General features: G+C 65.5%; 52 protein-coding genes, 1 tRNA gene and 1 pseudogene (1 of these 54 cut by a window edge). 19 read left to right on the top strand and 35 right to left on the bottom strand.

The features are described from left to right. The 14 genes from tatC to H9639_RS02330 form a co-directional block, all read right to left on the bottom strand. Positions 1 to 621, bottom strand: partial view of a twin-arginine translocase subunit TatC gene (gene tatC / locus H9639_RS02395; protein ID WP_191806523.1) — the 5' portion only. Its footprint begins 165 nt before the window's first position; only the first 621 of its 786 coding nucleotides appear in the window; it begins with the start codon at positions 619 to 621; the stop codon falls past the left edge of the window. A gap of 47 nt (positions 622 to 668) precedes the next feature. Beyond that, a complete protein-coding gene (gene tatA, locus H9639_RS02390; RefSeq protein ID WP_191806522.1) occupies positions 669 to 965 on the bottom strand; it encodes a Sec-independent protein translocase subunit TatA in 297 nt (98 codons plus the stop codon). A 32-nt stretch (positions 966 to 997) separates the two neighbouring features. After that, positions 998 to 1,336: a hypothetical protein gene (locus H9639_RS02385; RefSeq protein WP_191806521.1), complete on the bottom strand. Its 339-nt coding sequence runs from the start codon at positions 1,334 to 1,336 to the stop codon at positions 998 to 1,000. Between the two features lie 72 nt (positions 1,337 to 1,408). Continuing rightward, the gene (locus H9639_RS02380) at positions 1,409 to 3,406 is read right to left on the bottom strand and encodes a helix-turn-helix transcriptional regulator (protein ID WP_191806520.1); all 1,998 of its coding nucleotides are present in this window, start codon (positions 3,404 to 3,406) and stop codon (positions 1,409 to 1,411) included. 98 nt (positions 3,407 to 3,504) lie between these two features. Then, a complete protein-coding gene (locus tag H9639_RS02375; RefSeq protein WP_191806519.1) occupies positions 3,505 to 3,900 on the bottom strand; it encodes an FKBP-type peptidyl-prolyl cis-trans isomerase in 396 nt (131 codons plus the stop codon). Positions 3,901 to 3,965: 65 nt separating this feature from the next. Next, the gene (locus tag H9639_RS17135; RefSeq protein ID WP_191806518.1) at positions 3,966 to 4,847 is read right to left on the bottom strand and encodes an FKBP-type peptidyl-prolyl cis-trans isomerase; all 882 of its coding nucleotides are present in this window, start codon (positions 4,845 to 4,847) and stop codon (positions 3,966 to 3,968) included. Positions 4,848 to 4,984: 137 nt separating this feature from the next. Continuing rightward, entirely contained in the window at positions 4,985 to 6,346 is a 1,362-nt protein-coding gene (gene pafA, locus H9639_RS02365; protein WP_191806517.1) for a Pup--protein ligase, read from the bottom strand. After that, positions 6,346 to 7,101, bottom strand: a complete 756-nt coding sequence (gene prcA / locus H9639_RS02360; protein ID WP_191806516.1) for a proteasome subunit alpha — start codon at positions 7,099 to 7,101, stop codon at positions 6,346 to 6,348. Before prcA ends, pafA begins: the two co-directional genes overlap by 1 nt. A 3-nt stretch (positions 7,102 to 7,104) precedes the next feature. Beyond that, entirely contained in the window at positions 7,105 to 7,929 is an 825-nt protein-coding gene (gene prcB / locus H9639_RS02355) for a proteasome subunit beta (RefSeq protein ID WP_191806515.1), read from the bottom strand. Between the two features lie 3 nt (positions 7,930 to 7,932). Continuing rightward, on the bottom strand, positions 7,933 to 8,142 hold the full coding sequence (locus H9639_RS02350) for a ubiquitin-like protein Pup (RefSeq protein WP_066297801.1): 210 nt from the start codon (positions 8,140 to 8,142) through the stop codon (positions 7,933 to 7,935). A gap of 39 nt (positions 8,143 to 8,181) precedes the next feature. After that, positions 8,182 to 9,774, bottom strand: coding sequence for a depupylase/deamidase Dop (gene dop, locus H9639_RS02345; protein WP_191806870.1), 1,593 nt, complete (start codon positions 9,772 to 9,774; stop codon positions 8,182 to 8,184). A 14-nt stretch (positions 9,775 to 9,788) separates the two neighbouring features. Further along, positions 9,789 to 11,552 (bottom strand): proteasome ATPase, encoded by a 1,764-nt coding sequence (arc, locus tag H9639_RS02340; RefSeq protein ID WP_191806514.1) that lies wholly within the window; start codon positions 11,550 to 11,552, stop codon positions 9,789 to 9,791. 113 nt (positions 11,553 to 11,665) lie between these two features. After that, positions 11,666 to 12,715, bottom strand: coding sequence for a tRNA (adenine-N1)-methyltransferase (locus H9639_RS02335; protein ID WP_191806513.1), 1,050 nt, complete (start codon positions 12,713 to 12,715; stop codon positions 11,666 to 11,668). Positions 12,716 to 12,803: 88 nt separating this feature from the next. Continuing rightward, positions 12,804 to 13,907 (bottom strand): site-2 protease family protein, encoded by a 1,104-nt coding sequence (locus H9639_RS02330; protein WP_404799718.1) that lies wholly within the window; start codon positions 13,905 to 13,907, stop codon positions 12,804 to 12,806. Positions 13,908 to 14,117: 210 nt separating this feature from the next. Between H9639_RS02330 and H9639_RS02325 the strand changes: the two genes are divergently transcribed. Further along, positions 14,118 to 14,999, top strand: a complete 882-nt coding sequence (locus H9639_RS02325) for a PAC2 family protein (RefSeq protein WP_318241953.1) — start codon at positions 14,118 to 14,120, stop codon at positions 14,997 to 14,999. A 77-nt stretch (positions 15,000 to 15,076) separates the two neighbouring features. On the opposite strand, the gene mshC is transcribed toward H9639_RS02325, so the two are convergent. The 3 genes and pseudogenes from mshC to H9639_RS02310 all read right to left on the bottom strand — a co-directional run. Beyond that, a complete protein-coding gene (gene mshC, locus H9639_RS02320; RefSeq protein WP_191806511.1) occupies positions 15,077 to 16,372 on the bottom strand; it encodes a cysteine--1-D-myo-inosityl 2-amino-2-deoxy-alpha-D-glucopyranoside ligase in 1,296 nt (431 codons plus the stop codon). Positions 16,373 to 16,431: 59 nt separating this feature from the next. After that, complete coding sequence (locus tag H9639_RS02315) at positions 16,432 to 17,256, bottom strand: undecaprenyl-diphosphate phosphatase (protein ID WP_191806510.1); 825 nt, start codon at positions 17,254 to 17,256, stop codon at positions 16,432 to 16,434. A gap of 170 nt (positions 17,257 to 17,426) precedes the next feature. Beyond that, positions 17,427 to 17,666 (bottom strand): annotated as a pseudogene (locus H9639_RS02310) (hypothetical protein); the annotation flags it as partial. Positions 17,667 to 17,707: 41 nt separating this feature from the next. Between H9639_RS02310 and H9639_RS02305 the strand changes: the two are divergent. Continuing rightward, positions 17,708 to 17,941, top strand: a complete 234-nt coding sequence (locus tag H9639_RS02305; protein WP_191806509.1) for a DUF5703 family protein — start codon at positions 17,708 to 17,710, stop codon at positions 17,939 to 17,941. Positions 17,942 to 17,990: 49 nt separating this feature from the next. Here H9639_RS02305 and H9639_RS02300 read toward each other — a convergent pair whose 3' ends face one another. After that, complete coding sequence (locus tag H9639_RS02300; protein WP_191806508.1) at positions 17,991 to 19,139, bottom strand: acyl-CoA dehydrogenase family protein; 1,149 nt, start codon at positions 19,137 to 19,139, stop codon at positions 17,991 to 17,993. Between the two features lie 54 nt (positions 19,140 to 19,193). Beyond that, on the bottom strand, positions 19,194 to 20,495 hold the full coding sequence (locus H9639_RS02295) for a M20/M25/M40 family metallo-hydrolase (protein WP_191806507.1): 1,302 nt from the start codon (positions 20,493 to 20,495) through the stop codon (positions 19,194 to 19,196). 193 nt (positions 20,496 to 20,688) lie between these two features. Here H9639_RS02295 and H9639_RS02290 point away from each other — a divergent pair. The 4 genes from H9639_RS02290 to H9639_RS02275 all read left to right on the top strand — a co-directional run bounded on the left by H9639_RS02290 (position 20,689) and on the right by H9639_RS02275 (position 24,209). After that, positions 20,689 to 20,772, top strand: a tRNA-Leu gene (locus H9639_RS02290). Between the two features lie 159 nt (positions 20,773 to 20,931). Beyond that, entirely contained in the window at positions 20,932 to 22,254 is a 1,323-nt protein-coding gene (locus tag H9639_RS02285) for a hemolysin family protein (protein WP_191806506.1), read from the top strand. Between the two features lie 76 nt (positions 22,255 to 22,330). Then, complete coding sequence (locus tag H9639_RS02280) at positions 22,331 to 23,806, top strand: APC family permease (protein ID WP_404799702.1); 1,476 nt, start codon at positions 22,331 to 22,333, stop codon at positions 23,804 to 23,806. Next, on the top strand, positions 23,799 to 24,209 hold the full coding sequence (locus H9639_RS02275) for a universal stress protein (protein WP_191806505.1): 411 nt from the start codon (positions 23,799 to 23,801) through the stop codon (positions 24,207 to 24,209). Before H9639_RS02280 ends, H9639_RS02275 begins: the two co-directional genes overlap by 8 nt. Before the next feature lie 10 nt (positions 24,210 to 24,219). Here the strand turns inward: H9639_RS02275 and H9639_RS02270 are convergent, their stop codons facing one another. The 4 genes from H9639_RS02270 to H9639_RS02255 are packed head-to-tail and all read right to left on the bottom strand — an operon-like array spanning position 24,220 to position 29,062. Further along, positions 24,220 to 25,452, bottom strand: coding sequence for a kynureninase (locus tag H9639_RS02270; protein WP_191806504.1), 1,233 nt, complete (start codon positions 25,450 to 25,452; stop codon positions 24,220 to 24,222). Between the two features lie 18 nt (positions 25,453 to 25,470). After that, on the bottom strand, positions 25,471 to 26,391 hold the full coding sequence (locus H9639_RS02265; RefSeq protein ID WP_191806503.1) for a MaoC family dehydratase: 921 nt from the start codon (positions 26,389 to 26,391) through the stop codon (positions 25,471 to 25,473). Beyond that, on the bottom strand, positions 26,388 to 27,728 hold the full coding sequence (locus H9639_RS02260) for a 3-oxoacyl-ACP reductase (RefSeq protein WP_191806502.1): 1,341 nt from the start codon (positions 27,726 to 27,728) through the stop codon (positions 26,388 to 26,390). Before H9639_RS02260 ends, H9639_RS02265 begins: the two co-directional genes overlap by 4 nt. A 2-nt stretch (positions 27,729 to 27,730) precedes the next feature. Beyond that, the gene (locus tag H9639_RS02255; protein ID WP_191806501.1) at positions 27,731 to 29,062 is read right to left on the bottom strand and encodes an acetyl-CoA C-acetyltransferase; all 1,332 of its coding nucleotides are present in this window, start codon (positions 29,060 to 29,062) and stop codon (positions 27,731 to 27,733) included. 72 nt (positions 29,063 to 29,134) lie between these two features. Here H9639_RS02255 and H9639_RS02250 point away from each other — a divergent pair, with 72 nt between their 5' ends. Together H9639_RS02250 and H9639_RS02245 are read left to right on the top strand one after the other, a co-directional pair. Continuing rightward, positions 29,135 to 29,896 carry a TetR/AcrR family transcriptional regulator gene (locus tag H9639_RS02250; RefSeq protein ID WP_318241951.1) on the top strand — a complete coding sequence of 254 codons (762 nt, stop codon included), beginning with the start codon at positions 29,135 to 29,137 and terminating at the stop codon, positions 29,894 to 29,896. Positions 29,897 to 29,905: 9 nt separating this feature from the next. Next, on the top strand, positions 29,906 to 32,023 hold the full coding sequence (locus tag H9639_RS02245; RefSeq protein ID WP_191806500.1) for an acyl-CoA dehydrogenase family protein: 2,118 nt from the start codon (positions 29,906 to 29,908) through the stop codon (positions 32,021 to 32,023). A 69-nt stretch (positions 32,024 to 32,092) separates the two neighbouring features. Here the strand turns inward: H9639_RS02245 and glgA are convergent, their stop codons facing one another. Then, a complete protein-coding gene (gene glgA / locus H9639_RS02240; protein WP_191806499.1) occupies positions 32,093 to 33,289 on the bottom strand; it encodes a glycogen synthase in 1,197 nt (398 codons plus the stop codon). Positions 33,290 to 33,401: 112 nt separating this feature from the next. Between glgA and glgC the strand changes: the two genes are divergently transcribed. Both glgC and H9639_RS02230 read left to right on the top strand, forming a co-directional pair. Further along, positions 33,402 to 34,646, top strand: a complete 1,245-nt coding sequence (glgC, locus tag H9639_RS02235; protein WP_191806498.1) for a glucose-1-phosphate adenylyltransferase — start codon at positions 33,402 to 33,404, stop codon at positions 34,644 to 34,646. A gap of 118 nt (positions 34,647 to 34,764) precedes the next feature. Next, positions 34,765 to 36,204: an SDR family oxidoreductase gene (locus H9639_RS02230; RefSeq protein ID WP_191806497.1), complete on the top strand. Its 1,440-nt coding sequence runs from the start codon at positions 34,765 to 34,767 to the stop codon at positions 36,202 to 36,204. Here H9639_RS02230 and H9639_RS02225 read toward each other — a convergent pair. Next, positions 36,176 to 38,983: a cation-translocating P-type ATPase gene (locus H9639_RS02225; protein WP_191806496.1), complete on the bottom strand. Its 2,808-nt coding sequence runs from the start codon at positions 38,981 to 38,983 to the stop codon at positions 36,176 to 36,178. The two genes, H9639_RS02230 and H9639_RS02225, sit on opposite strands and share 29 nt — an antisense overlap. A 117-nt stretch (positions 38,984 to 39,100) precedes the next feature. Between H9639_RS02225 and H9639_RS02220 the strand changes: the two genes are divergently transcribed. Together H9639_RS02220 and pepN are read left to right on the top strand one after the other, a co-directional pair. Next, the gene (locus H9639_RS02220) at positions 39,101 to 40,108 is read left to right on the top strand and encodes a YeiH family protein (protein ID WP_191806495.1); all 1,008 of its coding nucleotides are present in this window, start codon (positions 39,101 to 39,103) and stop codon (positions 40,106 to 40,108) included. Between the two features lie 98 nt (positions 40,109 to 40,206). Then, a complete protein-coding gene (pepN, locus tag H9639_RS02215; protein WP_191806494.1) occupies positions 40,207 to 42,819 on the top strand; it encodes an aminopeptidase N in 2,613 nt (870 codons plus the stop codon). A 2-nt stretch (positions 42,820 to 42,821) separates the two neighbouring features. Here pepN and H9639_RS02210 read toward each other — a convergent pair whose 3' ends face one another. From H9639_RS02210 to H9639_RS02180, 7 genes are all read right to left on the bottom strand, one after another. Further along, entirely contained in the window at positions 42,822 to 43,154 is a 333-nt protein-coding gene (locus tag H9639_RS02210; RefSeq protein ID WP_191806493.1) for a cupin domain-containing protein, read from the bottom strand. Positions 43,155 to 43,197: 43 nt separating this feature from the next. After that, positions 43,198 to 44,268 (bottom strand): lipoyl protein ligase domain-containing protein, encoded by a 1,071-nt coding sequence (locus H9639_RS02205; protein WP_191806492.1) that lies wholly within the window; start codon positions 44,266 to 44,268, stop codon positions 43,198 to 43,200. A gap of 138 nt (positions 44,269 to 44,406) precedes the next feature. Beyond that, positions 44,407 to 44,664: a type B 50S ribosomal protein L31 gene (locus H9639_RS02200; protein ID WP_066297878.1), complete on the bottom strand. Its 258-nt coding sequence runs from the start codon at positions 44,662 to 44,664 to the stop codon at positions 44,407 to 44,409. 125 nt (positions 44,665 to 44,789) lie between these two features. Then, entirely contained in the window at positions 44,790 to 45,647 is an 858-nt protein-coding gene (locus tag H9639_RS02195; RefSeq protein ID WP_191806491.1) for a hypothetical protein, read from the bottom strand. Between the two features lie 85 nt (positions 45,648 to 45,732). After that, entirely contained in the window at positions 45,733 to 46,539 is an 807-nt protein-coding gene (locus H9639_RS02190; RefSeq protein WP_191806490.1) for a TrmH family RNA methyltransferase, read from the bottom strand. Beyond that, positions 46,536 to 47,336, bottom strand: a complete 801-nt coding sequence (locus H9639_RS02185) for a sulfite exporter TauE/SafE family protein (RefSeq protein WP_225219059.1) — start codon at positions 47,334 to 47,336, stop codon at positions 46,536 to 46,538. Before H9639_RS02185 ends, H9639_RS02190 begins: the two co-directional genes overlap by 4 nt. Before the next feature lie 14 nt (positions 47,337 to 47,350). Then, positions 47,351 to 48,139, bottom strand: coding sequence for an ABC transporter ATP-binding protein (locus tag H9639_RS02180; protein ID WP_191806489.1), 789 nt, complete (start codon positions 48,137 to 48,139; stop codon positions 47,351 to 47,353). A 124-nt stretch (positions 48,140 to 48,263) separates the two neighbouring features. Between H9639_RS02180 and serB the strand changes: the two genes are divergently transcribed. Further along, a complete protein-coding gene (gene serB, locus H9639_RS02175) occupies positions 48,264 to 49,178 on the top strand; it encodes a phosphoserine phosphatase SerB (protein WP_191806488.1) in 915 nt (304 codons plus the stop codon). A 78-nt stretch (positions 49,179 to 49,256) separates the two neighbouring features. Here the strand turns inward: serB and H9639_RS02170 are convergent, their stop codons facing one another. After that, complete coding sequence (locus H9639_RS02170) at positions 49,257 to 50,000, bottom strand: SDR family oxidoreductase (RefSeq protein ID WP_191806487.1); 744 nt, start codon at positions 49,998 to 50,000, stop codon at positions 49,257 to 49,259. A 131-nt stretch (positions 50,001 to 50,131) separates the two neighbouring features. Further along, a complete protein-coding gene (fabG, locus tag H9639_RS02165) occupies positions 50,132 to 50,860 on the bottom strand; it encodes a beta-ketoacyl-ACP reductase (protein ID WP_191806486.1) in 729 nt (242 codons plus the stop codon). Positions 50,861 to 50,973: 113 nt separating this feature from the next. Between fabG and H9639_RS02160 the strand changes: the two genes are divergently transcribed. The 3 genes from H9639_RS02160 to H9639_RS02150 are packed head-to-tail and all read left to right on the top strand — an operon-like array spanning position 50,974 to position 52,508. Continuing rightward, entirely contained in the window at positions 50,974 to 51,366 is a 393-nt protein-coding gene (locus H9639_RS02160) for a DUF3099 domain-containing protein (RefSeq protein WP_225219058.1), read from the top strand. Further along, a complete protein-coding gene (locus H9639_RS02155) occupies positions 51,363 to 51,614 on the top strand; it encodes a hypothetical protein (protein ID WP_191806484.1) in 252 nt (83 codons plus the stop codon). Before H9639_RS02160 ends, H9639_RS02155 begins: the two co-directional genes overlap by 4 nt. Further along, positions 51,615 to 52,508, top strand: a complete 894-nt coding sequence (locus tag H9639_RS02150; RefSeq protein WP_191806483.1) for an SURF1 family cytochrome oxidase biogenesis protein — start codon at positions 51,615 to 51,617, stop codon at positions 52,506 to 52,508. A 121-nt stretch (positions 52,509 to 52,629) separates the two neighbouring features. On the opposite strand, the gene H9639_RS02145 is transcribed toward H9639_RS02150, so the two are convergent. Continuing rightward, positions 52,630 to 54,228: an ABC-F family ATP-binding cassette domain-containing protein gene (locus H9639_RS02145; RefSeq protein WP_191806482.1), complete on the bottom strand. Its 1,599-nt coding sequence runs from the start codon at positions 54,226 to 54,228 to the stop codon at positions 52,630 to 52,632. A 195-nt stretch (positions 54,229 to 54,423) separates the two neighbouring features. Here H9639_RS02145 and H9639_RS02140 point away from each other — a divergent pair, with 195 nt between their 5' ends. Genes H9639_RS02140 through H9639_RS02130 form a run of 3 tightly spaced genes read left to right on the top strand, consistent with a single transcriptional unit; the run spans position 54,424 to position 56,427 of the window. Further along, the gene (locus H9639_RS02140; protein WP_191806481.1) at positions 54,424 to 55,044 is read left to right on the top strand and encodes a biotin transporter BioY; all 621 of its coding nucleotides are present in this window, start codon (positions 54,424 to 54,426) and stop codon (positions 55,042 to 55,044) included. Beyond that, the gene (locus H9639_RS02135) at positions 55,044 to 55,760 is read left to right on the top strand and encodes an energy-coupling factor ABC transporter ATP-binding protein (RefSeq protein ID WP_191806480.1); all 717 of its coding nucleotides are present in this window, start codon (positions 55,044 to 55,046) and stop codon (positions 55,758 to 55,760) included. Before H9639_RS02140 ends, H9639_RS02135 begins: the two co-directional genes overlap by 1 nt. Positions 55,761 to 55,776: 16 nt before the next feature. Further along, positions 55,777 to 56,427, top strand: a complete 651-nt coding sequence (locus tag H9639_RS02130) for an energy-coupling factor transporter transmembrane component T family protein (protein WP_191806479.1) — start codon at positions 55,777 to 55,779, stop codon at positions 56,425 to 56,427. Positions 56,428 to 56,454 lie beyond the last annotated feature (27 nt).

The raw sequence follows: 56,454 nt of genomic DNA, 5'->3' as shown, positions 1-56,454 counted from the left end.
TCCGCCAGGCGCCGCCATGGCCGCGAAAAGGCAGATGATGAAGACGGTGATGCGCCAGTACTTCAGGATGATCTTTCCGGGCAGGAGCCCCAGAAGATTCAGGCCCACCATAACCACCGGGATCAGGAACGCGATGCCGAACGCCAGCAGCAGCCGCAGGACGAAGGCCAGATACACGGAGGCCGTGATGACGTTCGCGGCGCCTTCGGGGGTGAAGTCGGTGAGGACACGAACGGCATTGGGCAGAATCAGCCAGGCCAGCGCAACTCCAGCAAGGAAGAGCGGGACGGCCGCGGCGAGGAAGCCCAGGGCGGCCCGGCGTTCCTTGGTCTTCAGCCCCGGGGTGATGAACGCCCAGAGCTGGTAGAGCCAGAACGGACTGGAGATCAGGAGGCCGATGAAGACCGAGACCTGGATCATCTGGTCAAAGGATGTCGCCACGCCGTCGAAGTTGATGGTGGCGAGGCGCCCCTCCTGCTTCGACAACTCCAGGACCGGACGGGTCAGTTCGTTGAAGACAGGCATGTAGAGGAAAAACCCGCCAACAGTGCCAAGGACGACGGCGATGGCCGCTTTGAAGAGCCGGTTGCGGAATTCCCTCAGATGATCCTTGAGGGCCATCCGCCCTTCAGGGTTGGATTTGCGCCCTCTTGTCAGCGCCACTGCCACTACGGGGTGGTGGGGGGATTACCGGTGCCGGAACTGGTTCCTGACGGCGGGGTCGGTCCGGCCGCGGGTCCCTGGTTCCGGGTGGGGGCAGCTGCCGGGTTGTTCACAACGCGGCCTTCGACGGGTTCTCCGTCAGTGGTGCCGGACGTGTTTTCGTCCTTCATCTGGCGTACCTCGGACTTGAAAATCCGGAGGGACTGTCCGACGCTGCGTGCGAGTCCGGGCAGCTTCGGCGCACCAAAGAGCAGGATCGCGATAACAATGATGATGACAATGTGCCAGCCTTCTAAGCGCATGCCGGTGTCCTTTCGTTTGACGTCATTTTATGTCAGAGCCCGGGGATGTCGCGCCACGCGCGCGGTTGTCCCCGCAGGCGCCTGCGTTCCACCCGGCGTTCGCGCCGGGCATCCTTCCGCGCTGCCTTGCCGTCTTCATACCGGCGGCGTGCTGCCTCCGGGTCCTCGAAGATGGCCGGCCCGCGGGTGCCTGCGTCCTCCGGGGCTGCCGGGACTGCGGCGGGCGTAAAGGACAGCCGGGATCCGGCAGACTGGACTTCGCTGAGCACTGCCATGAACTGACGGAAGATCCGATAGCCGATCAGGGCATAGAAAAGCAGGGCCACCGCTATCAGCGCAACCCAAATCACTATCCACGACCACCAAGGCATGTTTCCAGCATAGATGAGGTAAGCAAGCCTGCGGCCGGTGCCGTCCGGCAGGGAGAAGGATTCACCGGCTGTTCATTCGTAGTTCCGCAGGGCTGAAGCCAGCCAAGCGGTGGTTTCAGTGCGCAGCTCAGCGGGCTGCATCACCGCACCCAAACCGCCCAACCGTGCGATAAAACCGGGGATCCAGCCCGTTGAGGGGGTGCGGAGGACCACCGCCTGCCCGCCGCCGGGCAGGCCCGCACGCAGTTCCGTGTGGTAGGCGTCGGCCACCCAGGCCGCGGCGGGTTCAAGGCGGATTGTGACGGATTCATCGCTTTCCCCGGGGGTGAAGAGGCTGGCGGGAAAGTGCTGATCGGCTTCCGGCACGTCCTTCGGAAACGGGCCGGCATCCTCCCAGCTCACTATCCGGTCCACCCGGAAGAAACGGGTGGCTTCGGCGCGGTGGCACCAGGCGTCCAGGTACCAGGTGTCGTTTTCGGAGAAGATCCGGCGCGGATCGATGACGCGTTCTGAGACTTCGTCCCGGCTGGGAACCACGTAGCGGATTGCCAGGCGCCTGCGGCCTACGCTGCGGCGCAGATCTTCAAGGATGGAGGGAGCTGCACCCGCCGGGAGCAGGGTGGCGGCGAGGGTGTTTCCAGCGGCACCGGCGGTTCCAGCGGCCTCGCTCAGCTTCGCGTGGGCGCTGGAAACGGCGTCCGGCGGGGCGATACCCGGCAGCGCCGCCAGTGTGTCCAGTCCGACTATCAGGGCCGCCGCCTCATCCATGGCCAGACGCACCGGCTGCGCCAGGTTCTCCGCGTTGTCGATGAAGATCTCGCCGGTTTCGAAGTTCACGTCCATCAGCCCGTTGGGATAGTAGCGGGGGCCGCTGACGAACAGGAGGTTCAGGTCAGCTGCCAGCTGGTCACGGCTGATGCCGAACTTCCGGGCGGTTTCGCCCATATCGGCCCCCTGGTTGGCCAGAATGTACGGCACCAGGTCCAGGAGGCGGCTCAGGTGTTCCTGCGCCCCGGCAGCCTTTGGGGACCGGGGCCGCGGCGCAGCCGGTGCCCGGTACTTCGGCACAGCCTCCTGCTGAGCTGCCAGTGCGCGGGTCAGGGCACTGCGGACGGCGCTGCGCAGATCGGCAGGATGGATTGCCTCGGCCGCCGGTCCCAGGGCAGCGGTGTCCGCGGCCAGCGCGTCAAGGTCCGTGACGGAGAAGCAGAGCCGGTCCCGTCCGGCTGCCGGTTCGGGAAGGCCGGCGGGCGCTGATTCCGGACCGGCTGCGCGCAGGCGCAGTTCGGCTCCTGCTCCGCGGCTTACGTCTACAACCGCGGTTTGCGGAGCGAAGACACTGTCCAGTGTTGCCAGGGAGGTGTGAATGTCAAAGCCGGACGGAACGGTGAAGGTGGCCTTACCCGTTTTGACCGGGGTGGTCATGCGGGAGAGCCGGAAAAACCGCTCGGCCTGGCGGTCCAGGTCCCACCCCACTACGTACCAGTGTCCGTACCGCGAGCCCATGCCCCAGGGCTGAAGGTGCCGGGTGCTGTCGGCTCCCCCGGAGGCACGGTAGCCGAAGCTGATGGGCAGCCGGTCCGAGGCTGCCCGGAACACTGCCGTGAAATTCGGATCGGTGGTGCGGATGCCGGGCTGGACAGGGCTGGCGGAGGCGTCCTCGGCAATGACTCCGCGGGCGCGGAGTTTGCGCAGCGCCCTGGCGGCGGCGGACCCCAGTGCCGCCTGTTCCCACATCTGTGCGGCGAGGGACAGTACGGCGGACTCAGCGGCGGTGAAGGAGACCTCGGGAAGCCGGTACTCCTCGCTGCGGATGCGGTAGCGCTGCGCGGAGTTGTCCTGCTCATAGAGCGCGTCATCGCTGTAGGACTCCACGGGGATGCCCTGTTCGCGCAGGAAGGCCTTGTCCCGGTCGAAGAGCTTCTCCCGGGCCTCAGGGGTTGCGGCCTCGGAATAGAGCTCAATCTCCTCGAAGAGTTCGTGTTTGGTAAAACCGCGCCGGCTGGAGAGCAGGGCTATCACCAGATTCAGCAGGCGTTCGGTTCGCTTCTCGGCAGGTTGCGGGCTCACACGGCTAATCTACCGCCCGTGTGCGGGCAAACGTGCAAAGGGCGGACAGCCGGCGCAAACGGCTGGCTGTCCGCCCTTTGCGGCGGCGGGAGAACGTCCTAGCGGACGCCGAGCAGGTCAACCACGAAAATCAGGGACTCGCCCGGAGCGATTGCTGAACCTGCGCCGCGGTCACCGTAGGCAAGGTGGGAGGGAATCTCGAGGCGGCGGCGGCCGCCTACCTTCATACCAAGCAGACCCTGGTCCCAGCCCTCGATGACCTGGCCGATTCCCACGGTGAAGTCCAGCGGGGCGCCACGGTTCCAGGAAGCGTCGAACTCTTCTCCGGTGGAGAACGCCACACCGACGTAGTGGGTGGAGACGGTGTCTCCGGCCTTCGCCTCTGCCCCGTCACCGACAACAATGTCTTCGATGACGAGTTCGGTCGGAGCATCGTGCTCCGGGAAATCAATTTCCGGCTTCTGGCGGTCGTATTCGCGCTTTCCGAATGACATGTTGCTCCTTCGTTGTGGGACTGCCTGCCATCTTATCCGGATCTAACCGGCTGCCTGGCGTGGCTCTACTTGGCTTCGAGGATGTCGACCACGAACACCAGGGTTTCGTTCTGGAGTTCGTTGCCCTCGGAGGCACCGTAGGCAGTTGCAGGCGGAGCGACGATCAGTACCTGCGAGCCGACCTTCTTGCCCGCGAGACCGTCGGTCCAAGCGGAAATCACCTGGTTCAGGCCGAAGGAGGTGGAACTTCCGCGCTCCCAGCTGGAGTCGAAGACTGAACCGTCGGAGTACTTCACTCCGTGGTACTGCACAGTCACGGTGTCGTCGGCTTCAACGACGGCGCCGTCGCCGGTCTTGAGTTCCTGGGCCACCAGCTCCGTGGGAGCTTCGCCCTCGGGAATGGTGATGGTCGGCTTGCCGTCCTCAGCCAGCGTGACGGTCGGCAGGCCGTCGACCGGTGCGACGTCGGTTCCCCAGGCGCGGGTGGGCACATCACGGGCCCCGGCCAGGGTGAAGACAATGAAATTGGGTGAGGTTCCGGCGGTGTCGTTACCAGGAACGTAGTAGGCGAAGTCAGAGCCGACGGGCGCTCCGACCAGTGCACTGTACATCTGCTCGTTGCCCTGCTTGAGGGTCTCGTCAACAGCAATGTCCTCAGCGGTGTCGGCGGTGTACGTCTCCTGGCCGGCCTCTCCGCTTTCCGGATCGAGCACCACGAGGCGGATCGAGGCGGTTTGCCCGTCCGTAAGTTCTTCGCCGTCGCCGTCGTTCACCCGCACCAGGGTGGGCTCATCCAGGCTCAGCGGTGTGTCGAACTCCACGGTCGGGACCGTGTTGTCGCCGTTGGAACTGACCTTTACGGAGGACAGCGGCTCGGAGCTGCTGCTGCCGGAACAGGCGGTGAGCAGCAAAAGGGCGGGCAGGAGCAGAGCTAGTACTTTTCGCACCGTACTTCTTTCAGTGGTGGGCAATGACACGGCCACCGGGATCAGCACGGCCACAGGCCCCGCCGGCCCCAGGGCAGCAAGACCCACCCTAACGCGTGGACCTGAGAGGAGCCTAGATCAGGGGCCCGCTGACGACCCTACAGGGTGGACAGCAGGGCCTCGACCCGCTCATCCACGGCAGCGAAAGGATCCTTGCACAGCACGGTCTGCTGGGCCCGGTCGTTGAGTTTGAGATGAACCCAGTCCACGGTGAAGTCCCGGTTGGCGGCCTTGGCGCGGCGCACGAAGTCCCCCCGCAGCTTGGCACGGGTGCTCTGCGGCGGGACGTCAACCGCTTCCTTGATCTGGCTGTCATCCACCACCCGGGCGGTCTCGCCCCTGGACTGCAGGAGGTAGAAGAGCCCCCGGCGGCGTGAGATGTCATGGTAGGTGAGGTCGATCTGGGCGAGGCGGGGAGAGCCGATATCGAGCCCGGAGCGTTCCGCATAGCGGTCCACGAGCTTCTTCTTGATGGCCCAGTCGATCTCCGTGTCGATGCCGGAGGTATTTCCTGACTCCACGGCGTCCAGGGTCCGTTCCCACAGATCGAGGACGCGCGGCACGTGCCGGTTGTGGGGGCCGTTCGCCGCAACGAACTCCTGCACCCGCTCCAGATAGATGTGCTGGAGTTCAAGGGCTGTCATCGTGGACCCGTTCGCCAGCTTCAGGGGGGCTGATCCGGTGAGGTCGTGGGAGATTTCGCGGATGCTGCGGATCGGATTCTCCAACCGCAGATCGCGCATGATCACGCCGGCTTCGATCATCCGCAGCATCAGGTCCACGGACCCGACCTTGAGCATGGACGTGGTCTCGGACATGTTGGAGTCGCCGGCGATGACGTGGAGCCGCCGGTAATGTTCGGCATCCGCGTGCGGCTCGTCCCGGGTGTTGATGATGGGCCGGGAACGCGTGGTGGCTGAGGAGACACCCTCCCAAATGTGGTCCGCCCGCTGTGAGAAGGCATACAGGGCGCCGGACTGGGTGCGCAGGACCTTGCCCGCGCCGACCAGCAGCTGCCGCGTGACCAGGAAGGGAATCAGGATGTCTGCGAGCCGGGAAAACTCCAGCCGGCGCGGAATCAGGTAGTTCTCATGGCTGCCGTAGGAGTTGCCGGCCGAGTCGGTGTTGTTCTTGAAAAGGTAGACGCTGCCGTTAAAGCCCTCTGCCTTAAGCCGCTCCTCCGCCTCTTCCACCAGGTCCTCGAGGATGAGTTCACCGGCGCGGTCGTGGGCGATGAGCTGAGCCAGGTCGTCGCATTCCGCCGTGGCGTACTCCGGATGGGAGCCGACGTCCAGATACAGCCGTGAGCCGTTCGTCAGGAAAACGTTGGAGGACCGTCCCCAGCTGACCACCTTGCGGAACAGGTAGCGGGCAACCTCCTCCGGAGAGAGCGGCCGGGAATCGGGCCCGGAGTAAGCAATCCCGAATTCTGTTTCGATCCCGTAGATCCTGCGGTCCATCAGTCTCCCTCCGGGCTGGCCAGAAAGCGGTCCAGCTCCACGGTGCCGATCCGGCGGAATGCCCGGACGCTTCCCCGGGCGGACTGCGGATCGCGGTCCAGCACGGCGACCTCCAGCAGGCCAGCGCCGAGGAGTTCGGTCCCCTGCTCCGCGGGTTCCCCGTTGGAAGCGCCGTCCGGGGCCCGCCGGGTTGAGGAAAGCGCCCTTACGGCCACCAGGATGGCCTCGCTGAAGGATGTGTCCGGTGACCAGGACCGGGCGAGTGAATCGTTGACGATGTCGGCCTGGCCGCCCATCACCACGTAGTTGCTTTCGTCGGCGATGGATCCGTCGAACGTCAGCCGGTACAGGTGGTCGCTGAACGGTTCAGTGCCGACTTCGGCGACGGCCAGCTCCACTTCGAAGGGTTTGCCCTCCGTGGTGAATACCGAGCCGAGACTCTGCGCGTAGACGCTTGCCAGTCCCCGGGCGGAGACGTCTTCCCGGGCGTAAGAATAACCGCGGACGTCGGCGTACCGGACTCCGGCCTGCCGCAGGCTTTCGAACTCGTTGTATTTGCCCACTGCGGCGAAGCCGATGCGGTCGTAGATTTCCCCCAGCTTGTACAGCGACGGCGAGGGGTTTTCCGCGACCAGGGCGATTCCGTCACGGCATGTCAGGACGACGACGGACCGGCCGCGGGCGATTCCTTTCCGGGCAAAATCTGCCCGGTCCTTCATGAGCTGTTCAGGGGATACGTAGAACTGCTGCGTCATCTCCTATGCCTCCAGTCCGGCGGCGGTACGGCGCTCCACGAGTTCCAGGGCGAGCTGGTGCAGTTCACGCTCCGGGATTTCGCGCATCCCGGCGGAATTAACCACGTAGACCACCGGCCACAGCTGGCGGACCAGGTCCGGCCCGCCCGTGGCGGAATCGTCGTCGGCCGCGTCGTACAGGGACTCAACGGCTACGCGGACTGCTTCGTCCTCATCCAGCCCGGGACGCCACAGCTTCTTCAGCGCACCGCGGGCGAAAACCGAGCCGGAACCGACACTGTGATGTTCGTACTCTTCGTACCGGCCGCCGGTGACGTCGAAGGAGAACAGGCGGCCCACGTGCTTCTGGGTGTCATAACCGGCGAACAGCGGTATGACGGCGAGTCCCTGGAGTGCCAGCGGAAGGTTTTGCCGCACCATGGCAGCGAGACGGTTGGACTTGCCGTCCAGGCTCATCGCCGTGCCTTCGATTTTCTCGTAGTGCTCAAGCTCCACCTGGAACAGCCGGATCATGTCCAGGGCAAGGCCAGCCGTTCCGGCGATGCCGAGGACCGAGTAGGTGTCCGCCGGGAAAACCTTGCGGATATGGCGGCTGGCGATCATGTTGCCCATCGTCGCGCGCCGGTCACCGGCAACGAGCACACCCCCCGCATACGTGAGGGAGACGATGGTGGTGGCCTGCGGCGCGGCCGCGGCGGCCGATCCTGCCGGAGCCGTTCCGAGGCTGCGTGCCGAGGGCAGCAGCTCCGGGTGGTGGCGGCTGAGGTGCTCGGTAAAGGACGAGCCCGCAGCGGCGGCCACGGCCCGGGCAGGATCTGTGTGCGTCATCCGCTACTGACCACCCTTCTGGATGAAACCCCTCACGAATTCCTCGGCGTTGTTTTCCAGCACACCGTCGATCTCATCCAGGAGATCGTCCACCCCCTCGGTTTGAGCTGTGGACTGCTCGGTGGGTTCTGCGGCTGGGGGCGGAGTAACCTCGTCGGTTTCTTCGACCTCCTGCGGACGTGATCCGGTGTTCCTGCGATCCTGGGTTGCCATGCTGGTGCCCTTTCTTGCTGAGCCGATGTGTCCTACGTCCTATGGTGCCACGGTAGGTTCCGGACCGGTCAGGAGTCGGGTCACAAAATCCTCTGCATCTGCAGAATCCTCAAAGAGTTTGCCGGTGAGCTCCTTTGTTCCGCGCAGCGGTTCACGCGTTGGCACCCGCTGCAGCCGGCGTCGGGACGGCAGCTCGAAGATGATCGAGTCCCAGCTCGCACCGATCACCTCATCCGGGAACCGGGTAACGCACTGTCCCCGGAAATAGGCGCGGGTATCTTCGGGCGGGTGGGTCACTGCCGCGGCAATTTCCGAATCCGTGAGGATGCGTTCCATCTGGCCGCGGGCCGCCAGCCGGTAGTACAGACCCTTCTCCGGCCGCATGTCCGAGTACTGCAGGTCGATCAGGTTCAGGCGGGCGTCATTCCACGCCAGCCCGTCACGGTCCCGGTAGGCCTGCAGGAGTTTTAGTTTGGCTACCCAGTCAACCTGGGCGGCGGCGGCCATCGGGTCCCGTTTCAGCGTTCCCACCACTGACGTCCAGCGGGTCAGGAGATCCTCGGTGGCGGCGTCCGCTCCCCCGCGTCCCCGCGCGTGGGCGGCAGCGGCCTCAAGGTAGATCTCCTGCAGGTCCAGCCCGGTGACCATCCGGCCGTCCTTGAGCTCGACCAGCTGGCCCAGGGACGGGTCGTGGCTGATGGCCTGGAGCGCGCCGACGGGATCGCGCAGTTCCAGCGCCGGAGCCGTACCGTCCTCGATCATGGAGAGGACGGCGGAAGCCGTGCCCATTTTCAGAAAGGCCGATACTTCGCTCAGGTTGGCGTCGCCGATGATCACGTGCAGCCGCCGGTACTTCTCAGCGACGGCGTGCGGCTCGTCCCGGGTATTGATGATGGGCCGCCGGATGGTGGTTTCCAGGCCCACCTCGGTTTCGAAGAAGTCGGCGCGCTGGCTCAGCTGGTAACCCTGCCGCTGATTGCTGGTTCCTATCCCCACGCGGCCGGAGCCGCAGATCACCTGGCGGGAGACAAAGAACGGCAGCAGTCCGGCGACCAGGCGGGTGAAGGGCACGCTGCGCGGGACCAGGTAGTTCTCATGGGCGCCGTAGGAAACGCCCTTGTTGTCGGTGTTGTTTTTGTACAGGTGGACCGGCGCGAACCCGGGCGTCGCCGCGATGTGGCGCATCGCTGCCAGCACGACGGCGTCGCCCGCCTTGTCCCACAGGACAGCGTCCCTGGGGTTGGTTACCTCGGGCGAGGAATACTCCGGATGGGCATGGTCGACGTAGAGGCGTGCCCCGTTGCCCAGGACCATGTTCATCAGCACCGCGTTGTCCTCGGTGTCGCCGTACAGCGCCGACGGCCCCCCGCCTTCCATGGCAATCTGTTCGGCGTCCATCACCGGGGGCGCGTCGGTGAGCTGGGACGGGTCGGCTGCGGTCCGCGGGACCGTGTAGCCGCGGGCATCGTTCAGGGGTGCCTCGTCCGTGTAGTCCCAGCGGGTACCGGTGAGGTTGCCCATGCCGGAGCGCACCGTGGCGGCGTAGGCGTTGACGATCTGACTGGAGAGCACGGTGGCGTTGGCGTTTGGCAGGGCCGGAGCGAGTACGCCGTACTCGGTCTCCGTCCCCATCACCCTGCGGACCGTCACAGATACTGTCCCGGATTGGCTGTCGTCTCGATGGTCCGGCCGGGCTCCTGGCCGGCCTTGCCCTGAATGATCGTCCGGATGTAGGTGATGCGTTCGCCCTTCTTGCCGGAGATGCGTGCCCAGTCATCGGGATTGGTCGTGTTCGGCATGTCTTCGTGCTCACGGAACTCGTCAACGACGGCGCGCATCAGGTGCTCGATCCGCAGTCCGCGCTGGCGCAGCGTCAGGAAGTCCTTGATCGCGTACTTCTTCGCCCGGTCCACAACGTTCTGAATCACGGCTCCGGAGTTGAAGTCCTTGAAATAGAGCATTTCCGTGTCGCCGTTGGCGTACGTTACCTCAAGGTATTCATTGGACTTGTCCTCGGCGTACATCTTCTCGACTGTCCGCCGGATCATTTCCCGCACGGTGGCCACGGGATCGTAGCCGTGCTCCGCGAGGTCGTCCCGGTGCAGGGGAAGGTCCGGGGTGAGGTATTTGGCGAAGATCTCCCCCGCGCCCTCAGAATCGGGGCGCATGATTTTGATCTTCACGTCGAGCCGTCCGGGGCGCAGGATGGCCGGATCGATCATGTCTTCCCGGTTCGAGGCACCGATGACGATCACGTTTTCCAGCTTCTCCACGCCGTCGATCTCGCTGAGCAGCTGGGGAACGATTGTCGTTTCGACGTCGGAGGAGACACCGGTTCCGCGGGTCCGGAAAAGCGAATCCATCTCATCGAAGAACACCACCACCGGGCTGCCGTCGGATGCCTTCTCCCGGGCACGGGCAAAAATAAGCCGGATATGGCGTTCCGTTTCGCCGACGTACTTGTCCAGCAGCTCGGGTCCCTTGATGTTCAGGAAGTAGCTGCGGGTTCCGAGCGAACCGGTCTGTTCCATCACCCTGGCCGCCAGGGAATGCGCAACAGCCTTGGCAATCAGGGTCTTACCGCAGCCGGGAGGACCGTAGAGCAGAATCCCCTTGGGTGCCTTCAGCCCGTGTTCGCGGTAGAGGTCCGGATGCATAAAGGGCAGTTCGACGGCGTCCCGGATCGCCTCGATCTGCGGACCAAGCCCGCCGATGTCGGAGTAGGAAATATCCGGGACTTCCTCCAGGACCAGGTTTTCGACTTCGCTGCGCGGAATTTTCTCCAGCGCGTAGCCAATCCTGGTGTCCACGGTCAGGGCGTCGCCGACCCGGATTTTCTCCTCGATCAGCGGCCCGTTGAGCCGGACCACGCGCTCGTCGTCGGCCCGGCCCACCACCAGGGCACGGTCCCCTTCCAGAAGTTCCTGCACCGTAAAGAGTTCGCCGGCCTTCTCGAACCCGAGCCCGGCGACCACTGTCAGTGATTCGTTCAGCAGGACTTCCTGGCCCGGGACAATCTGCCCCAGGTCTAGGAGCGGGCTCACCGCCACCCGGAGCTTCCGCCCGGACTGGATGATGTCCACACTCTCCTGGACCGTGGCCGTGGTGCTTACTCCGGGCTCGGGCTCCTGCCGTTCATTGACCGCAATAACCGTGCCGAAGCTGAAGGGCGTGGCGCCCTCCTTCTCCAGCGCGTCCTTCAACCGGATGATCTCCGCCTTGGCGGTTTCCAGCATTGCCACCAGCCGTGCATTGTTGTGTGTCAGTGCCGCCAGCTGACGGTCCACGTTGCGCAGCTTATCCCGCAGGATGTTGAGCTGCCGGGATTCCGCACCGGCCGCAGTTCCGTACGGGGCGTCGGTACGTGTACCTTCAACCCCGGCTCCGCTGGTGTTTTCCGCTTCAACCATTGTCCGACCGCCTTCATCGCTCCAGGGTCCCCTCGTCTGACAATAACGCAGTGACGCACGCAATGCACCGTGCCCGGAGTCTTGTGTTTTCCAGCTTTCGGGCTATGGCAGATCTACTCGGTGCCTTCCCCGTCCTGGAACCGCTCGGCTTTGGCCAGGGCCCCGCGCTGGACGGTGGAGCTGGCATCCTTCGCTGCCCGCCGGAGCTTCTTGTCCGAGACCTGACGCTCCCCGACGGCGGCGGGGGTCCAGGCGTTGAGGTCCTCCTGGCTGAAGTCCGTTTTGGAGGCGCGGCGCTTGGCTACCAGGCCGGTGGCGCCCTCGGCGAGGCGGCGGGCCGAAAGCAGGAAACCGGTGTGGGCCACCATCCGGTGGTCCGGGCGTACTGCCAGTCCCTCCAGGTGCCACCCGCGGACCATGGACTCCCAGCCCTCAGGCTCGGTGAACCGGCCGTCAGCGCGGATGGCTTCCGCTGTCCGCGAAAGCTGGGTGACGGTGGCGACGTAGGAGATCCAGACGCCGCCCGGGGCCAGGACGGTGGCCACTGCGTCGGTGCATTCCCAGGGAGCGAGCATGTCCAGGACAACACGGTCCACGCTGCCCGGCTCCTGGTTCTTTACCACCTGGTCCTGGAAGTCACCGAGCGTGATGTCCCAGGCCGGGTGCGGTCCGCCGAAGAACGTTTCCACGTTGCCGCGGGCGATGTCGGCGAACTCCTCGCGGCGCTCATAAGAGTGCAGCGAGCCGTTGTCCCCCACCGCCCGGAGGAGGGAGATGCTGAGAGCGCCGGAGCCGACGCCGGCTTCGACGACGCGGGCGCCCGGGAAGATGTCCGCCATGGTGACAATCTGGCCGGCATCCTTCGGGTAAACCACGGCTGCCCCGCGCGGCATGGAGAGCACAAAGTCCGAGAGCAGCGGCCGCAGCACCTGGTATTGGTGGCCGGTGGTGTTCGTGACAATGGTTCCTTCGGAGACGCCGATAATGCTCTCGTGCGGGAGGTAGCCGCGGTGGGTGTGGAAGGCTCCGCCTTCGGTGAGCGTAATGGTGTTCCGGCGCCCCTTTTCATCGGTGAGCTGGACGCGCTCCCCGGGACGCAGGGGCCCACGGCGCATGTCCGCGCCGTGGGCAGCGGGAGCAGAGGAAGTACCCGGGTTGTTCATATGTGGCTGTCCTTCGGTTTCAGGCGGTTCAAATCGGATGCGGAGCCGGATAACTGCTCCGCTGGTGGCTGGTTAGCGGCTGGCTTTCTCAGCTGCGGGTTTTCGGCCGGCGGCCGGTAACGGCGGCGACGACGGCGTCCTGACGGAGCAGGCCGACCACCGTGCCATCGCGGTTGATAACGGCATACTCGCTGCCGGTCAGCTGCGACAGGTACTGGATGAGTTCCTGACCGGTTGCGGCATCAGGCACGTAGGCGCCTGCTGCCAGGGCGCGTGCCACGGCGTTCACCGGAGTCTGGGCTGCCAGGTGCGCGGGTACGGAGAAGAGTGCGCCGGGGTCGACCACGGCTTCGGGCCGGCCGGTGGGTCCCGTGACCACAAGTGCAGTGCCGGAATGGATGCCAGCTGCGAGGCGCTGGGCGTCGGAAACCGGCGTCCCTGAAGTTACCTGGCGGGCCGGTTCCATCAGGGACGCTGCGGAGACAGCCGGCAGCCGAAGGCGCAGGCGTGCGTTGCTGATGGATGCTGAGGCGCCCATCCACAGAAAGCCGGAGACCAGGGCGGTGATTATCACCAGACTGAGGCCCGGTGTCCGGCCCTGCAGGTAGGGGGGAATGAGGACGGCGGCCACCAGTGCCGCGGCGATGATGCGGCCGGCCCAGCCGGCGGCAACTGTGCCCTTCTCCTGTACCCCGGTGGCTTTCCAGACAGCGGACTCCACAATGCGTCCGCCGTCCAGGGGAAGGCCGGGCAGAACGTTGAAGATGGCCACCAGGACGTTGGCCCAGACAAAGATGTCCGTCAGGAGCCAGCCCACGGTGCCGGGTTCGAAGAACGGCAGGATCAGGCGTCCGGCCAGTGCGAGGAGGAAGTTCGCGGCCGGTCCGGCCAGGGCAACGACCAGTGACCTGCCTGGCGTGGCGTGAACGTCGCCGAACTGGGTGTGCCCGCCCCACAGGGTCAGGACGATTTTCGGCGTCGGCCATTTCCAGGCCTGGGCGGTCAGGGCGTGGGCAAGTTCGTGGGCCAGGACTGAGAGCAGCAGGAGCACCGCATAGCCCAGCGCGACGGCGTAGGCGCCGGGGCTGCCCAGCTCAGGGAGCGCGCGGGCTACCTGCGGTCCGAAGAGCAGGACGATCGCCGCGGCAATCACAAACCAGGACCAGGCAAGAGTGACCGGCACTCCCCCGATCCTTCCCAGCGGTATGCCTTCGCTGCGTTCAGGCGCAGCCGGTCCGCTGTCCGGGCCCTGCGTCACTTGTGGCCTCCGGACGGGAGGAAGGTTCCAGGGAAGGACATACCCCAAGTCTACGTGGCTTCGGGCCGTGTTCCTTGTCCCGGCCGGGCGACCCGGACAGCGGGCGGGCCTGACACTGCGGTGCCGGGAGCATAAGGTGAATCTGTGAGTTATACCGACAAGACCCCAGCCGCCGGCCTGCAGGATTTCTTTGGCGGCGGCTCTGGAGAGCGGGTCACCGTGATGCTGGCTGCCTTCGAAGGCTGGAACGACGCCGGAGAAGCCGCCAGTGATGCCTTGAACTTCCTCTCCCTGTACTGGGACAGCGAAAAAATCGCCGGGATCGATGCCGACGAGTACTACGACTTCCAATTCACCCGGCCCGCGATCGAACGGAACGGGGCAGGAAAACGCCGGATTAAGTGGCCCACCACGCGGATATCCCGGGCCGAGGTTCCGGGGACCAATCTGGACCTGATCCTGGTATCCGGAGTTGAACCCTCCTACAAGTGGCGCGCCTACACGGCGGAGGTCATTGGGCTGGCCAAGGAACTCGAGGTGGACTGCATAGTGCTTGCCGGAGCCCTGCTGGCCGATGTTCCCCATACCAGGCCCATTCCCGTGACTGCCACCTGCGAGGAAGAAGACCTCAGGGAACACCTGGGCGTGGAATCTTCGCAGTATGAGGGCCCCATCGGCATTGTGGGTGTCCTGGCGGAGGTGGCCAGCCTGGCCGACATTCCCACCCTGTCTCTCTGGGCGGCGGTGCCGCACTACGTCGGGCAATCCCCCTCGCCCAAGGCACAGCTGGCTTTGCTTCACCGGTTGGAAGAGCTGCTGCAGACACCCATCGACACCGCTGTTCTGACCGAGGAAGCCGAAGCCTGGGAACGCGGAGTGGATGAACTTGCCACGGAGGACCCCGAAATTGCCGCATATGTGCGTCAGCTCGAGGAAGCCAAGGACACCGCGGAACTCCCCGAGGCGACCGGTGAATCGATTGCCCGCGAGTTTGAGCGTTATCTCAAGCGGCGGCGCCGCGAATAGCCGGCGGTTAACGGCCCAGGGACCGCGGACAAAATCCACGGTCCCTGGACACACCGGGTGCGTTTAGCGCCGCCGCGTCATGCAGCCAGCTGGATACCCAGCAGGGCATCGAAGGCAGCTTCCACCAGTTCTGCGCCCGCCGGGGATCCGTCAAGCGGGGTCTCCCGTTCGTCCAGCAGCGCCGCAGCCCACGCATCTGCGGCAGCCAGAGCCGCCGGAGCGTTGAGGTCATCGGCCAGTGCCATCCGGAAACTCTGCAGCAGCTCCTGGGCCTCCTGCTCCCCGGTCAGCGGCAGGGCCAGACGGTAACGCCGCAGCCGGTCCTGGGCACGGCCCAGGTCCTCCGCGGTCCAGAACCAGTCTGACCGGTAGTGGTGGCCGGCAAGAGTGATGCGCACCGCTGCCGGTTCCACGCCTTCCGCCCGCAGGCGGGAAACCAGAACGAGGTTCCCCAGGGACTTGCTCATCTTCTCGCCGTCGAGGCCCACCATACCGGCGTGCGCATAGTGCTTTGCCAACGGCTCCCCTGAGCATGCATAGGCATGCGCGGCGCTCATTTCATGGTGCGGGAACAACAGGTCCGAACCGCCGGCCTGGACTGTGAAGGGCGCGGGCAGGAAACGGCGCGCAATGACAGCGCACTCGATGTGCCAGCCCGGGCGCCCGTCGCCAAGCTTGCCGCCGGACCACACGGGCTCTCCCGGCCGCGCGGCCCGCCACAGCAGCGCGTCAAGCGGGTTTCGCTTCCCCGCCCGTTCAGGATCGCCGCCGCGTTCTGCGAAGACGGGCAGCATCTGCTCAGGAGTGAGGCCGGAAATCTGGCCCGGCCACCACGCGTCTGGACCCTGCTTTTCAAGTTCCTGCGCGGCGTCGACGGAAAAGTAGACGTCGCCGTCGGGCTCTGTCCCAGTCCCGGGCACACGGTACGCGATCCCCTTCTCCAACAGCGCCTCGACTACGGGGACAATCCATTCAATGGATTCCACGGCGCCAATGTAGCTTTGCGGGGCGAGGACGTTCAGCGCTTCCATATCTTCGCGGAAGAGCTGGGTCTGCTCCTTGGCCAGGACGGTCCAGTCAACCCCGGTCGCGGCAGCGCGCTCAAGCAGCGGATCGTCGATGTCAGTGACGTTCTGGACGTAGTTCACTGTGTGGCCGGCGTCCCGCCACTGCCGGTTCAGCAGGTCGAACGCAACATAGGTGGCCGCGTGGCCCATGTGGGTCGCATCGTACGGGGTGATCCCGCAGACATAGAGTCCGGCTTCACCCTCCGGACGGACAGGCACTGCCCTTCGCAGCGCCGAATCGAAGAGGACAAGGCCTGGAGACTTTCCGGGCAGAACTGGCAGGGGGCGGGATTTCCAAGCGATCACAGGCTCAACTCTACTGACTCCGCCGGCGGTTCTCATTCTGCGTCAGCAGCGGTGGAATCTCAGGCCGACAGCACGCCGAAGCCAAGCGCGAGGTAAATGGCCACGCCAAGGCCGATGCGGTACCAGACGAACAGCTGGTAGCTGCGGGTGGAGACGTAGCGCAGGAACCAGCCAATAATGATGAATCCCACGACAAAAGCCACCACGGTGGCCAGCGCGGTTTCCGCTCCGCCGTAGGGGCCGGTCTCGCCCCAGGACTTGGCCAGCTGGTAGAGGCCGCTGCCGAAAACGGCGGGGATGGCCAGGAGGAAGGCATACCGGGCCGCCGCTTCGCGGGTGTAGCCCATGAGCAGCCCGGCGGTAATGGTGCCGCCGGAACGCGAGACACCGGGAATCAGTGCCAGTGCCTGGGCGAAACCGTAGAGGATGCCGTGCTTATAGGTGAGCTGGTCCAGGGTCCGCTGCTGTTTGCCAATGATGTCGGCGATTGCGAGGAAAATGCCGAAGACGATCAGCATGGTCGCCACGATCCAGAGGCTCCGGAACGTGCTTTCGATCTGGTCCTGGAACAGCAGTCCGAGGACGACGATGGGGATGGTGCCGACGATGATCAGCCAGCCCATGCGCGCATCGGGGTCCGAACGCGGTACCCGGCCGGTCAGGGACCCGAACCATGCCTTGACGATCCGGACGATGTCCTTCCAGAAGTACACCGCAACAGCCGTCTCAGTGCCCAGCTGGGTGATAGCGGTGAACGCAGCACCGGGATCCTGGGCACCTGGGAGCAGCTCTCCGGCAATCCGCAGATGGGCGCTGGAAGAAATGGGCAGGAACTCGGTCAGGCCCTGAAGGAAACCGAGGAATATCGCTTCAAACCAATTCACCCTACGACTCTAGGGCACAGTGCAGCCTCCACCCGCCAGGCTGGCCCGTGCTACCGGTCGCTGCCTGACTGCCGGCGGTACTCATCCTGGTCCAGGGACGGTGATGAGACGTCTTCGGTCTCCTCGTCCCCGCCGAAGGATGCCGGCTCACCGAAGCCGGAGCGGCGAAGCAGCTCTTCGTCCTCGAGCAGGTCCTCGTCGCCGTCCTCATCGTCGTAGATCTCCAGGGGGGTCACTTCGCCGTACGCGTCATAGAGGACTTCCTCATACACTTCGAACGCGTCCGCGATGGCCAGGTACGCCCCCTCCACCGCTGGGTCCTTCTCTCCGCGGCGTGCAGCAGCGGCAGCCAGGTGCTCTTCGAAAGCAGCGACCAGGGACTGGAGCGCAACGCGCGGATCTATGCTCATGGACTAGACGTTATCGGTAAAGCAGGCAAAATGGGATGCAAATGCGAGAACAAATTCTTAGACCGGACCGGTCCCTCAGCGCCGGTCCCGCCAAAGGCTATGAGTATCTGGTCCTCTCTGTAGGCCCGTCAGAGTCTCTCCCGGAAGCCCGCAGGGCCCTCACGGACCATGCCGAGTATGGCAAGTGGGAACTTGAACGGACCAGAATCTACCGCGGCGGCCAGCACCGTTACTGGCTGCGCCGGAAGATCATGCGGGTTGAGCGCACGTTCTAGCCCGCGCGTCCCCCCCCCACCCGGCTCTCCCCCGGCGCAGCAGGGGGAGCTACTGGGGATCCACCGGGCCGAGCAGCGAGTTAGCCATGGTGTTGTGGGCTGAGTCCTCGCTGGAGGGGTGGAACATACCGGCGAGGACGTCGCGGTAGAGGCGCTCAAGTTCCTGGCCGCGGAAGTAGCTCCGCCCGCCGGCTGTTTTCATGGCGGTTTCCACGACGCCGCGGACAGTGTCAGTGGTGCGCAGCTTGAGCCCTGAAAGCCGCGCGAACCAGAACCCGCCGTGATCCGCTCCGGATTCCAGGTCCTGGGCCACGGTTTCCAGTTCCAGCACGGCGCCGTCCATGCGGATGGCCGCGTCAGCGATGCGCCACCGGGTCTGGGGGTCCTGGGTGGCCGGCACTCCCCCAGGCTTCCGTTGGGCTGCGGCTTCCGCCGCGAGGGTAACGGCGCGGTCGCCGATCCCGGTGTAAACCGCGGAAAGCAGCGTTTCGAAAAGGCTGAAGATTCCGAACACGAAGGTGTCTGTGTGCGGGCCTACCGGGGTGTGCCGGACAATGCGTTCCGCCGGAACAACCGCACCGTCCAGCACTGTGGTGCAGGACTGGGAGGCCCGCATTCCCAGGGTGTCCCAGTCATCAAGTGTGGTGATGCCGTCGGTATCCCGGTCCGCGAAACCGAACACGAGCTGCGGGTTGTCGGGATCGGTGCTGTCCTTACCGAAAATGCCGAGCCGGGTCCAGGCCGGAGACAGGCTTGTGAAAATCTTGCGGCCGGTGAAGGCGTAGCCGCCGCTGCGGGGTTCTGCCTCCGTCTTGGAATCGAACAGCACCGCGCTGTTTCCCGGCTCGGAGATGCCGAAGGCGAAGACTTCCCCACGGGCCGCTTCCTCTAGGATGAACGACAGGGAATCATCGCCGCGCAGCGAGAGCAGATGCGCCACCCCGCACCAGACCAGGTGCATGTTGATGGCCAGCGCGGTGGCCGGTGCAGCGGAGGCCAGCAGCCGCTGGCAGGCGGCGGCTTCCGGGATGCCGAGCCCCGCCCCGCCGTGTGCCGGGTCCGAGAAAATTGCCAGGTAGCCGGCACGGCGGAGGTCTTCGAGGTCCTCAGCGAAAAACTCGTTGCGTCGGTCGTACTCCGGTGCCCGGCTGCGCAGCCGCTCCAGGAGTTCGGGGGTGAGGATATCTCCGGCAGACATGGTGCTGTGGTCCTTTTCGGTTCGGTTCTTTTGAGATGGGAGGCAAAGCCCCCTTTAGTATCCGTGCAGCAGCCGGGAAAGGACCCGGGTGCCGAATTTCAGTGATTCAACCGGGACCCGTTCATCCACACCGTGGAACATGCCGGTGAAGTCCAGGTCCGCCGGCAGCCGGAGCGGGGCAAAACCGTAGCCGGTAATGCCCAGCCGGCTCAGCGACTTGTTGTCGGTTCCGCCGGACAGCGTATAGGGCAGCACCGGGGCCCCGGGATCTTCAGCCTGCAGCGCGTTCACCATGCTGTCCACCAGATTCCCGGTGAAAGGCACCTCCAGGGAAACGTCGCGGTGCTCGTAACTGACGTCGATGCCGTCGCCCGCCAGACCGCGGATGACTTCGAGCAGGTGTTCCTCCTGGCCCGGGAGCGTCCGCGCGTCGATCAGTGCCTCAGCCGTTCCCGGGATCACATTGTGCTTGTAACCAGCCGAGAGCAGCGTTGGGTTGGCAGTGTTCTGGAGCGTGGCCCCCACAAAACGCGCCACCGTCCCAAGTTCAGCGAGGAGTTTGTCCGGGTTATCGGGATCAAATTCCACCCCGGTGAGTTCGGTGACACCGTCCAGGAAGGCCCGGGTGGTGTCCGTGAGTTCGATGGGCCACTGATGCGCACCGATACGGGACACAGCCCCGGCCAGGCGGGTCACCGCATTGTCGGTATTGATCTGCGAGCCGTGGCCGGCCCGGCCGTGCGCCCGCAGGCGAAGCCACGAGATGCCCTTCTCGGCGGTCTGCAGCAGGTAGGTCCGCCGCCCGCCGATGGTGGCTGAGAATCCACCCACCTCGGAGATCGCCTCGGTGGCGCCCTCGAAAAGTTCCGGCCGGTTCTCGACGGCCCAGCCGGCGCCGTAGCTGCCGCCGGCTTCCTCATCTGCGAAGAAAGCAAAAATGATGTCGCGCCGTGGCCGGGTGCCGGTGTTGGCCATCTCCCGCATGACGGACAGGATCATGGCGTCCATGTCCTTCATGTCAACCGCCCCGCGGCCCCAAATCAGCCCATCACGCTCCTCACCGCTGAAGGGGTCAACGGTCCAGTCCTGCTTCTGTGCCGGGACAACGTCCAGGTGCCCGTGGACTACCAGAGCCGGCAGCGACGGATCGGAGCCCTTCATCCGGGTCACCACGGAGGCGCGCCCCGGCGCGGATTCGAAGAGATCCGGTTCGAGGCCGGCTTCCGAGATGAGGCCTGCAGTGTACTCAGCGGCCGCGCGTTCGCCTGGTCCGGTACCGTCACCGTAGTTCGAAGTATCGATGCGGATCAGGTCCTGGCAGATGCGGGTGACTTCGTCTTCGGCGCGGATACTCATGCAGCTCTCCTTGGGAACGGGTTTAGGGCCAGCCTAGCCACTTGCCGGTCCAGCGTGCCCGGGAATGTTCGCCCGGCGACACGGACGGGTGGCTGAAATGGGCCGATTCGTCCTTCGCGGTAAAACCGTGTTAGAGTTTTTCCCGTTGCAAACGAAGAAACGGAATAAAAACCGGCCTTCGGAAGACACCTAAGCGCGGGTGGCGGAATGGCAGACGCGCTAGCTTGAGGTGCTAGTCCTCTTATTGAGGGTGGGGGTTCAAGTCCCCCTCCGCGCACAGTGGAGATATCCACAGCAAAGATCCTCCCGGTTTTCTCTTGGAAGCCGGGAGGATTTTTTTGTTTCCGGGATTCGGAAGCCGGTGTGTTCTTCGTCTCAAAGCAGTGCCGGCGCTCACCACTGTCACCGGTCCGGAAGCAGCAGGTACGCTCGCCTCATGGACGGCAGTGGGTTCCTGAACGTGATCCTGGTGCTCTTCTTTGTCCTCCTGGGCGGGGTGTTTGCGGGAGCCGAAATGGCGCTTGTGTCGCTGCGTGAAGGGCAGATCCTCCGGATGGAGCGTTCCGGAAAGCGCGGTGCCAAGGTTGCCCAGCTGGCCCGGAACCCCAACCTGTTCCTGTCCGCCATCCAGATTGGCGTCACCCTTTCGGGTTTTTTCTCCGCGGCCTACGGAGCCTCCGCCCTGGCACCGGCGCTCGCGCCGGTTCTGGAGAGCTGGGGGCTGCCCGCCGCTGCTGCACAGAGCACGGCCTTTATAGCCATGACGCTGGTGGTCGCTTACCTGTCCCTGGTGTTTTCCGAACTGGTCCCTAAACGGCTGGCTATGCAGAACGCCGAGGCCTTCACCCGCGTCCTGTCCCCTCCCCTGGCTGGGTTCGCCACGCTGATGCGTCCGGTGATCCGCCTGCTTTCGGCCTCCACCAATGCTGTGGTGAGGCTGCTTGGCGCAGACCCGAATCTGAAGAGCATGCCTGTTTCGCAGCAGGAACTGCTCGAAATGGTGAAGGCGAGCCCGGTGCTCGCGGATGAAAGCCGGAGCATCCTGGCGGATGTTTTTGGTGCCGGCCAGCGCCTGCTGCAGGAGGTAATGCGCCCGCGTCCCCTGGTGGAATTCCTCCCGGCCTCGCTCACTTTGGCCGAAGCCGGCCGCAGGGTGCAGGTACTGCCCTATTCCCGTTACCCGGTCACGGGCGAGTCGGCCGACGACGTCCTGGGGTTTGTCCATGTCCGGGACCTCCTGGGACGGAGTCCGGACGCCGCCGCGGATGTTCTGGTGGGCGCTATCGTCCGGCCGATCCTGTTTCTTCCCGGTACGGCCACCGTGTTGCCCACTCTCTCGCGGATGCGGCGCGGGAACAGCCACATCGCAGTGGTCATGGACGAATACGGCGGCACCGACGGCATCGTCACGCTGGAGGACCTGGTGGAGGAGCTGGTTGGGGAGATCTACGACGAATATGACACCGGCAGGGATCCGGAAGACAGGCACCTGATGGTGGAGGGAAAGCTGGTGGTCGACGGCGGCCTCATCCTTCAGGAGTTCGCCCGGCTCACCGGCATGGAGCTTCCCGAGGGGCAGTACGAGACAGTGGCCGGCTACATTCTTGATCGGCTGGGACGGATGGCGGAACCCGGGGACACCGTGCCGGCGCCGGGCGGCCGGCTGCGGGTGCTTGACGTCGAGCACCACCGGATTCGTGCCGTGCGCGTGCTCCCCGAACCCGCGGCGGCGCCTGAGCGGGACGCCGGAGGGCAGTAGCGGATCTGCGGCTTGGCCGGTGGGAATGCCTCGGCGTGCATTGCAGGCTGCCGGGTGCTGCCGGAGAATACCGGGCATGAGTGTTCCCAGCCCCGGCGAGGAAGCGGCAGCCGGCAGCGCGCAGCAGAACAGCACCGGGCCTGCCCTGAAACGGGTCATGGGAAGCAAACTGCTGCTGCTGTTCATCATCGGTGACGTGCTGGGCACCGGCGTCTACGCCCTCACCGGACAGATTGCCGGGGAAATCGGCGGCGCCGCCTGGGCTCCGATCCTGATCGCGTTCATCGTTGCAACAGTCACGGCGCTGTCCTATCTGGAACTCGTGACGAAGTACCCGCAGGCCGCCGGCGCTGCCCTCTACACGCACAAGGCCTTCGGCATCCACTTCGTCACCTTCCTGGTGACGTTCGCTGTCCTGTGCTCGGGGATTACCTCAGCCTCCACCGCGTCGAAGTTCCTGGCGGAGAACTTCCTGGTCGGCTTCGACCTCGGCTGGGGACAGTTCGGGGTCACTGTGGTGGCCGTGAGCTTTGTCCTGCTACTGGCCGCGGTCAACCTGCGCGGTGTCGGCGAAAGCATCAAGTTCAATGTCTTCCTGACCCTCGTGGAACTCACAGGGCTGCTGATCGTCATCGGCATCGGCTTCTGGGCCATGGGGCAGGGCAACGTGGACTTCTCCCGGGTGATGGTGTTCGAAACCGAAGAGGGGAAATCTGTCTTCCTTGCCCTGACCGCGGCCACCTCCCTGGCGTTCTTCTCCATGGTCGGCTTCGAGGATTCAGTCAACATGGCTGAGGAAACCCGGGACCCGGCCCGCATCTTCCCGAAGGTTATGCTCACCGGACTCGGCATCACCGTGCTCATTTACATCCTGGTGTCCATCGCCGCCGTTGCCGTGGTCCCGGTCGGCCAGCTGTCAGCGAGCCAAACGCCGCTCCTGGAAGTCGTGCAGACCGGAGCGCCCGGGTTCCCGATCGATGTGGTTTACCCGTTCCTGTCCATTTTCGCCGTCGCCAACACAGCACTGATCAACATGCTGATGGCAAGCCGTCTGCTCTACGGTATGGCCCGCCAGGAGGTCCTCCCCCGGCCCCTTGCCCTGGTGCTTTCGGGACGCCGCACACCCTGGGCCGCGATCCTCTTCACCACGGCTATCGCGGTGGGACTCATCATCGTGGTCACCAACGTGATGGGCCCCCAAACGGTCGCCGCTCTGGGCGGGACCACCGCCCTGCTGCTGCTGTGTGTCTTTACGGTGGTTAACATAGCCTGTCTTGTTCTGCGCCGGCACCCGCCGGATCCGCAGCCTGATGCCGGTGCGGAAGGGCAGCCTCCGCGGAAGACCTTCCGCTCCCCCGGGATTACTCCCTGGTTCGGAGCGCTGAGCTGCGCGTTCCTCGTGGGCCCATGGGCCCAGGACCCCATCGAATACCGGATAGCCGGCATCCTGCTGGCCGTCGGCGTCGTGCTGTGGTTCTTCACCTGGCTGTGGAACCGCGCGGTCAAGGCCAAGCGCACACGCTTCACAGACCCGGAGGAACTCCATGGCTAGCGTCGTCGTCGGATACGTACCCGGCCCTGAAGGCGAGGCAGCCCTGGCGCACGCCCGCGTGGAAGCTGCCGCGGCCCGGGACCTCCTGGTGATCGTAAACGTCCGCACCACCGGGCGCGGGCTGGGGCACGGGCACGCCCACGGCGAAGACGCCGCAGACGATTTGGACGCGATCGCGGCGCAGCTGCAGGCCGACGGCCAGCCGTTCGAGATAGCCCACCCGGAAGGCGACTATGACCCCGCCGACGAGATCCTCGCCGCGGCGGAACGGTATGCGGGCCGGCTCATCGTAGTTGGCATCCGGCACCGGACCCCGGTCGGCAAGCTCATCCTCGGAAGCACGGCCCAGCGGGTGCTGCTCGAGGCCGACTGCCCGGTTTTGAGCGTCAAAGCCGGGCAGTAACGCGCCGGGATTAGCGCAGGCGCCCGAGTTCCTCCGCGATCGCCTCGATACCCGTCCATGTCTCCGCAAAGGATGTCGAGAGCGGTGAGAGGCCCAGCCGGATTCCGTTCGGGTTGCGGTAGTCCGGGATGATGCCGCGTTTCCACAGACGTGCGGTGATGTCCCTGAACGCCGGATGGTCGATGGTGATGTGGCTGCCCCTGCGGTCCGGGTCCCGCGGTGAAGCGAGGACGACGCCGTGCCCGGACAGTACCTCGTCCACTGCTTCGACGGCGAAGGACGTCAGGGAAACGGACTTTGCCCGAACGGCCTGGATCCCAACCCGTGCGATGAGCGCGGCCATGTCCTGCATCGCAAGCATCCCCAGAATCGGTGGTGTTCCAGAGACCACCCGGGCAATTCCGGCAGCCGGAACATAGTCAGCCCCCATGGCGAACGGATCACCGGCACCCAGCCACCCCTGGATCGGCTGGGCGAAGTCCGCCTGATGCCGGCGGGCCACGTAGGCCCAGGCAGGCGCGCCGGGACCCCCATTGAGATACTTGTAGCTGCAGCCCGCCGCGTAGTCCACGTTCCAGGCGTCCAGTTCGGCCGGCACCGAGCCGGCCGAATGGCACAGGTCCCACAGCACCCGCCCGCCGGCAGCATGGACCAGTGCGGTGATAGCTGGAACGTCCGCAATGAACCCCGAGCGGTACGCAACATGGCTGAGGACCACCAGGGCGGTCTGCGGTCCGACGGCGGCAGCGACAGCCTCGGGTGACACGCCGCCGTCGTAATCCGCGTCCACCCAGCGCAGGGTCAGCCCGCACTCCCGGGCGATACCGTCCATGACGTACCGGTCGGTGGGAAAGTTGTCCCGGTCCAGCACGATCTCCGTGCGCCCGGTTCCGGCGGCCAAGGCAGCGCGGGCCAATTTGTAGAGCAGCACGGTGGTTGAATCGGCCACTATGCACTGGCCCGGAGCAGCGCCTAAAACCGTGGCGCCCAGCTGGTCGCCGATCGCCGCGGGCAGGTCCAGCCAGCCCTCGTCCCAGCCCCGGATCAGCCGGCCGCCCCACGCGTCGCGAATGAACTCCGTCATCCGGTCAAGTGTTGCCGCCAGCGGCCGGCCAAGTGAGTTGCCGTCCAGATAGGCACTGACTCCGGGATCATTGTGGCCGATGAACTCCTCCCGCAGGTCAGCCAGCGGATCTGCGGCGTCGAGTTCCTTGGCGCGGTGCGCGAGAGTGGAGGCGCTCATGGCCCGAACAGTAGCAGGCTACGGGCCGGCCGGTCCCCCGGCCGCACCGAGCGGGCGCACCGACCCGTGGAAATGCCGGCGCCTGCTTCGCTGGTTCCAGCCGGTGAACGTTGTTTCCGTGCGTTCCCCCACAGCTCCGGTGTCGGAAATCCGCAGGCTGACGGTCGCGGGAAGGAAAACCGGAGACTCGAACTCGATATCCCATTCGAACGGCCCCTGCACCGCCGGGACTGCCTCCGCAACCACCCGGGAAGCCAGATACATGCCATGGGCGATCGAGCGCTTCATGCCGAGGGCCTTGGCGGAGAGGCTGCTGAGGTGGATCGGATTGAAGTCTCCGGAAACCCTGGCGTAGTTCCGTCCGGCATCGGCGCCGAGCCGCCACTGTGCCGTGGGCAGCGGCGGAGTAAAGTCGGCGCGTTCGGCTCCGCGGGCCGGACGATCAAAACGGGGAAGGAACACTCCCTTGGCGAGGTACACTGACCGCCCGGTCCAGACCAGTTCCGCCCCGGAACGGACTTCCGCGACCAGCTCAACCTGGGTTCCCGCACGGTGTCCGGCCAGGTTCTCCGCCCATGCCGTGACGGACAGCGGTTCCGTGTAGTGGATGGGCCGCAGGTGCCGGACCTCGTTGCGCAGGTGCACCATTCCCAGCAGCGGCAGCGGGAAGTCCTCCCGTGCCATAACGCTCATGGCTACCGGGAAGGCGAAGGTGTGGACATACCCGGACGGAAGGGTGTCCTGGGCACTGTGCATCACCAGGCGCTGGAAGTCCGTGAGGTTCGTCAGGTTCACCCGCGCCTGCGGAACAGAGTGCCGGGCCGCAGGCAGTTCCTCCGGAGAAGACGGCGGAGAAAGCCGGCTGCGCGCCGCATTGCCGACTGCAGCGAGGTACAGCCGTCCAAGGGCAGGGATTTCCTCCAGTTCCTGTACGCTCATGCGCCCACCATATTCTGGCCGCAGACCCGCAGAACAGTACCGTTGATGCCCGCGGCCGCATCCGAGGCCAGGAAGGCAATGGTTTCGGCGACGTCGAGGGGAAGTCCGCCCTGCTGCAGGCTTGAGAGGCGCCGGGCCACCTGGCGCGTGAGGGTGGGCATCCGCGCGGTCATATCCGTTTCGATGAAGCCCGGTGCCACCGCGTTGATCGATCCGCCGCGCGGAGCCAGCAGTGGTGCGGTTGCCCGGACCATGCCGATAATTCCGGCCTTTGAAGCGGCGTAGTTGGTCTGTCCGCGGTTCCCGGCAATGCCGCTGGTGGAGGCCAGGGAAACGATCCGGCCGCTGCGGCTGAAGGTCTCCGACGCCAGGAAGGCTGCGTTCATTCTGAGCTGGGAGGAGAGGTTGACCGCCAGCACCGAGTCCCAGCGGGATGAATCCATGTTGGCCAGCAGCTTGTCGCGCGTGATGCCGGCGTTGTGGATCACGATGTCCAGGTGCCCGTAGCGTTCCGCCGCGTGCGCCAGGATCCGCTCGGCGGCGTCGTCCCGGGTGATATCCACCTGCAGGGCCGTTCCCCGGACTTCGTTGGCAACGGCAGCGAGCTGCTCACCCGCCGCCGGAACGTCAACCACGATCACGTTGGCGCCTTCGCGGTGCAGGACCCGGGCAAGGGAGGCGCCGATCCCGCGGGCGGCACCGGTGACGACGGCGGTTTTCCCCGCCAGCGAAGCCGTCCAGTCCGCGGGCAGTTCACCGGCCGCAGAACCGATGGTGATGAACTGGCCGTTGACATACGCGCTGCGGCCGGAGAGCAGGAAGTGCAGAGCGGCGGCCACGGACGGCGCGGTGGCGTCCGTGCCGTTGGCCAGCACAATGCCGTTGGCGGTGGCACCTCCGCGCAGTTCATGTGCCAGGGAACGGAGGGTGCCGTCGATGCCCTGCCTGGCTGCCGCGGCGGCCGGATCCTGGGCTTCGGCGGCAGGACGGGAGACGGTGATGATCCGCCCGCCCGGGGCCAGGTCGCGAAGGCTGGCTCCGGCGTCGAGAGCGACGGCGGAAAGGTCTTCCGGTGTCAGCGCTTCGTCCAGGACCATCAGGATGGCGCCCAGACGCTCTTTGGGCGTGGCATGGCGGCGCACATCCTGCTGCCAGGAAAGCAGCGTGGAGGCCAGGGTGTCCGCGGATTCACCCTTGCCCAGCACCAAAACGGGGCCCGGAACCAGTGGTTTGGCTGGGTCAAAGCGACGGAGCACGGCCGGACGGGGAAGACCCAGCTTCTTGGCGATTTCCTTGGTGAAACCGGAATTGACGAGGTTGAGGTAGGCATCGGTCATGATCAGCGGGCCTCCAGGATGGCCACGAGGCCCTGGCCTCCGGCGGCGCAGATCGAAATCAGCCCGCGCCCGGTTCCCTTTTCATGCAGCATCTTCGCCAGGCTGGCGACAATTCTGCCGCCCGTCGCCGCGAATGGATGCCCCGCTGCCAGCGAGGAGCCGTTGACGTTCAGCCTGCTGCGGTCGATGCTGCCCAGCGGCCCTTCCAGCCCCAGCCGGGTGCGGCAGAATTCGTCGTCCTCCCAGGCCGCGAGGGTGCTGAGCACCGTTCCGGCGAAGGCCTCGTGGATTTCGAAGAAGTCGAAGTCGTCGAAGCTGAGGTTGTTCCGGGCCAGGAGGCGCGGCACGGCGAAGGCCGGGGCCATCAGGAGCCCGTCGCGTCCGTGAACGAAGTCGACGGCGCCGGCTTCGGCGTCGACGATATTGGCGAGCATGGGAAGGTCATGCTCCCGGGCATAGTCCTCCGAGCCCAGCAGCACCACGGAGGCCCCGTCCGTCAGCGGCGTGGAATTGCCCGCCGTCATGGTTGCCTCGTCGCCGAGCGCGCGGCCAAAAACGGGCTTGAGGGAGGCCAGTTTCTCCAGCGAGGTATCCGGGCGCAGGTTCGAATCCCGGGACAGGCCCCGGTAGGGAGTGATGAGATCGTCAAAGAAGCCGCGGTCATAGGCAGCTGCCAGATTCCGGTGGCTGTTGTAGGCCAGCTCGTCCTGGCTTTCCCGGGTGATCTTCCACTGCGCGGTGGTGAGCGCCTGATGCTCTCCCATGGACAATCCGGTCCGTGGTTCGCCGGTGTTGGGTGCGTTCGGAGCCAGGTCCTTAGGTCGGATTTTGGCGACAGCCGCGATTTTCTGCTTGGTGGTCCGGGCGCGGGAAAGGTCAAGCAGTGCGCGGCGCAGCCCTTCGCTGACGGCAATCGGGGCATCAGACGCGGAGTCGACGCCGCCGGCGATCCCTGACTCCAGCTGGCCGAGCTTGATCTTGTTGGCGAGGGACACCACAGTTTCCAGTCCGGTGGCACAGGCCTGCTGGACGTCATAGGCAGGGGTTTCCGGGGACAGGGCCGAGCCCAGAACGGATTCGCGGGTCAGATTGAAGTCCCGGGAGTGCTTCAGGACGGCGCCGGCGGACACGGCACCGATCCGCTCGTCCTGCAGGCCAAACCGCGCAACGAGCCCGTCCAGCGCGGCGGTCAGCATGTCCTGGTTGGAGCTGTGCGCGTACGCGCCTCCGGACCGGGCGAACGGGATGCGGTTGCCGCCAATGACCACGGCATTCCGTACGGCGGGACCTGCGGGCTGGGTGGGCCGGGGGGCGGACGTGGGTTGAGCAGCCATTCGTCGATCTCCTTGGGGGGCGTGGTGTGACGGGGGTTACTGCAACCCAGCGTACCTGATACGCTGAGTATCGTGAACAGGGCAGTGAAACAAACCACAACGGTGCCGGATGGCCGCTCCATCCGGTGGGAGGCACACCGGGCTGAGCGCCGGGGCGCCCTGATCCGTGCTGCCCGGCGGGCCGTGCACACCCTCGGTGCGCAGGCGTCCATGGAAGAAATTGCCGCCGCGTCCGGGACCTCCAAGTCCGTCTATTACCGGTATTTCGGTGACAAGTCCGGGCTCCAGCAGGCCATGGGTGAGGTAGTTATCAACCAAATGCAGGACAAGATCCTGTCTGCGGCACGCAGCGCCGATTCTCCACGGTCCGGTCTGCGGGCCATGGTTTCCGCCTATCTGCAGATGGCAGAGACCTCTCCCGCCGTGTACGCATTCGTCACCGGCAGCTCCTCGGGCGGAGAAGCAGCCGGCTCCAGCGAGCCGGGCGTCGCTGCCGTCCTTTCAGACTTTTTCGCCAACATCAGCGCCATGATGGACCACGCCGTCAGGTTCTACCTCGAAGGCCACGAGTCAGATGCGCTGGCCCAGGCGGCTGCCGGCTTCTGGCCGACGGCGGCCCTGGGCATGGTCAGGGCCGCCGGTGAGCGGTGGCTGGCCACGCCTCCTGGGCCGGCCCGCCCCACCGAAGCTGAAATGACTGACCAGCTGACGGCCTGGCTGTTCGACGGCATCGGATGGGACAGTCCCCAACCCGCAGCCGCTTCCGCTTCTTCCTCAGCCCCTCCGCACGACCGCACCCGGCAAAACTCCGCCGCGGCCGGCGCCGACAAGTAAGGACATGCAATGACGCAATCAGTCTCCACCCCACAGCGCCAGCTTCCGGCCAGCACCGTCATCAGCGATGACGACTCGGCCACCGTTGACGTGGAGGTGCTCGGCCGCGCCCTCCTGGGCAAGTGGCATGACATCCGGCTCCAGGCCCGCGGGCTGGCAGGCAATGACGCACTGCACACACCTGCCGGGCTGACCCACACCGAGCACCGGCTCCGGGTGATGGAGCAGTTGAAGATCCTGGTGGATTCCAAAGCCGTCCACCGGGCGTTCCCCGAGTATGTGGGCGGTCAGGACAACCACGGCGGCAACATTGCCGGCTTCGAGGAACTGGTGGTTGCCGACCCTTCCCTGCAGATCAAGGCCGGCGTCCAGTGGGGTCTCTTCGGCTCCGCCGTACTGCACCTGGGCACGCGCGAACACCATGAGAAGTGGCTTCCGGGGATCATGAGCCTCGACATTCCGGGCTGCTTTGCGATGACGGAAACCGGCCACGGTTCGGATGTCTCCAGCATCGCCACCACGGCTGAGTATGACGCCGCAGCGGAAGAGTTCATCATCAATACGCCCTTCCGCGCCGCATGGAAGGACTACATTGGCAACGCCGCGGTCAATGGCAAGGCTGCCGTGGTCTTCGCGCACCTGATCACCAAGGGAGTGGACCACGGGGTGCACGCCTTCTACGTGGAGCTCCGCGGCGACGATGGTTTCCTGCCGGGCGTTGGCGGCGAGGACGACGGCGTCAAGGGCGGACTGAACGGCATTGACAACGGCCGCCTGCACTTCGATAACGTCCGGATCCCCCGGACCAACCTGCTGAACCGCTACGGCGATGTGGCCGCGGACGGCACCTACACGTCCACGATCGCGAGCCCGGGCCGCCGGTTCTTTACCATGATCGGAACCCTGGTCCAGGGCCGGGTTTCCCTGGACGGCGCCGCCGTCGCCGTCTCAAAGCTGGCTCTGAAGATCGCCGTCCAGTACGCCACTGAGCGCCGCCAGTTCAACGGCGCCTCGGACACGGTGGAAGAAGTGCTGATGGACTACCAGCAGCACCAGCGCCGGCTGCTGCCGCTGCTGGCAACCACCTATGCGGCGTCTTTCGCACACGATGAACTGCTCGCAAAGTTTGACGACGTCTTCTCCGGCGCGGATGACACCGACGAGAACCGCCAGGACCTGGAAACCCTCGCCGCTGCACTGAAGTCGCTCTCCACCTGGCACGCGCTGGACACCCTCCAGGAGTGCCGCGAAGCGACCGGCGGTGCGGGGTTCCTCGCCGAAAACCGGCTGACCGCGCTCCGCTCTGACCTGGATATCTATGTGACCTTCGAAGGCGACAACACGGTTCTGCTCCAGCTGGTGGCCAAGCGGCTGCTGGCTGACTATGCCAAGGATTTTCAGGGAGCCGACTTCGGCGTGCTGGCCCGCTATGTGGTGGGGCAGGCAACCGAGCGCACCTTCAACCGTTCCGGCCTGCGCCGGATTGTCCAGACTGTCGCGGACACCGGCTCGGAGAAGAAGTCGGCTATTGCACTCCGGGATCCGAAGGCGCAGCACGACCTGCTGGCAGACCGGGTGGCAACGATGGTGGCCGAAGTGGCCGCGAACCTGCGCGAGGCGCGCAAGCTGCCCAAGGCCGAAGGCGCGGCTGTGTTCAACCAGAACCAGCATGACCTGATCGAGGCAGCCCGCGCGCACGCCGAACTGCTCCAGTGGGAAGCCTTCACCCGGGGCCTGGACGGCATTGACGACGCCGGAACGCGCCAGGTGCTCACCTGGCTGCGCGATCTCTTTGGCCTGGGCCTGATCGAAAAGAATCTGGCCTGGTACCTGATGCACGGCCGTTTGTCCTCCCAGCGGGCCCGTACCCTGGGCGAGTACATCAACCGGCTGCTCGCCAGGCTCCGTCCGCACGCCCTGGACCTGGTGGATGCCTTTGGCTACGGCCCGGAGCACCTCCGCGCGGCCATCGCCACCGGCGCTGAAAAGGCGCGCCAGGACGAGTCAATGGAGTACCAGCGGCTGCTGCGCGCCAGCGGCGGAGCTCCGATCGACGAGAAGACCGTGATCCAGCGGCAGAAACAGAACGCTAAGGCTGCGGGGAAACCGGTTAAGTCCCAGAGCTGACAAATCCGCTCTTTTCAGTGAAGGACTGCCGGTGCTCCACCCCTGGGCACCTGCCGCGGCAGGTGCCCCTTAGGGCAGGACAGACCGGTAAACGTCGAGGGTAGCCTCGGCAATAGCATCCCAGGAGAACTCCTTGGCTGCCCGCTGCCGCCCGGCCTCCCCCATCTCCCGGGCGAGCAGCGGGTCGCTGACGACGGCGGTGAGGGCGGCGGCGAAGTCCCGGACGAAGACCTCGGGGTGCAGCGGTGTGCCGGTGCCGTCGGCAACCTGTTCCAGCGGAACCAGCAGGCCGGTCACGCCGTCGTCGACGACTTCCGGGATGCCGCCGGTGGCGCTGGCCACCACGGCGGTACCGCAGGCCATTGCCTCCAGGTTCACGATGCCAAGCGGCTCGTAAATGGACGGACAGGCGAAAACGGTGGCGGCGGTGAGGACCTTGAGCAGCTCGTGGCGCGGGAGCATCCGTTCAATGACCACCACGCCGCGGCGCGTCTGCGACAGATCCTCAATCAGGGCCGCTGTCTCGGCTGCCAGTTCCGGGGTATCGGCGGCGCCCAGGCACAGGACCACCTGGACCTCGGGAGGAAGCAGGGCCGCGGCGCGCAGCAGGAACGGAACGCCCTTCTGGCGGGTGTTCCGGCCCACGAACACCACGCTCGGCGCATCCGGGTCGATGCCAAGGGCACGGACCCCGTCCGGGTCCTCGTCAGGATGCCAGGACACGGTATCGATGCCGTTGTGCACCACCCGGACCTTACCGGGAGTGACTTCCGGATAGGCCCGCAGGATGTCCCTGCGCATGCCTTCGGACACGGCAATGATGGCGGAGGCGGCGTCGTACGCAGTCTTCTCGACCCAGGAGGACAGCGCATAGCCGCCGCCCAGCTGCTCGGCCTTCCACGGCCGGAGGGGTTCCAGGCTGTGGGCGCTCAGGACGTGGGGCACGCCGTAAAGCAGGGATCCCAGATGACCGGCCAGGTTCGCGTACCAGGTGTGCGAATGAATGAGGTCAGCGCCGGCAAAGCCCTGCAGCATGTCCAGGTCGGTGCCGAGGGTCTGAACCGCCGGATTGGCCTGGGTAAGTTCGGCCGGCACCCCGTAGGTCAGGACCTGAGCGCCGTGGAAGTCAGGCTCACGCGGGGCTCCGAAACAGTGAACACGCAGGTCAACCCGGCTGGCCAGGACACGGCTCAACTCTGCGACGTGTACACCTGCTCCCCCGTAGACCTCGGGCGGGAATTCCTTGGAAACGATATCTATTCGCACCCTGACCAACGTAGTGCACGTCTCTTCCGTGATCTAGTGTGATGGGCAGCACGCTTATATATCCACGTCACCGCCCAACATTTTCCTGCGGGAAAAGTCAGGAGTATGCACAATGGCCCCGAAGAAGGTCCTGGCCGTGGTTCTTGCCGGCGGCGAGGGGAAACGGCTGATGCCGCTCACGGCCGACCGGGCCAAACCCGCGGTTCCGTTTGCCGGCAAATACCGGTTGATCGACTTTGCACTGTCCAACCTGGTTAATTCCGGGTATCTGCAAATCGTGGTGCTCACCCAGTACAAGTCCCACAGCCTCGACCGGCATATTTCCGAGACCTGGCGGCTTTCGACGCAGCTGCAGAACTATGTGGCATCTGTCCCGGCCCAGCAGCGGGTGGGAAAAAGCTGGTTCCTGGGCAGCGCGAACGCCCTGTACCAGTCCATGAACCTGATCGACGATGCGCGGCCGGACATCGTCGTCGTGATCGGCGCCGACCACGTCTACCGGATGGACTTCTCCCAGATGGTGGAGGACCACATAGCGTCCGGGGCCCAATGCAGCGTCGCAGCCGTCCGGCAGCCGCTCTCCATGGCCGACCAGTTTGGCGTGATTGAGACCAGCCCGGATGTTCCGGGGCGGATTGCCGCCTTCGTGGAGAAACCCTCCACCACTCCCGGTCTGCCCGATGACCCGGACAGTTTCCTTGCCTCCATGGGCAACTACGTCTTCACCACCGACGCGCTGGTTGAAGCCCTGCGGGTCGACGCGGAGCGGCTGATCACCAAGCACGATATGGGCGGGGACATCATTCCCTACTTCGTGGAGCGTGGCGAAGCGGCGGTGTATGACTTCACCGAAAACGTTATCCCCGGCGCCACCGGGCGTGACCGGCGGTACTGGCGGGATGTTGGGACGCTGGACTCCTATTACGACGCGCATATGGATTTGATTTCCCCCCTGCCGGCCTTCAACCTCTACAACCTGCAGTGGCCCATCTATACCCGCCAGAGCATTTCCCCGCCCGCCAAGTTTGTCCGGGGCGCTGACGACGAGCCCGGTACTGCCGTGGATTCGATTGTGTCCAATGGGGCCGTGATTTCCGGCGGCACCGTCAGCGGTTCAGTGCTGGCCCACGACGTTTATGTTGATGCGATGTCCACGGTCAGCGACAGCGTCATCATGGACGGCGTCCACGTGGGTGAACGGGCGATTATCCGCCGGGCCATCATCGATAAATTCGTTCAGGTCCCGCCCGGAGCCACCATCGGGGTGGACCGGGAACTGGACCTCGCCCGCGGCTATACGGTGACGCCGTCGGGCCTGACGGTGCTCAGCAAAGGACAGTCCGTGCGGACCGGGTAGTATCCGCGGCGGGCCCGGCCGATACCGGGCCCGGCCCGGGTTCGCGGTAGAGTCAAAGGGCATCAGATTGCCTCCGCCGTGAACACCCCCGGCGGTCCCACACCGCAGAAACGACTCCATGAGCAGCACTGACCTGAGCCCTGAAGACCTCGACGCCTGTCTTCGGGTCCTGTCCCAGATCCACGTCCTTGATGAAGAACATCCGGACCATGTGGCCGTCCGCCGGGCCACGGCCAAGATGTTCAAAGCGGTCAAGAAACACCGCAAAGTCACCAAGCGGGAGGCCGTGGCTGAGGCAGACCGCGCCGTCGTCGCCCGCACTGCCACCGGTGCGCCGGACCGGATCGATGACGAGACACGCGGCGCCCAGCTGAGAAGTGCGGCTCACGGCCCCTCGGCCGGAACCCTGCTCAAACCGCGCAACTGCTACATCTGCAAGCAGCCCTACACCCTCGTGGACGCGTTCTACCACCAGCTCTGCCCGGAGTGCGCCGCCTTCAGCCACAGCAAACGGGATGCCCGCACGGACCTGACCGGAAAGCGGGCACTGCTCACCGGCGGGCGCGCCAAAATCGGCATGTACATCGCTCTGCGGCTGCTGCGTGACGGTGCGCACACCACCATCACCACGCGCTTTCCCAAGGACGCCGCCCGCCGGTTCGCTGCCATGGAGGATTCAGAGCAGTGGCTGCACCGGCTGAAGATTGTGGGAATCGATCTGCGGGACCCGGCGCAGGTCATTTCGCTCGCTGACGCTGTGGCCGCTGACGGTCCGCTGGACATCCTGATCAACAACGCCGCGCAGACCGTGCGCCGCACTTCCAACGCCTACCAGCCGCTGATGGACGCCGAGCTCGAAGAGCTGCCCGCCGGGCGTGCCATGCCGGAACTGATGACGTTCGGCAACACGTATAACGCGCACCCCACGGCCCTGGCCGGGTCCGTTGCCGAACACCCGGTACTGGCCGGAGACGCTGTGACCTCGCTGGCCCTGACCGCGGGATCGTCCTCGCTGGCCAAACTCGAGGCGGGAACCGCCATCGACGCCGGCGGCCTGGTCCCGGACACCGCGCCCATCAACAGCTGGACCCAGGTCGTGGACCAGGTGGAACCCCTGGAGATGCTCGAGGTGCAGCTGTGCAACGTCACCGCACCGTTCCTGCTGGTAAACCGGTTGCGCGCATCCATGGCAGCGTCACCGGCCCGGCGGAAGTACATCGTCAACGTCTCGGCGATGGAAGGCCAGTTCGGCCGCCGTTACAAGGGGCCCGGCCATCCGCACACCAACATGGCGAAAGCCTCGCTGAACATGCTGACGCGCACCAGTGCGGGCGAAATGCTGGAAACCGACGGGATCCTTATGACGGCCGTGGACACGGGCTGGATCACGGATGAGCGTCCGCACCCCACCAAGGTGCGGCTCGCTGAGGAAGGTTTCCACGCACCCCTGGACCTGGTGGACGGAGCAGCGCGGGTTTACGATCCGATCGTGGTGGGTGAAGCCGGTGAGGACCTGCACGGTGTCTTCCTCAAGGATTACCGGCCCTCACCCTGGTAGCACGCCGCCGGCGCAGGGCGCCGGCGGCCTTGCTCAGTTCCGAGACCACCACGATCACCGCCGCCACGCCGATGCAGAGCAGCCACTGATCGGCGGTGAGCGGGACCGTATCAAAGAGCGTCCCGAACACGCCCACCTGGACCACCAGGATCTGCAGCACGACGACGGCGCCCAGTGCCAGCCAGATGGTGCGGTTTGTGAAGGTCTGCAGGGAGAACAGGGATGACGTTTCGCTGCGGACGTTGAGCAGGTTAAAGACCTGGAAAAAAACGAACGTGGTGAACGCCATGGTGGTTGCGAAATTACTGCTCGCCGCCGCACTGCCGGGGAACAATTCCGGTGCGCTCAGCAGCACCGCGCAGGTACCCGCAGCCATCACCAGGCCCGAGACCATGAGGGATGCCAGCCGCCGCCCGGTCAGCAGCGGTTCGCGGGGTTTCCGCGGCGGCTGCTGCATCACCTTCGGATCGGTGGCATCAACGCCCAGAGCCAGCGCCGGCGGGCCGTCCATGATGATGTTGACCCACAGGATCTGGATCGCGGTGAACGGCGCTCCCCCGGCGAAGCCAAACGTGGCAGCGGCCAGGAAAATCAGCACAAAACCCCACGCGGTGGTGAGCTGGAACCGGACGAACTTGAGGATGTTGGCGTAGATCCCGCGTCCTTCCTCGACTGCCGCGACGATCGTGGCGAAGTTGTCGTCCGTGAGGATCATCCGCGCGGCACCCTTGGAGACGTCGGTTCCGGTGATGCCCATGGCAATGCCGATGTCCGCGCGTTTGAGCGCCGGAGCGTCATTCACGCCGTCGCCGGTCATCGCGACCACATCACCATTGGCCTGGAGCGCTTCAACAACCCGCAGCTTATGCTCCGGTGAGACCCGCGCCAGCACACCGTAGCCGGCCACCCGCTCCCGAAGCTCCTGTTCCGTGAAGCGGTCCAGCTCGGCTCCGGCTACTGCGTTCCCGGAGATGCCCAGGTCCTTGGCGATCGCGGATGCCGTGACCAGATGGTCCCCGGTGATCATATGCACCCTGATGCCGGCGGCATGCGCTGTGGCGATGGCCTCGCGGGCTTCGGCACGGGGCGGGTCCATGATGCCAACGACGGCGAACAGCACCAGGTCCCTGGCCGCGTCCTTGAGCCCTGCCGGTGTGTCCGGGAGCGGTGCGTTTAGCGGGCGTCCGGCCACGGCCAGGGTCCGCAGGCCCTGATCTGCCAGGGCGGTGACGCCGGCCTGCAGCCGTTCGCGGTCCCGGGCGGTGATCGGCTGCACGCCTTCAGGCCCGGACATTGAGGAGCACAGATCCAACACGACGCCCGGGGCGCCTTTCACGTTGCAGTACACCGCACCGGGGTTATGGATGTTGTCATTGAACGTTGCCATGTACTTGTAGTCGGAGTCGAACGGAATCTCCGCGGCACGGGGATGCTCGCTCCGCGCTCCTGCGGGATCAAGGCCGCCCTTTTCGGCCAGCACCACCAGGGCTCCTTCTGTGGGGTCTCCGGTGAGCACTCCGTCCGTCACTGCGGCGTCGTTGCACAGAACCATCACCAGATAGGCCTCGGTGAGGGCGGGAACCGGCAGCCCGTCCGGGCTCAGGATCCTGCCGTCGATTCCGTAGCCTGTCCCGGTCACCCGGAACTGCCGCCCGCTGGCACTGATGATCTGCCGGGCAGTCATTTCATTCAGCGTGAGCGTTCCGGTTTTGTCCGTGCAGATTTGGGATGTTCCGCCAAGGGTTTCCACCGCGGAGAGCTGTTTGATGATGGCGCCGCGGGCCGCCAGCCGGGAGGCGCCCATCGCCAGGGTAAAGGCGACGACGGCGGTGAGCCCCTCTGGGATCGTGGCTACGGCCAGCGAAACGGAGGTCAGCAGCAGCGTGTCGAGGTCTTCACCGCGGAGCAGGCCGAGAACAAAGACCAGCGCCACCACGCCCAGGGCGATCCAGGTCAGCAGCGCCGCGAGCTGGTCGATGCTGCGCTGAAGCGTGGTTTTCTCATCGGCGGTGCTGCCCAGGAGGTGGGCGATCCGGCCCATCTGGGTGTCCATGCCGGTGCTGGTCACCACCAGTACGGCACGCCCTCGGCTGATGTCGGTGCCCATGTACAGCATGCCGCGGCGGTCCGCGACGGGAACGTCTTCCGCCTGAACAGCCGCTGCGTCCTTGTTCACCGGCTGGGATTCGCCGGTGAGGGCAGCTTCGGCCGCCTGAAGCCGCACCGCCTCGAGGAGCCTGCCGTCGGCCGGGACCGAATCCCCAGCTTCCAGCAGGACTATGTCCCCCGGTACAAGGTCAGTGCGCGGAACCCTGGCCGCGCTGCCACCCCGCCTCACGCGCGCCGTCCCGACATCTGTGCGGCGCAGCGCTTCCAGACTGTTTTCCGCCCGGCGTTCCTGGACGTAGTTGAGGATGGTGTTCAGGATGACAACCGCAAGAATCACAATCGGCGTCTCCAGGTCGCGGGAAACGACCGCGCTGAGCACAGCCGCCGCCAAGAGGACCAGGATCAGCCGGTCGGACAGCAGGGCAAGGATCTTGCGCCAGGCCGGTACGGCAGGCGCACCGGCAAGCTGGTTTGGCCCGTACCTGGACAGGCGTTCGGCGGCCTGCTGTTCGCTCAGCCCGGTTTCAGTGCTGGTCTCCAGGGCCTTGGCGGCAGCCGGACCGGACACGGTCCAGGGCGGCGGGAGCTGTGCCTGTGCGACGGATGGTGATGTGGATGAGGGGGCGTCCGCGCCGGAGCGCCCGGAATCCGGATTACTGCCATGCTGCATGGGCTGCCCCTGTGCCGGCTCGTCGGATGGTCCGGCCAGTCTAGCAACGGCCCGGCGGGCCGGTAACGGCCGGACGCAGAGTTGGTTGGCCCCGCCCAGGTCAGGGATCGTGGAGCAATGCCTTCGAATTTTTCCGTTCCCAAACTGCTCCCCGGGCTTGCTGCTGCGGCGGGGGCCGTGGTTGTCTGCCTGGCGCTGCACCGGCTGCTGCCCGGCATTCCCGTCCTCACGGCTGCTGTTGTGCTGGGCCTGCTGGCGGGGAACCTGCCCGGGACGGCGGCTGCGGTGGCTGGTTCCTGGAAGCCCGGCCTGACGCTGGCGGCCAAGAAGTTCCTGCGCCTGGGGATTGTGCTGCTGGGCCTGAAGGTTTCCCTGCTGGACATCGCCGGACTGGGCTGGCTGAGCATAGTGCTCATCGTTCTGCTCGTGGGATTTTCCTTCGGGGTGACGTATCTGGTCTGCCGTGCCTTCCGGCTGCCGGGTGAGGAACCGGTGCTGATAGCTTCCGGATTCTCCATCTGCGGCGTCTCAGCGATCGGCGCCGTGGCCGCGGCCCGGCGCCTCCGGCCTGAGCAGACCGCGGTTCCGGTGGCGATGGTCACGATGTTCGGAACCTTTGCCATCGGGGTACTGCCGCTGCTCTCCGCCCTGCTGGGCCTGCCGGCTGAAGTCTTCGGCTTCCTGTCCGGCGCCGCCGTCCACGATGTGGGGCAGGTGGTGGCCACGGCGCAGACCGCCGGAACGGCGGCCCTCGCCCTCGCCGTCGTCGTCAAACTGGTCCGCGTGCTGATGCTGGCTCCGGTCAGCGCGCTGGCCGGCCTCCACCACCGCCGCCGGTCCGGCAGCGAGGGCAAGCTGCCCCCGCTCGTTCCGCTGTTCGTGGCCGGATTCCTGGGGGCCGTGGTGCTGCGAACCCTGGGGTTCCTGCCGGCTGACGCCCTGAGTGCGGCAGCCACGGTGCAGGACCTCCTGTTTGCGGCTGCCCTCTTTGGACTCGGAACCTCTGTAAATGTCCGCCGTCTGGTCCGCTCCGGCGGCCCGGCGGCAGCTGCCTCGCTGGTGTCCTGGACGATCATCGTGGGGGCCTCCCTCGCGCTTGCTCTGCTGCTGGTCCCCGTGTCCTGAGGCCCGGGGCCGTTCCTCCCGGTGCGCGCGGCAGGGCGGGGACACACGGCGCAGGAGCCAGCCTGTGGAACCTGGGGCCAAGGTGATTGAATGAACGGGTGTCGAACCAAAACCTGAGCCGCGAAGAAGCCGCTGAACGTTCCCGCCTGCTGACCGTCGATTCCTACGACGTTGATCTGGACCTCGGCAACGCCGCGGACCCGGAAGCCGCCGGCTTCCGGTCCCGGAGCACCATCCGGTTCTCCTGCACTGAAGCCGGTGCCTCAACGTTCCTTGACTTCATCCACGGCGGTGTGGACGCCGTCGTCGTCAACGGCAGGGCCTATGACCCGGCGGAAACAGTCACGGGGTCCCGGATTGAACTGCATAACCTGCAGGCCGGAGAGAATACGGTGACAGTGCAGGGCACCGCGCTTTACAGCCGCAGCGGTGAAGGCCTGCACCGGTTTACCGATCCGGCAGACGGACAGACCTACCTCTACACGCAGTACGAACCTGCGGACGCCCGCCGCGTTTTCGCAAACTTCGAACAGCCGGACCTGAAGGCCTCCTTTACCTTCCATGTGAGCGCTCCCTCGGGCTGGGAGGTTGCCTCTAACGGGGTGGAAACCGCGCGCACACCGCTGGAGGACGGAGCGTGGAGCCGCTGGGACTTCTCCCCCACTCAACGGATCTCCACCTACATCACCACCGTGCTGGCGGGCCCGTACTTCAAGGCTGCTGATACCTGGTCCATGGAGCTGGACAACGGTGCGCAGCTGGTTGTCCCGCTGGGAGCGTACTGCAGGGCGTCGCTGGCGGAGTTCTTTGATCCGGAGAGCATCTTCGACACCACCAAGCGGGGCCTGGACTACTTCCACCAGCTCTTCAACTACCCGTATCCCTTCGGCAAATACGACCAGGCTTTCGTGCCCGAATACAACCTCGGGGCCATGGAAAATCCGGGACTGGTGACCTTCACCGAGGCCTACGTGTTCCGGACCAGGGCAACCGAGGCTCAGTACGAGGCCCGCGCCAACACCATCCTGCACGAGATGGCCCACATGTGGTTCGGTGACCTGGTGACGATGCAGTGGTGGGATGACCTGTGGCTGAAGGAGTCCTTTGCCGATTACATGGGCGCCCTGGCGGTGGACGAGGCGACAGACTGGACCAACTCCTGGGTCAGCTTCGCCAACCGGCGCAAGGCCTGGGCGTATGTTCAGGATCAGCTGCCCACCACGCACCCGATCGTGGCCGATATTCCGGACCTCGAAGCTGCCAAGCAGAACTTTGACGGCATCACCTATGCCAAGGGCGCTTCCGTCCTGAAACAGCTGGTCGCTTACGTGGGATTTGAACCGTTTATCAAAGCTTCCCGGGCCTACTTTGCGCGGCATGCCTACGGCAACACAACGCTCACCGACCTGCTGGATGTGCTGGGTGAAGCCTCTGGGCGGGACATGGGAAAGTGGGCGCAGCTGTGGCTGCAGACCGCCGGTGTGCCGGTGCTGGAAGTGGACGCCGAGACCGCGGAGGACGGCACATTCCGGGCCGTTACGGTCCGCCAGGACGCCCCGGATCCGGTGAGCGGGGAACAGGTTCCGCGCCCCCACCGCGTCAGGCTTGGCCTGTATGATTTCACCGCCGAGGGATGGCTGGAACGCACCGGCTTCGTTGAGGTTGACGTCCAGGGGCGGCGCACGGCGGTCCCGGAGCTGGAGGGCACCAAGCGCCCCGCTCTTCTGCTGCCGAACGACGGCGACCTCACCTACGCCAAGATCAGGTTCGATCCGGCGTCGCTGGCTGTGCTGCTTGACGGCCTGCCCCGGCTTCGGGATCCCCTCGCGCGGGCCATCTGTCTCTCAGCACTGTGGAACAACGTTCGGGACGGGGTGCTCTCTGCGCATGACTACGTCCGTCTTGTTGTCCGCACCGCGCCCACCGAAACCGGAGCAGGGGTGCTCCAGGCGCTCCTCGAAAACGCCCGCTTTGCAGTGGAGCGCTATGCACCGCAGGAGATCCGTGCGGAGCTGCGCGAGCAGCTGTTTACCGCCGTCGCCGCCCAGCTGGCAGAGGCCGCCGAGGGCAGCGATCTCCAGCTCATCTGGGCGCGGGCCGCCGCGGCCCTGGGACGGCGCACCACAAGTCATGAGGCGCTGCTCCGCGGCCTGCTCTCCGGCCAGGTGTCCTACCCGGGCCTCACTGTTGATGCCGATCTGCGGTGGAAGCTGTGGCAGGCCCTGGCTGCGTCCGGGTCAGCGGCAGCTGAGGAGCTTACCGCCGAACTGAGCAGGGACAACACCGCTGCTGGGCGGGTGGGTTACACGGTGGCAGCTGCGTCGCGGCCCGACCCGGCCGTTAAGGCAGACGCCTGGGAAGCGGCAGTTCACTCGAATGAGCTTTCCAACGAACTCCTGTCAGCCACCATTGAGGGCTTCAGCATTGGCGGACACGACCTGCTGGATCCTTTCATTGAGGACTATTTTGCGTCTTTGACCGGAGTGTGGGGCAGCCGCAGCATCGAGCTGGCATCCCGGGTTGTAGCAGGTCTCTATCCGGACGGGCAGGACCTTCCGCCGCATATGGTCCCCGCCGACCACCCTGTCGTGGAACTGAGCCAGCAATGGCTGGAGACGAACCCGCAGGCACCGGCGGCGCTGCGCAGGATCATTCTTGAACAACAGGACCAGCTGCTGAGGTCGCTTCGCGCGCAGGCAGCCGCGCGCTAGGGCTACGGCCGTTTTGCGACACTCAGCAGGAAGGCGGAGTCCTCAAGGGCGGTGACGGAATGCCGGGCCTGCGGCACAATCAGCAGGTCACCGGCAGAGCCTTCCCAGGAGGTTCCCTCCGAGGACAGGCTCACGCGGCCCTTGAGGACCATCACCGTGGCTTCGCCTGGATTATCGTGTTCGTCCAGGACAAAACCCGCCGCCAAAGCAATAACCGTTTGGCGCAGGACGTGTTCGTGTCCGCCGTACACCGTGGCTGAGCTGCGGCCGGAGGAAGCCTGCCGGGCCGTTTCCAAGTGATTCCTGACCAGCGCCGTCAGCGACTTCTTTTCCATGCAGCGAAGTCTATGGGCCGGTCCCGGCAGGCGGTAGACGTGCCTACGGCACGCGGTTGATCCACTCCGAAGTGTCAAACTTCTCGGCAACCTTCCGCCGCGCGAGTTCCATCTCGGTCTCCGTGATGCCGGTCTGCTTGGCACCGTAGCGGGCCGCGAACGTCTCCATCATCGTGCTGATGATCTCTTCGCGGCTCAGGCCGGTCTGCCGCCGCAGCGGATCGACGCGCTTCTTGGCACTCCTGGTTCCCTTGTCCGAGAGTTTCTCCTTGCCGATGCGCAGGACATCCACCATCTTGTCCGCATCGATGTCATAGGACATGGTGACGTGATGCAGCATGCCTCCGGAGCTGAGCCGTTTCTGCGCCGCCCCTCCGATCTTCCCCTGGTCGGTGGCGATGTCGTTAAGCGGCTGGTACCAGGCCTTGATACCGAGGCGTTCGAGCGATTCCATCACCCAGGCATCCAGGAACGGGTAGGAATCAGCGAAGCTGAGTCCGTCCACAAGGGACTGCGGGATATAGAGGGAGTAGGTGATCGCGTTGCCGTGTTCCATGAACATGGCCCCGCCGCCGCTGATCCGCCGCACCACGGTCACGCCGTGCCGCTCCGCGCCCTCCGGGTCCACTTCGTTGCGCAGGGACTGGAAACTGCCAATCACCACGGACGGGGACTCCCACTCCCAGAAACGAAGGGTCGGATGACGCCGTCCGGCGCCAACCTCTTCGGCCAGAACCTCATCCATTGCGACGTGCATGTGCGTGGGAAGCGGGGTGGGCGGGATGATTTCCCACTCGTGGTCGGTCCAGCTGGTGGCCTTCGCCAGCGCCCGGCGGACGGTAATGGCCACTGCCTCCGGGGAGAACCCGAACAGGACGGCGTCCGGGCTCAGCCGTGCCCGGACTGCAGTGCTGATCTGCTCGGCGGTGCTGTCCGCCGGCAGTCCGTTCAACGCCGCGTTGATGTCTTCGAGGGCGTCATCGGGTTCCAGGAAGAAGTCTCCGCTGAGGGAAACGGAGTCCAGGATCCCATCGCGTACCTCAAGGTCCACCACAACGAGCTTGCCGCCCGGTACCTTGTATTCCCCGTGGCGGCTGTCGCGTTCTTCGTTCATTCTGACCCCTCTTAGAAATGCTCTCTTAGCCGGCAGTCCGGGCTGGTTTCCCGGAAGCTGCTGACGAAAACGAAAGGCCCGCCCGGAACATGCCGGACGGACCTCTCAATTTTAGGCTGATGCCTTGGAAGTGAAATGCTACTTCTTGCCGCCGAAGCCCTTGAAGCGTGCGTTGAAGCGCTCGACGCGGCCTGCGGAGTCCATGATGCGCTGCTTGCCCGTGTAGAACGGGTGCGATGCGGAGGAGATTTCCACCTCGATCAGCGGGTAGGTGTTGCCGTCTTCCCACTCAATGGTCTTGGAGGAGGAGGCCGTGGAGTTGGTCAGGAACGCGGTGTCCGAAGCGAGGTCGCGGAAGACTACCGGGGCGTACTTGGGGTGGATATCAGACTTCACAGTAATACCTTCTTTAGGTGACTGGATTTTGCCAGGCACAATGGGTGTCAAAAAATAAAAGACTTCACAAGCTCTGATGGCCTGCTGGCCAACACTCAATCTTAGCGTAAACGGGCTTCCAGCCGTTAACCATCCTCCCAGCCGGTCACGGAAGCGCGGACCGAAGAGTGGATGCCGCGCGTTGTACCCGTGTATTCGATGAACAGCGGGCGGTAGAGGTCGTCCAGCAGCAGCACCAGGGACCCGGCGAATCCACCTGGTTCGGATGCTTCGATAACGGCCGTCAGTTTGGTGACCGGCACCCCGTTGTGCTCCGCACCGTATTCGGGCAGGGCCGGCCGGGCTGTATCCAGCAGGTTCCGCAGGCGGTCCGGATTTGCTGTGAGTTCCGCTGCGTCTACCAGGACAGCCGCGTAGGCTTCCTCGGCCCCGCCGTCAGCGTCGGCTTCCACGGCTGCGTCTTTGGTACGCAGGGTACGGGACGTCCCGTCTACGGAGATTTCCAGATTCCCGTCCTGACTGCCCAGCTCCATGCTGAAGGCGGGAGCGGTCTGAAATTCCATACTGTAGGTACCCGGCGGGAGCCAGCTCGCCGTCGTCGTCAGTTTCTGCCGGGCGCCGCCCCCGGCCACCATGGCGGCTGAGACGCATGACCCTGCGTCCGGAAACGGAGCGGTGTCCCCGCGAAGCAGCCACTGACAGGCCGCTTGAACGTCGGCTGCCATGCCTGCCTGCGCTCCGCTGACACCCACCTGCAGCGGCGGGGACGACGGCGCGGATTTCGGTTCCGGTTCCGCGGTCCGCACGTGCACCCTGCCAGGAACAGCGGGAGCAGACGCTGAGGCCGACGCGTCCTGCGTGGCCTGGCGGGCTTCGAACTGCTCTGCTGTCGGTCCGCAGGCCGCCGCCGCCGGCAGCAGCACCGCCGCCAGGCACAGCGCAGCTATCCGCTGGCGCTGGAACGGGTGGACGCGTCTGGCCATGAAACGACCCCGGGAGTCAGTGGAAGGTGCTTCGTGCACCGACAGTGTCGCACCGGGCCGCCAGGAACAGAAGGGTATTCCCGAGCTAGAAAACGCGGCACTCCCAGAAGGCGACAGCACTTGCCGCCGCGACGTTCAGGGAGTCCACTCCCCCCTGCATCGGGATGCGGACCGTGAGGTCAACCTCGGCCAGCGTGCTGCGGGAAAGGCCGTCCCCCTCGGTTCCCAGTACCAGCGCCAGCCGGTCATGGCGCTGCGCCCCCAGCTCCTGGAGCGTCAGTGAATCCTCTTCCAGCGCCAGCGCAGCGGTGGTGAACCCTGCCTGGCGCAGATCGGTAAGTGCACCGGGCCAGTCCCGCAGCCGCAGCCAGGGCACCTGGAACACGGTTCCCATGCTCACCCGGATGGCGCGGCGGTACAGCGGATCGGCGCACTGCGGGCTCACCAGGACCGCGTCAACACCCAACGCTGCGGCTGACCGGAAGATCGCACCGATGTTGGTGTGGTCCACGATGTCCTCCAACACGGCAACCCGGCGGGCAGCTGCCAGGACGGGCCCCAGCTCCAGCGGTGCGGGCCGGTGCATGGCGGCAAGTGCTCCGCGGTGCAGATGGAATCCGGTGATTGCTTCGAGGACAGCCGGCGATCCTACGTAGGCCGGTACGTCGGGGAACGCATCCAGGACGTCCTGCAGGTCCGGAAGCCACTTATCCGCCAGGAAGAAGGAACGTGGCACATGGCCGGCTTCAATCGCGCGCCGCAGCACCTTGGAAGACTCCGCGATATACATACCCTCGGCGGGCTCCCGGAGCCGGCGCAGAGACGTATCGGTCAGCCGGGTGTAATCGGAGACGCGGGGATCGTCGGCGGACTCCAGGCGGTGGAGACTCATCCGAACACCATGACCCAAAGAGCCACGAGGCCCAGGAGAACGATGACTGTCCGCAGCACCACCGGGGAGAGACGGCGTCCGACTGCCGCACCCACGAATCCGCCGATCAGGGAGCTGACGGCGATGAGGGCAACCACGGGCCAGACGATGCGGTCGAAGGCAAAGATGACGTAGGACGTCGCTGCCACGATATTCACGCCCAGCACCAGGATGTTCTTCATGGCGTTGGCGTTCTGCATAGTGCCGTGCAGGAAGATGCCCAGGATGCCGACCAGCAGAATCCCCTGCGCTGCCACGAAATAGCCGCCGTAAACTCCGGCCAGGTAGACCAGGGCAATCAGGACCCAGGAATGGCCTGAACGTGCGGGCTCATCCTCCGCTTCCTGCGCCCGGGCGGCGCGGGCCCGGACCCAGGACTGCAGCTTCGGCTGGAAAATGACGAAGCACAGGGCCAGGACAATCAGATACGGTGCCACCGTGCCGAACACTGCTTCGGGCAGGTGAAGCAGCAGCCAGGCCCCCGTGATTCCGCCGAGGATCGACGCCGGCAGCAGACGGAGCAGCGTGCCTTTGAGGCCTGCCAGCTCGCGCCGGTAGCCCCACGAGCCGGCCATGTTTCCGGCCACAAGACCCATGGCGTTGCTGATGGTTGCGGTGACCGGCGCGTAGCCCAGCGCGACGAGCACGGGAAAGGTAACCAGCGTGCCGGATCCGACAATGGCGTTGATGGTCCCGGCCCAGAGCCCGGCGAAGAAGATCAGGGCATCGTGGAGCAGCCCAGCGGAGGACATGATCATGGGGCCCGGTGGTCCTAGCGCCGGGCAGTCGCGGTGTAGCGTCCTGACGCGTCGCGCTGGACTGCGAGGGGAAGATCAAACGCCGTGCTGAGGTTCTCCTGCGTGAAGACGGCTTCGATCGGGCCGGCAGCCACGACGGTGCCTTCGCGCAGCAGCAGGGCATGCGTGAAACCAGGCGGGACTTCCTCAAGATGGTGGGTCACCAGGACCATGGCCGGAGCGTCTTCGTCAGCAGCCAGGTTGGCCAGGCGCTGCACCAGGTCCTCCCGGCCGGCCAGGTCCAGTCCGGCGGCGGGCTCATCCAGGAGCAGCAGCTCCGGGTCAGTCATCAAGGCCCGGGCGATCTGCACGCGCTTGCGCTCCCCCTCGCTGAGTGAGGCGAAGGGGCGGTTGATGAACGTGGACATACCCCAGTCGTGCAGCAGGCGGAAGGCACGGCGCTCATCGAGCTTGTCGTACTTCTCGCGCCAGCGCCCGGTCATGCCGTAAGCGGCAGTGAGGACAACGTTCAGCACGGTTTCATGCTCAGGAATCTGGTTGGCGAGGGACGCCGAAGCCAGTCCGATCCGGGGGCGCAGCTCAAAGACGTCAACGGCACCGAGGATCTCTTCCAGGATGCCGGCCATGCCCCGCGTGGGGTGCATACGCCCACCGGCGATCTGCAGCAGCGTGGTTTTGCCGGCGCCGTTGGGTCCCATGATGACCCACCGCTCACCTTCCCTGACCTGCCAGTCGACGCCGTCCAAAAGGGTTTTTCCGCCCCGGACGACACTTACTCCGGCAAATTCAAGAACATCACTCATAGCAGTAGACACTAGGCTAAAGAAAGGCGGGTTGGCGAAACGCTACGCCGCCGCGCCGTCGTGCCGTTCACCGGCAGGCCGGCAAACAGTGCACCTTCAGGACTACCCGCAGAACGGAACCCGCATGCCCCCCGAAAGCTTCCCGGAATTCAGTGTTGTCAGCTATGGGCGGGAGCTTGCCGATGACTACCTCGGCCACGTGCAGCAGTCCGTGACAAATCTCGGCGCGAGGATCCTGGAGCTGGAAAACGCGGACGGCGACGGATATACCGTTTCCAAGCTCTTTGTCTCCTATGGCGGCGGCCTGGAAGCCCTGCGGTCTGCGGTGTCCGCCGCGGCCGCCGCCGCCCTGGAGGGCGGCGCAGCGCCGGCGCAGAGCACAGTGGTGCCGTCCTCGCTCTTGGAGCCGGCCCGGAAGCTGCTGGTCATGGACGTCGATTCGACCCTGATCAAGCAGGAAGTGATTGAACTCCTCGCCGCGCATGCCGGCCGGGAAGCCGAGGTGGCGGCGGTGACTGAGGCTGCGATGCGCGGCGAACTGGACTTTGCCCAGAGCCTGCACGAACGGGTGAAGACCCTGGCCGGGCTCCCCGCATCCGTGATCGATGAGGTCGGGGCGCGGATCGAGCTGTCCGACGGCGCAGAAATCCTGGTCCGCGAATTCCTCGCTGCCGGGCACGCCGTCGCGGTTGTCTCCGGCGGGTTCAACCAGGTCCTTGCACCGCTGGCCGAGAAGCTCCAGCTGACCTTCGCCCGCGCCAACGAGCTGGGAATTGAGAACGGTCTTCTGACCGGCGAGGTGACCGGCGAAGTTGTGGACCGCGCGGTCAAGGCCCGCTCACTGCGGGAATGGGCCGCCGGCACCGGCATCAAGGAAGCGCACACCATTGCCGTGGGTGACGGCGCCAATGACCTGGATATGCTGGCCGCAGCGGCACTCGGTGTGGCGTTCAACGCCAAACCGGCCGTACAGGCCGCCGCAGATTCTGTGCTGAACCTGCCCAACCTGGATGTGGTCCGGCACTTCGTGAAGCTTTAGGGAAGTTCCTGTCCCGCCGGCACCCGGCCAGCCCCCCGGCGGCGTTCAAGCCACCGGGAGACTGGCCGGGGCTGTATATCAGGCGCTGAGGTAATCCTGGCCGCCGATGTACTCGGTGTGGCCGGTGGGGACGTCTGCCATGACCATGCGGGCCACTTCGGCGGCGAACTCTTCAACGGAGTAAAGCCGCCCGGCTTCTTCCCGGCGTGCTTCGATGGCTCCCGGATTGGCACGGTCCAGCAGGGTTGCGGTGACGGTTCCTTCGATCATGTCGCCGGAAACCACCACCAGGGAAATGCCCTTCTCTTCCAGCGCGGGAACCATGGCCCGCAGGGCGTCTTCCCCGGCGCGCTTGCTGCGGGCCACCGGCTCGTATTCGGGCATGGTCGGCACGGTGTTGATGAAGTGTGCCTGGTGGCTGGTGACGAACACCACGCGGGATCCGGGCTTCATGGCTTCCGCGGCGGCTGTGAGCATATTCACCTGCGCGTCACGGTTCAGTTTCAGTGCGTAGTCCTCACCCAGTCCGGTTTCCATGCCGCCTGAGGCATTCAGGACCAGGATGTCCACTCCGCCGAAGGCCTCACGGGCCGCGTCCACCAGGGCTGCCGGACCCTCCGGGGAGGTGAGATCGGCGCCAACCGCGACGGCCCGGCCGCCGGCGGCCTCGATGCCCGCCACCACCTTGTTGGCCCGGGGAGCCTTCTGCCGGTAGTTCACGACGACGGCGGCTCCGGCGCCGGCAAGCAGCTTCGCTACCTCGGCTCCGATACCGCGGGAAGAACCGGTAACAATCGCGGCTTTGCCATCAAGCTGGCCCATGAAAACTCCTCTTTGTGGAAAGTAGCTAAAAGTAGCTGAGAAATGTGACTCTGCAAACCATCCTGCCAGCCGGACTGGCAGGCAGCGTTAGTGGATTCCTCCAAGGAATCCCTCCGCGCCAGGGTGCAGAGCTAGTGGCCCATCCCGAGGCCGCCGTCGACCGGGATGACGGCACCGGAAATGTAACCGGCCTCCGGGCCGGCGATCCACCGGACAACCCCGGCGACTTCCTCCGGATCGGCGAACCGCCCGGCGGGGATCGAGGACAGGTAGCTCTTGCGGGTGTCTTCCGGCAGGGCCTGCGTCATATCCGTGTCGATGAAGCCCGGCGCCACCACGTTCGCCGTGATGTTCCGTGACCCAAGCTCACGCGTCAGGGACCGGGCGATGCCGATCAGGCCTGCCTTGGACGCGGCGTAGTTGACCTGGCCCGGGGAACCGTAAAGGCCCACAACGGAGGAAATCAGCACGACCCGCCCACGCCGGAGCTTCAGCATCCCCTTGGAGGCCCGCTTGACCACCCGGAAGGCGCCGGTCAGGTTCGTATCCACCACATCGGTGAAATCGTCTTCACTCATGCGCAGCAGAAGGGTGTCGCGGGTGATGCCGGCGTTGGCGACCAGGACTTCCACTGGACCGTGGGTGGCTTCGACCTCGGTAAAGGCGGCATCGACGGAAGCCATGTCCGTAACGTCTGCCTTGACCCCGAGCATGCCCTCGGGAACGTCTCCGCTGCGGTAGGTGATGGCTACCCGGTCCCCCGCTTCCAGGAAGGCCTTGGCAATGGCCAGGCCAATGCCGCGGTTGCCGCCCGTCACAAGGACGCTTCGGCCGGCTGGTGTCTGGGGATCGTTCTGCACGCAAAATTCCTTACGCTGGAGTGAGGTGGGTAAGTTCCGATCCTATCGGCGCCCGGGTCAACTTCAAGAACACCGCGGGCAGTGAGATAATGAGAGAACCTGTTTGGAGAATCATGAAAAAGGCTACCCGCCGCGGCGGCCACATCCCGCGGATTACGGATGCCCCCACGGCCCACACTGACGAGATGCATGCGCGCATGGTCAAGTACACCGTGTCCATGAGCATCCGCCTCGTGTGTCTTTTCCTGCTCTTTTTCGTCCACGGCTGGATGATGTGGGTGTTGATTGCCGGGGCCGTCGTCCTGCCATGGTTCGCCGTCGTCATTGCCAACGGCGGCAGTGATACCCGGAACCTGGAGGGCTCCGATTCCGCCTACCAGGAAGCGCCCCGGCCTCAGCTTGAGGCGCGGCCGGCGCAGGACTCCGCCGAAACTACGGTCCTCCACGGGGAAATTATCGACGACGACGGCCAGATCGGCCGGGGCAAGGCAGAACCGGACGCATGAACCTGCTTGACCAGTTATCCGGCGGTGCCGCCTCCGAGGACCGTGCCCGCTGTTCCCGTAAAGGCTGCCGCGCGGACGCCGCCTGGCAGCTGCTGTGGAACAATCCCCGGATCCACACTCCCGAGCGCAGGAAGATCTGGCTTGCCTGTGGGGAACACCGCGCCTGGCTCGAAGAGTACCTGCAGGTCCGGTCCCTCTGGAAAGAGACGCTTCCCATGGGCACGGCTACCGAAAGCGACACGCGATAAATGTATAAGTTCCTCCTGTCCAGCCGCTGGCTCGGCTGGTTCGCCCTCGTCTGTGCGCTGGCTGCGGTCTGCGCCTACCTTGGCACCTGGCAGCTGGAGCGCCGCGACGCCATCCGCGAGGACATTGGATGGGTCGAAGCCAACTATTCGGCCGAACCGGTGCCGTTCGAGGAAGCCGCCGGCTACTTCCAGGAGTTTGATCCCTCAGCCGAGTGGCTGCCCGTGGAGCTGACCGGGTCCTACGACACCGCGAACCAGCGGATTGTCCGCAACCGGCCCCTGAACGGCCGGCCCGGATACGAGGTCCTGGTGCCGCTGAAGCTCCAGGACGGAACCGCCGTCGTCATCAACCGCGGGTGGCTGCCGATCGGCGACAATGAAGCCGGCTGGCCGGATGAAGTTCCCGAGGCCCCGGCCGGGGAAGTCACGGTGACCGCCCGGCTGAAGCCCGCCGAGCCCGCCCTGCTCCGCGGGGCGCCCGAAGGGCAGCTGGCTTCCATCGATCTCACTGAATATGAACGCCAGACCGGCTATCCGCTCCAGACGGCAGCGTACGGTCTGATGGACACGGAGGACCCAGAGCCGCAGACACGTCCGCAGGCAGCACCGAAACCCTCCGTGGACGAAGGCCCGCATCTCTCCTATGCCATGCAGTGGTATGCGTTCGGGCTGCTCTTTTTCGTGGGGCTGGGCTATGCGGCCCGCCAGGAAGCCTGGAACCGGATCGAATCCGGTGAGGACGAAGACTGGGATGACGAAGAGGACTGGGACGACGACGGCGAGCCCGTCCACTCCGCCGCGCGCGTCCCCAGGCGTACCCGGCCGGTCCGGAAGCGCAGGAACCCCACCGGCGAGGAAGAGGAAGACGCGATCCTCGACGCCCAGGGGTTCTAGGCGGGTCTCCCAGGCCGGGTCCAGGATCCGGCCACGCTCCACCTCCAGGCTTGCCCGGACAACGCGGAAGGCCGCCGGATTCCCAAGGGAACCCGGCGGCCTTCCGTCTATCGGTCCGAAGTTAGGCCAGGGTGACCAGGTCCAGGTAGTCCTCGTTCCAGTGATCCTCGTCGCCGTCCGGCAACAGCACCACGCGCTCCGGGTTCAGTGCCGACACGGCACCTTCATCGTGGCTGACCATGACCACGGCGCCGGAATAGTTGCTCAGTGCGCCCAGGATCTCCGCGCGGGAGGCCGGGTCCAGGTTGTTCGTCGGCTCATCCAGGAGCAGGACATTGGCGGAGGACGCCACAATGGTAGCCAGCGCCAGACGGGTCTTTTCGCCACCGGAGAGGACGCCGGCAGGCTTGTTCACATCGTCACCGCTGAACATGAAGGAACCCAGCACGCTGCGGACCTCGGCGTCATCCATATCCGGTGCCGATGAGCGCATGTTTTCCAGGACTGTGCGTTCGGTATCCAGGGTTTCGTGCTCCTGGGCGTAGTAACCGACCTTGAGTCCGTGGCCCGGAATGATCCGGCCCGTATCCGGCTTGTCCACCCCCGCGAGCATCCGCAGCAAAGTGGTCTTGCCGGCACCGTTCAAGCCCAGGATAACCACCTTGGAACCGCGGTCGATGGCGAGGTCCACATCGGTGAAGATCTCCAGCGACCCGTAGCTCTTGCTGAGTCCCTCGGCCATCATGGGCGTTTTTCCGCAGGGCGCGGGATCCGGGAACCGGAGTGCGGCAACACGGTCCGAGGCGCGGACGGCGTCCAGCCCGCTCATCAGCCGGTCCACGCGCTTGAGCATGCTCTGCGCGGCAGAGGCACCCGATGCGCGGGCCTTCATCTTGTTTGCCTGGGCCAGCAGGACGCCGGCCTTCTTCTCGGTATTGGCACGTTCACGCTTGCGGGCCCGCTCGTCGGTCTCGCGCTGGACCTTGTACCGCTTCCAGTCCATGTTGTAGATATCGATGGTGGCCCGGTTGGCGTCCAGGCTGAAGACCTTGTTCACCGTTGCTTCCAGCAGTTCGGTGTCGTGGCTGATGACGATCAGGCCGCCGGTGTGGTTCTTCAGGAACTCGCGCAGCCAGGCGATGGAGTCCGCGTCGAGGTGGTTGGTCGGTTCGTCAAGAAGCATGGTCTCGGCGTCGGAGTACAGGATCCGGGCGAGCTCCACTCGGCGGCGCTGGCCGCCGGAAAGAGTCTTGAGCGGCTGGTTCAGCAGCCGGTCCGGAAGAGCCAGATTCGCGCAGATGGTCGCGGCTTCTGACTCTGCGGAGTACCCGCCGGCCGCGAGGAACTCAGCCTCGAGCCGGTCGTAGCGGTTCATGGCCTTCTGCGAAATCTTCGGATCATCGCTGGCCATTTCGTCCTGGCACTTCTTGAGCTGTGCCACGACCTTGTCCAGGCCGCGGGCCGAGAGGATACGGTCCCGGCCGAGCTGTTCCATGTCCGGCGTCCGCGGGTCCTGCGGAAGGTAGCCGATGTCTCCGGTGCGCTTGATGTGTCCGTTGGCGGGAAGCGCTTCGCCGGCGAGGACCTTGGTCAGGGTGGTCTTGCCGGCGCCGTTGCGCCCGACGAGCCCGATTTTGTCTCCCTTGTCCACACGGAATGAGACCGCTTCCATGAGCAGGCGTGCACCGGCACGAAGCTCGAGATCAGATACGGCAATCACTAAGGAGGACCTTTCGAAGGGGGTGGGGTTGTGAAGAAAGCTGCCCGGGCAGCCTTTCAAGTCTACCGGTCTCAGACGGTTTGTAGGAACCCGACAAACGAAATGGCGGCCGCGCGCCGCTACGCTCGGAAATGTCAACGCTCTTGCGTATCGGCTGACATCACATCTTGTAGGACCCCAACGAAACGAGCCAATATGTCCGCAGTATCAGATCCCGCGGTCAAGCGTCCCCGCCGTACCGCGTGGACGGCCACTGACCTTTCCTACATTGCCGTCTTTGCTGCGCTCACGGCCGCTTTTTCCCTGCTGCCGGGGATTCCGCTGGCCGCAGGCGTCCCCATTACCCTCCAGACGCTGGCGGTTATGCTCGCCGGGCTGATCCTGGGACCGCTGCGCGGAGCAGCGGCTGTGGGGCTCTATCTCGTGGCCGGGCTGGCAGGGCTTCCGGTCTTCAGCGGCTTCAGCGGGGGCCTCGGAGTGCTGGCCGGTCCCTCTGCCGGATACCTGCTCTCCTTTCCCCTGGCCGCGCTGGTAGCCGGGCTGCTGTCCCGCGCCGCGCTGCGCCGGGTCCGCAGGGCCAGGTTCGCTGCCCTGTTCGGTGCCGGTCTGGCGACGAGCTTTCTGGTCATCCATCCGCTCGGCATTGCCGGCATGATGCTCAATGCAAAACTTCCCTTCGGCGCAGCGGTGGCAGCTGACATGGCTTTCTGGCCCGGCGACATCATCAAGAACCTGGCAGCGGCCGCCGTGGCCGTCAGCGTGTTTGCGGCGTTCCCCCGGCTGCTGCCCAGCCGTCCGGTCCCGGCCGCACACTGATGCCAACACTCGCTTTTACCGGTGCCTGCGTTCTGGCGGAGGACCGTGCAGCCGGAACGCAGGCTGAGGTCCGCACCATCCTGCACCCCTTCACCCTGGAACTCACCGAGCGCCGGGTGGCAGTGATCGGTGCCAACGGTTCGGGTAAATCGACGTTCCTGCGCCTGATCAACGGCCTGTTGCTCCCCTCCAGCGGAAGCGTCAGCGTGGACGGCGCGGACACCGCGAAACAGGGCTCCCGGGTACGCCGCCGCGTGGGGTTTGTCTTCACGGATCCGCTTTCCCAGCTGGTGATGCCCACGGGCCGGGACGACGTCGAACTCTCCCTGCGCCGCAGCATCCGTGACCCGCAGGCCCGGCGGGCGGCGGCGGAGGAACGCCTGGCCTCACTGGGACTGCTGGAGCTGGCGGACCGCAGCATCTACGATCTCTCCGGCGGTGAACGGCAGCTGATGGCCCTGGCAACGGTCCTGGCCGTGGAACCCGCGGTGCTGGTGGCGGATGAACCCAGCACCCTGCTGGACCTGCGGAACACCGCCCGGCTGCGCCGGATGCTCGCCGCACTCCCCCAGCAGGTCGTTTACACAACCCATGACCTGGATTTCGCGGCGGATGCCGACCGCGTGCTGGTTATCGACGACGGCCGGATTGTCTGCGATGCCGGTCCCGACGAAGCCATCGCCCGTTACCGGACCCTGGCACTGGGCGTTCGATGAGGGGCGGTGCAGGAGCATGAGAAACCGGGACGCCTTGCTCGGCGCCTATGTGGCAGCAGACTCGCCCGTGCACCGGGCGCCGCTGGCGCTGAAGTCGGCCGCCGTCGTCGTGCTGTCTGTGCTGACGCTGGCCGCGGCGAGCCTGCCGGTGAGCGCTGCTGCAGCGGTCCTGATCGTTGCGGCCTATGCGGGCGCACGGCTGCTCCGCCAGCTGCTGACTCCGCTGGCGGTGATGTGGCCGGTCCTGGTGCTGATCGCCGGATTCCAGGTCTGGAGTGCCGGCGTGGCCGCTGCAGTGCTCACAGCCGGGAACATCCTGATCTGTGTCGCGGCAGCCAGGCTGCTGATCCTCACCGTGCCGGTACCCGAGCTGCTGGACGGGGTGGTGTCGCTGGTACGGCCTCTGAAGGTGTTCGGAGCGGATCCGGAACGATTCGGCCTGGCTCTGGCACTGATGGTCCGCAGTTTGCCCTACCTGCTTGGTTCAGCCGCGGATGTGCGGGCATCGGCCAAGGCGCGGGGGCTGGAGCGGAACCTGCGGGCGCAGGCTGTCCCGGTGGTGATCCGGGCGGTGGCCTATGCGCAGCAGACCGGGGAGGCGCTGGCCGCTCGCGGTATCGGAGATGCCGGGGAACCGGAGGAAACCGGGGACCCGGACGGCCGTTAAGCGGGCATGCAGAAGGGGGGGGCCCCC

The sequence above is a fragment of the Arthrobacter gallicola genome (assembly GCF_014836775.1).
In the GTDB taxonomy this organism is placed as follows: domain Bacteria; phylum Actinomycetota; class Actinomycetes; order Actinomycetales; family Micrococcaceae; genus Arthrobacter_B; species Arthrobacter_B gallicola.
Note: the sequence above shows the minus strand (reverse complement) of the source record. Positions and strands in the feature narration are given on the sequence as shown.

Excerpts from the sequence above, each read along its gene's own strand:
- dop (WP_191806870.1), bottom strand. The coding sequence starts at position 9,774 with ATGGGGACGGAGACCGAGTACGGCGTACTCGCTCCGGCCCTGCCAAAC.
- H9639_RS02130 (WP_191806479.1), top strand. The coding sequence starts at position 55,777 with ATGAGAAACCGGGACGCCTTGCTCGGCGCCTATGTGGCAGCAGACTCG.
- H9639_RS02160 (WP_225219058.1), top strand. The coding sequence starts at position 50,974 with ATGAAAAAGGCTACCCGCCGCGGCGGCCACATCCCGCGGATTACGGAT.
- H9639_RS02300 (WP_191806508.1), bottom strand. The coding sequence starts at position 19,139 with ATGTCTGCCGGAGATATCCTCACCCCCGAACTCCTGGAGCGGCTGCGC.
- pafA (WP_191806517.1), bottom strand. The coding sequence starts at position 6,346 with ATGGACCGCAGGATCTACGGGATCGAAACAGAATTCGGGATTGCTTAC.
- prcB (WP_191806515.1), bottom strand. The coding sequence starts at position 7,929 with ATGACGCACACAGATCCTGCCCGGGCCGTGGCCGCCGCTGCGGGCTCG.
- H9639_RS02265 (WP_191806503.1), bottom strand. The coding sequence starts at position 26,391 with ATGAGCGTACAGGAACTGGAGGAAATCCCTGCCCTTGGACGGCTGTAC.
- H9639_RS02305 (WP_191806509.1), top strand. The coding sequence starts at position 17,708 with ATGCGAGAACAAATTCTTAGACCGGACCGGTCCCTCAGCGCCGGTCCC.
- H9639_RS02225 (WP_191806496.1), bottom strand. The coding sequence starts at position 38,983 with ATGCAGCATGGCAGTAATCCGGATTCCGGGCGCTCCGGCGCGGACGCC.
- H9639_RS02255 (WP_191806501.1), bottom strand. The coding sequence starts at position 29,062 with ATGGCTGCTCAACCCACGTCCGCCCCCCGGCCCACCCAGCCCGCAGGT.
- H9639_RS02150 (WP_191806483.1), top strand. The coding sequence starts at position 51,615 with ATGTATAAGTTCCTCCTGTCCAGCCGCTGGCTCGGCTGGTTCGCCCTC.
- arc (WP_191806514.1), bottom strand. The coding sequence starts at position 11,552 with ATGGTTGAAGCGGAAAACACCAGCGGAGCCGGGGTTGAAGGTACACGT.
- H9639_RS02350 (WP_066297801.1), bottom strand. The coding sequence starts at position 8,142 with ATGGCAACCCAGGATCGCAGGAACACCGGATCACGTCCGCAGGAGGTC.
- glgC (WP_191806498.1), top strand. The coding sequence starts at position 33,402 with ATGGCCCCGAAGAAGGTCCTGGCCGTGGTTCTTGCCGGCGGCGAGGGG.
- H9639_RS02195 (WP_191806491.1), bottom strand. The coding sequence starts at position 45,647 with ATGGCCAGACGCGTCCACCCGTTCCAGCGCCAGCGGATAGCTGCGCTG.
- H9639_RS02335 (WP_191806513.1), bottom strand. The coding sequence starts at position 12,715 with ATGAACAACCCGGGTACTTCCTCTGCTCCCGCTGCCCACGGCGCGGAC.
- prcA (WP_191806516.1), bottom strand. The coding sequence starts at position 7,101 with ATGACGCAGCAGTTCTACGTATCCCCTGAACAGCTCATGAAGGACCGG.
- H9639_RS02170 (WP_191806487.1), bottom strand. The coding sequence starts at position 50,000 with ATGGGCCAGCTTGATGGCAAAGCCGCGATTGTTACCGGTTCTTCCCGC.
- serB (WP_191806488.1), top strand. The coding sequence starts at position 48,264 with ATGCCCCCCGAAAGCTTCCCGGAATTCAGTGTTGTCAGCTATGGGCGG.
- H9639_RS02245 (WP_191806500.1), top strand. The coding sequence starts at position 29,906 with ATGACGCAATCAGTCTCCACCCCACAGCGCCAGCTTCCGGCCAGCACC.
- H9639_RS02260 (WP_191806502.1), bottom strand. The coding sequence starts at position 27,728 with ATGACCGATGCCTACCTCAACCTCGTCAATTCCGGTTTCACCAAGGAA.
- H9639_RS02180 (WP_191806489.1), bottom strand. The coding sequence starts at position 48,139 with ATGAGTGATGTTCTTGAATTTGCCGGAGTAAGTGTCGTCCGGGGCGGA.
- tatA (WP_191806522.1), bottom strand. The coding sequence starts at position 965 with ATGCGCTTAGAAGGCTGGCACATTGTCATCATCATTGTTATCGCGATC.
- H9639_RS02135 (WP_191806480.1), top strand. The coding sequence starts at position 55,044 with ATGCCAACACTCGCTTTTACCGGTGCCTGCGTTCTGGCGGAGGACCGT.
- H9639_RS02275 (WP_191806505.1), top strand. The coding sequence starts at position 23,799 with ATGGCTAGCGTCGTCGTCGGATACGTACCCGGCCCTGAAGGCGAGGCA.
- H9639_RS02385 (WP_191806521.1), bottom strand. The coding sequence starts at position 1,336 with ATGCCTTGGTGGTCGTGGATAGTGATTTGGGTTGCGCTGATAGCGGTG.
- H9639_RS02155 (WP_191806484.1), top strand. The coding sequence starts at position 51,363 with ATGAACCTGCTTGACCAGTTATCCGGCGGTGCCGCCTCCGAGGACCGT.
- H9639_RS02230 (WP_191806497.1), top strand. The coding sequence starts at position 34,765 with ATGAGCAGCACTGACCTGAGCCCTGAAGACCTCGACGCCTGTCTTCGG.
- H9639_RS02220 (WP_191806495.1), top strand. The coding sequence starts at position 39,101 with ATGCCTTCGAATTTTTCCGTTCCCAAACTGCTCCCCGGGCTTGCTGCT.
- H9639_RS02285 (WP_191806506.1), top strand. The coding sequence starts at position 20,932 with ATGGACGGCAGTGGGTTCCTGAACGTGATCCTGGTGCTCTTCTTTGTC.
- H9639_RS02210 (WP_191806493.1), bottom strand. The coding sequence starts at position 43,154 with ATGGAAAAGAAGTCGCTGACGGCGCTGGTCAGGAATCACTTGGAAACG.
- H9639_RS02190 (WP_191806490.1), bottom strand. The coding sequence starts at position 46,539 with ATGAGTCTCCACCGCCTGGAGTCCGCCGACGATCCCCGCGTCTCCGAT.
- H9639_RS02140 (WP_191806481.1), top strand. The coding sequence starts at position 54,424 with ATGTCCGCAGTATCAGATCCCGCGGTCAAGCGTCCCCGCCGTACCGCG.
- H9639_RS02295 (WP_191806507.1), bottom strand. The coding sequence starts at position 20,495 with ATGAGTATCCGCGCCGAAGACGAAGTCACCCGCATCTGCCAGGACCTG.
- H9639_RS02205 (WP_191806492.1), bottom strand. The coding sequence starts at position 44,268 with ATGAACGAAGAACGCGACAGCCGCCACGGGGAATACAAGGTACCGGGC.
- H9639_RS02185 (WP_225219059.1), bottom strand. The coding sequence starts at position 47,336 with ATGATCATGTCCTCCGCTGGGCTGCTCCACGATGCCCTGATCTTCTTC.
- H9639_RS02375 (WP_191806519.1), bottom strand. The coding sequence starts at position 3,900 with ATGTCATTCGGAAAGCGCGAATACGACCGCCAGAAGCCGGAAATTGAT.
- H9639_RS02270 (WP_191806504.1), bottom strand. The coding sequence starts at position 25,452 with ATGAGCGCCTCCACTCTCGCGCACCGCGCCAAGGAACTCGACGCCGCA.
- H9639_RS02280 (WP_404799702.1), top strand. The coding sequence starts at position 22,331 with ATGAGTGTTCCCAGCCCCGGCGAGGAAGCGGCAGCCGGCAGCGCGCAG.